This window comes from Aliiroseovarius sp. B-4, assembly GCF_056857795.1.
The window spans coordinates 1-57,164 of record NZ_JBSXNV010000035.1; the positions used below are offsets into that span (position 1 = coordinate 1).

Here is a 57,164-nt window from a genome sequence, read left to right on the forward strand (position 1 = left end):
AAAGGAAAAGGGTCAAGAAACAGACAATCCTACACCGCCGCTTGCAACATCAAAAACAAGCCGCATAATCAGTCACACAAACGAGCCAGAGCCTCCATTGCTCAAACCGCTCTGATGTCCCATTTTATATGACGACGGACACCATCGGCCAGATCGTGGCTGAACCGCTCAAGACCCACTATCCGAGTGTTTCGAAATCCGAGGTGAAGGCTCGCGTGCGCGAGGTGTTGGATCGCGTGGGTATCCTGCCCAACATGATCAACCGTTACCCGCACGAGTTCTCGGGTGGGCAATGTCAGCGGATCGGGATCGCCCGCGCGCTGATCCTGAAGCCGCAGTTGATCATCTGCGATGAACCGGTGTCGGCGCTGGATGTGTCCATTCAGGCGCAAGTGATCAATCTGCTGATGGAAATTCAGGAAGATATGGGGTTAAGCCTGATTTTCATCGCGCATGATCTGTCTGTCGTGAAGCACATATCAACCCGCGTGATGGTGCTTTATCTTGGCAATGTCGTTGAAATCAGCGAGGCCGAGCAGTTGTATCGAGCGCCCGGCCATCCCTATACGCAGGCGCTGATTTCGGCGGTTCCGATACCGGACCCGAAGGCTTACGCTGATAAAGAGGTGCTTATTCTGGATGCGGATCTGCCGTCGCCACTGAACCCGCCTTCAGGCTGTGTGTTTCGCACCCGCTGTCCGCTGGCGAAACCTGTCTGTGCGGAGATCAAGCCGCCGCTGACGGACCGGGGCAATGGGCAGCAGGTCGCCTGCCACGTCATCTGACAAGATCCGAGCACACCATCCGGATACCCCGACAAACGCCGGGATTTGATGATCCGCTTGTGTCGGGAGGTTGATCTCATACAGCTTGGCGATGACCGTCTCAGGCCGACGATACCGTCAGTGTAACCGGTAGCTGGCCTGTTCCGGCGACAACTGGTCGGTTTGACCGGTCCTGAAAAGGTTCGGACATGTAAGTGACCCTGCTTGAAAGTCTTGAGCCACATCAAAGACAGGCCGTCTTCGCAGGTGCAGAAACGCGGCAGGAGGAGTTGTCGGCCCGACCTGTCGGGAGAGTTATGCGTGAAGGACCAAACAGCATGGACAAAAGCCCACTCAGCCCTCTTTTCGACCCACGGTCTGTGGCCGTGTTCGGGGCCAGCCCGTCCGGCAGTTCCGTCGGTGGGTTGGCCTATGCCAACCTGATCTCTGGTGGTTTTGACGGAGCGATTTATCCGATCAATCCCAAGTACAAAAAAATTGGTGAAACTGAATGTCACCGCAACATAGCGGCCATATCGAAAGAGGTTGATCTGGCCGTCATAGCGACCCCCGCACGCACGGTTCCTGGCATCATGCGCGATTGTGCGGCGACAGGTGTGAAAGCGGCGATTATCCTGTCGGCGGGGTTCAGTGATGGCGATCAGAAGGGCCGAGCCTATGAATCGCAAGTCATGCACGAAGCTCGCAAAGGCGGCATCCGGGTCCTTGGGCCGAACTGCGTTGGTCTGGTGCGGCCGTGGCTTGGGTTGAATGCAACGTTTCTAAAGTCGCAAGCCCCCAAGGGTCGCCTTGCGATGGTGTCGCAATCCGGGGCCTTGATCTCGGCCATTGCGGATTGGGCCGGACCGCACCATTCGGGATTTTCGGCGATGGTGTCTTTGGGCAGTTCGCTGGATGTCGATATCGGCGACACTCTGGATTATCTGGTGAACGATCCGAAAACCGATGCGATCCTGCTGTATATAGAAGGCGTGAAAGATGCGCCGAATTTCATGTCGGCGATGCGCCGGGCGGCACGCTTGAAACCCGTGATCGTTTTGAAATCGGGCCGCCATGCCGTCAGCGCGAGGGCAGCACACACCCATACCGGCGCATTGATCGGCTCGGACGAGGTGTTCGACGCAGCGCTGGAGCGCGTCGGTGCGGTGCGGGTCAACACGTTGGGGCAATTGTTCGCCGCCGCCGAGCTTTTGGCGAATACCAAGAAAACTTCCGGAGACCGGTTGTGCATTATCACCAATGGCGGTGGTGCAGGTGTGCTGGCCGCAGACCGTGCAGGAGATTTGGGCATAAGCCTTCCGCCTTTGTCAGAACCGACGCGTAAGGCTCTGGACAAGATACTGCCCGCGTTCTGGAGCCATGCGAACCCCGTCGACATTCTGGGCGATGCGACCCCTGATGCCTATGGCGCGGCGGTCAAGGCCGCGATTGCCGACGCCGAAGTCGACGGCGTTCTGGTGCTGTTGACGCCGCAAGCCATGACCGACGCCACGGTTGCCGCGCAAGCCGTGAAAGATGCCTTGCCGAAGCGCAACAGTAAGCCCGTTCTTGCTTGTTGGATGGGGGAAGATGTGGTTGCGGAAGGACGCATATTGCTGTCCGAAGCCGGAGTTTCCGTGTTTGAGACGCCCGAACGGGCTGTTGAAGGCTTCTCATACCTCGCCCAACATCACCGCAACCGAAAGCTGTCACTGGAAGTTCCCCGTGCGCGGGCTTTTGAACAGGGACTTGATCTGGATGGCGCGCGGATGATCATTGCCAACGCGCTGGCCGCTGGGCGAAGCATTTTGTCGGATACCGAAAGCAAGGCGCTGCTCAGCGCATTCAACATCCCGGTGAACCTGACCTTTGAAGCCAAGACCGCCAACGAGGCGCTGATCGCGGCAGAAACGGTTCGCTTTCCCGTCGCGATGAAAATCTCGTCGCCCGATGTTTCGCACAAGACCGATGTGGGCGGCGTGAAGATAAACGTGGCCCATGCCGCGTCCGTAACGCGCGCGTTTCACGAAATCATTGGCAGCGTAAAGAGCGCGATGCCTGATGCGAAAATCTCGGGCGTCACGGTCGAGGCGATGTCGCATCTGCGCCAAGCCCGCGAGCTAGTGATCGGGGCCAGTCGTGATCCGGTGTTTGGTCCAACAATCTTGTTCGGGGCTGGCGGCACGATGGTTGAGGTGATGAAAGACAGCGCGGTTGCCCTGCCGCCGCTGAATTCGGTCTTGTCGGAACGCCTTATAAATCGCACACGCGTATCAAAGGCGCTGGAAAGTTTCCGTGACTATGACCCGGTCGACAGGGCGGCGCTGGTGGATGTGCTCAAGCGGATTTCGATCATCGTCAGCGAATTGCCCGAGATCATTGAACTGGACATCAACCCGCTGTTTGCCGGGCCGGATGGCGTCTTGGCAGTGGATGCGCGCATTACCGTGGCGCGCCCGCCGTCCAATGATGGTCGCTATGATCACATGGCGATCCATCCCTATCCGCGCCACCTTGCACGGCAGACTTTCCTGCGTGATGGCACCCCCCTGACCATCCGTCCGATCCGGCCAGAGGATGCCGAGCATGAAAAGCAATTCATGCGCGATCTGTCGAATGAAGCAAAGATGATGCGGTTCATGGGATCGGTGAATGAACTCAGCCCCGAGTTGTTGGCGCAGTTCACCCAGATCGACTATCGCCGCGAAATGGCGCTTGTTGCGATGGCCGAGATTGATGGTCAGTCGGTTCAGGTCGGTGTGGCGCGTTATGTGATCAACCCGGATTGGAAAAGCTGTGAATTTGCCGTCGTTGTGTCGGACCGCATCCAAAGTCAGGGGCTGGGCACGAAGCTGATGAAAGGTTTGTTCAAGGCCGCGCAGGATCATGGGCTTCATGTCATCGAAGGCACGGTTCTGCGCAAGAACACCCCGATGCTGCGTTTGATGAAAGATCTGGGGTTCACGCAACGCCCGGACCCGGATGACCATGATGTGGTGATCGTCGAACGCGAGCTTTAGATCGAGGTTCAGGAGAGGAGACCGAATGCTGTCAATCATATCGCACCCAGAGTGCCGAGAACACGATGCTGGCCCCCTGCATCCAGAAAGCAAGGCGCGGCTGGATGCGATCAACAACCAGTTGATCATGTCCGGTATGGATTACGTTGTGCGACATCGCGATGCGCCACTGGTCGAGCGGGCGCAGTTGGAGCGGGTGCATGACTGCGAGTATCTGGACCGTGTCTATGCGCTGGCGCCGGGGCAGGGGATGCAAAGCGTTGAAGTCGATGGCGACACGGTGATGAGCCCGGGGACGTTGCGTGCCGCGGAACGCGCCGCCGGTGCGGGCGTGCTGGGGGTTGATCTGGTGATGTCGAGCGAGGCCAACCCGGTGTTTTGCATGATCCGTCCGCCCGGCCACCACGCTGAACGCGACAAGGCGATGGGGTTTTGTCTGTTCAACAATATCGCGGTGGCTGCCGCTCACGCGATTGAGGCGCACGGGCTAAAACGCGTTGCGATCGTTGATTTCGATGTGCATCACGGAAATGGAACCGAAGAGATATTCAAAACGGAAGAACGTGTCCTGTTCTGTTCCAGCTTTCAGCACCCGTTCTATCCCTTCACGGGGCACGAAAAGGAAACCGACAACCTCGTCGACATTCCCCTGTCAGCGGGTGCCGGTAGCGCGGAATTTCGCGAGGCTGTCAGCGCCCATTGGCTGCCGCACCTCAGGGATTTCAAACCCGAGTTTGTATTTATCTCGGCTGGTTTCGACGCCCATATCGCGGATGACATGTCCAGCGTGCAGTTGACCGATGCCGACTATGAATGGGTCACGCGTGAATTGAAGGCCGTCGCTGACGAGTTTGCCGAAGGACGGATCGTTTCAATGCTGGAAGGCGGATACGAACCGGACGTTCTGGGCCGGTCCGTGGTGAAGCATCTGAACGTGTTGTTGGGCTGATCAGGCGAACCGCGCCGGGCTGAGTGATGCAACCGTATCCTGTCCCAGTTCGGATGGGGAACCTGCAACAATATCGGCCAACAACTGCGACGCGGCGGGGCTGGTCTGAAACCCGTATCCGCCTTGCCCCGCGAACCACAGAAAGTTCGCGTGCCGCGGTGAAGGACCGATGACCAGATTGCGGTCGGGTGCGAAACTGCGCAAGCCCGCCCAATTCGATATCATCCGTGTGACGGGTTCCGTCACCAGTTCTTCGTAGCGGGCCAGACCCTCGGCCAAGACCATATCGTCTGCCCACGCGTCGTGCGGGTCGACGGGGTCGGCATCAGCAGGGGATACGATCAGGGCGCCAGCATCGGGTTTGGCATACCAACTTTCGCCCGCGCCCATGAACATTGGCCAACGCGACACGTCGCAGTCCTCCGGTGCCGGAATGCGGGCCATCGACCGGCGAAAGGGCTGGATGCCAAGCGGCGCAATCCCAGCCACCGCGGCAATCTGATCAGCCCAGGCCCCCGCTGCGTTGACCAGCGTTCTGGCGGCGAAAGTGCCTTTCGGGGTCGTGACCTCCCATCCGGTTGCCAAGAGGGTGATGTGCTGGACGCGCGCCCCGGTGATGACCTCACCGTTCGCGCGAATCTCGCGGGCGAAGTTCTGGATCAAGAGGTCGGTGTCGATGTCCCATGCGTCCGCGTGATACCCCGCGCCAACCATGGTCCTGGCTTTCAGGATCGGCACCAACGCACAGGCCTCCTCGACCGAGATACGCTCTATCATCATAGAGGTCAGATCATGCGCCAGAGCGGCTTCTTGCCCTTGTTTCGCAACGATCATCAGACCACGTGGGCTAAGCACCCCGCCGTTTTCGGTTTCATGATACCGACGCGATGCGCGGTTCAGTTCAATCACGCTGGGCGCGCCATAGCTTTCTTCGAACATCGCCGCAGACCGGCCCGAGGCGTGATAGGCAAGGGCAGCCTCTGCCTCTAACAGCGTAACGCGGCCAATATGGGACAGTCGCGCGCCAGCCGACACGCCAGCGATGCCGCCGCCAATGACGATGAAATCCTGCATCTATTGCTCCCGTGAAACATCGTTTGCCGCGACACTGGCATGATGCGAGCCAAAGCGAAAGCCTTTGCCGGGTGTGCGGCCGGGGCAACCCAAATAGAAAAGACCCCGCCCGCAGGCGAGGTCTGATGGTTTGAAATCTCCTTGGATCAACTGGAGGGGATTTCGCCTTCGATACCTTCGACATAGAAGTTCATGCCAGCAAGGGTGCCGTCATCTGCTGTCTCGCCTTCGGCCAGCCAAGGCGAGCCGTCTTGCTTGTTCAGCGGGCCGGTGAAGGCGTGGTATTCGCCTGATGCCAGCGCGTCGCGCAGGGCTTCGGCTTCCGCTTTCACGTCGGCAGGAACAGCGTCCGTGATCTCGCCAATGCCGACCATGCCTGCGCCGATCCCGGCCCAGGTCGAAGCGCTTTCCCAGGTGCCGTCCATGACTGCCTTGGTCCGCTCGATGTAATACGGGCCCCAGTTGTCGATGATCGACGAGACGCGCGGCATCGGCGCATAGTCTGCCATGTCAGATGCCTGACCGAAGGTGATGATGTTCCCGGCTTCTTGCGCTGCGGCTTGCGGCGCGGTCGAATCCGTATGTTGCAGGATGACGTCAGCACCCTGTTCGATCAGAGCTTTGGCGGCGTCTGCTTCTTTGGCCGGATCAAACCATGTGTAGGCCCAGATGATCTTGAACTGGACGTCAGGGTTTACCTTTTTGGCGTGAATATAGGCCGAGTTGATACCACGGATCACTTCCGGGATCGGGAACGAGGCAATGTAGCCGACGATGTTCGACTTGGTCATCTTGCCCGCGATGTGACCCTGAACTGCGCGACCTTCATAAAAGCGGGCCGAGTAGACCGACACGTTTGGCGCGGTTTTATAGCCGGTTGCGTGTTCGAATTTGACGTCCGGGAACTTCTCCGCCACCGCAATGGTTGCGTCCATGTAGCCAAACGAAGTGGTGAAGATCAGGTCCGCGCCAGACAGCGCCATTTGCGTGATCGCGCGTTCGGCGTCCGCGCCTTCCGGGACGCTTTCCTGATAGATCGTTTCGACCTGGTCGCCGAACTCTTCTTCCACGGCCAAGCGGCCCTGATTGTGTTCATAGGTCCAGCCGCCGTCGCCGACAGGGCCGACGAAGATAAAGCCGACCTTGGTCTTGTCCTGAGCCTGGGCCACCCCGGCCAAACTTGCGGCCAAGGCCACCCCGGCCAATAGTGATTTTACTGCACGCATATCATTCTCCCTTGATGGATTGAGCAGATTTCGGTTTTTCGTTTTCGCGGTCATCGGTGCTCTCGGCAGCCTCGCGAATGCGTCGTTGAATGTTGGTTTCGCTTTCCAAAAGTGCGGCGGTCACGATGGCCGATGGGACGGCAATGACCCCAAGGCCGATGAAAAGCACGATGGTGGTGAAAATCTTGCCGCCGGGCGTGATCGGGAACATATCACCATAGCCCACAGTCGTGAAACTGGCGACCGCCCACCACAGGCTGTCAGGGATCGAGGCAAAAACCTCGGGCTGGGCGTCGTGTTCGAATATATAGATGCCGACCGCCGAGACATAGAGCATCAGGCCGGCGATCACGCCGAAGACCAAAAGTTCACCCCGGACCTGCCGGAAGGCGACCACAAGACGTTCCATCGCGTGTGACCCACGAAACAGCTTCAGCAACCGCACCAGCCGCAACAGGCGGAACGTACGGACCACCAGCCATTGCGGGGTCAGAAGCGCGATCGCAGGCGCGATGCTAAGAAGGTCGATGATGCCCCAGAAGCTGAACGCATAGCGCAGCGGACGCGGGGCAGTGGTCAGACGCACCAGATATTCGATCGAAAATATGACCAACAGGAAAATTTCGAAACTGAGCAGGAAGTTTCGCAAATATCCCGGCAGTTGTGGCATGGTTTCAAGCGCGATGGCGATCGCTGAGGCGACGATCAGGACGTCCATGACACGGCCAACATTCACGCCGCCCAAGGGCTTGTGCCCATCAAGGATCTGGTGAATATCGGGATTGATCATCTGGGAAACCTAGTGCGTTGCGTGGAAGATGCGCCCAAGTGATCCGGGCGCGCCATGTTGGCCACGCAAAGAGATAACCACAAGCACGAGAATTGTCACGACATAGGGGCTCATCGCCAGGATCTCGACAGGGATCGCGGCACCGGCGGCTTGTAGATTAAGTTGAAGCACCGTGATGCCACCGAACAGATATGCCCCAAGCAGCACGCGCCATGGCCGCCAGCTGGCGAACACAACGATGGCAAGGGCAATCCAGCCCGCGCCCGCTGTCATGCCTTCGACCCATTGCGGAACCCTGACAAGGCTGACATATGCTCCGCCCAGTCCGGCACACGCGCCACCGAAGGCGATGGCCATCAGCCGCACACGAATGACCTTGTAGCCAAGCGCGTGGGCTGCGTCGTGGTTTTCGCCGACCCCGCGCAGGATCAAGCCCGCGCGGGTTCGCGTCAGCACATACCACGTGGCGGCCACGATGATCAGGCTGACATAGACCATGGGATCATGTCGAAACAGGATCGGTCCAAGCACTGGAAGATCGCCCAGCAACGGGATGTCCCACTTGGCCATGCTGGGCGCTTTCATTCCTTCGTAGGGCTTGCCGATCAGCGATGACAGGCCAAGTCCGAACAAGGTTAGCCCCAGCCCCGTGGCGACTTGATTGGACATCAGGTAAAGCACCAGGACGCCGAATAACATCGACAGTGCGGCTCCGGCAGCAGCGGCAGCAACAAAGCCCACGGTGGGGCTACCTGTGTTGACGCCAATGGCGAAGCCGACGACGGCACCGGTGATCATCATACCTTCGACCCCAAGGTTCAGGACGCCAGACTTTTCGACCACCGCTTCGCCAATGGCCGCCAAAAGGATCGGTGTGGCCGCGACCATCAGGGACGCCAGCAGTAGGAGTGGATTGATTTGACCAAGATCCATCGGTTTTCTCCTTACACCGTGGCGGTTTTGTTAAAGCGGATACGGTAATGGGACAGCACATCCATCGCCAGAAGGAAGAACATCAGCATCCCCTGAAACATCTGAATGGCGGCCCCTGGCAAACCCAGCATCAGTTGCGCCAGTTCTCCGCCGATATAGGTCAGGGCCATCAAAAGCGCGGCCAGCAGGATGCCAATGGGGTGAAGACGGCCAAGGAAGGCCACGATGATCGCGGTGAACCCATAGCCAGAGTTGAAGTCGATGGTGATTTGCCCTGAGGGGCCCGAGACCTCGAACAGCCCGGCAAGCCCGGCCAACGCCCCTGATGTGCCCAGACAAAACAGGATCAGACGGGTCGGATTGACCCCAGCAAACCGCGCCGCCCGCGGCGCTTCGCCTGTCAGACGCACATGAAAGCCCAGCATATGCCGGGTCAGCAAAACATAAGTGAAGATAACGGCAATAAAGGCCGTGGCCACACCCCAGTGCATGCCGGTGCCGCTGATCAGTTCGGTGTTATAGGCGGCAGGAAAATCACGAAAATTGCGTGATCCGGGGAACCCCATGCCCTCGGGGTTCTTCAAAAGTCCCTGACTGACCGAAGCCAAAAGGTTCTCGGCGACATAGGCCAGCATCAGGCTGACGAGAATTTCGTTGGTACCGAATTTGACTTTCAACAGACCTGGTATCATGGCCCAGGCCCAGCCGCCGATTGCTCCTGCCAGCACCATGGCCGGGAAAATCAGAACGCTTTCAGATGGATAAAAGGCCAGCCCGACACCTGCGCCGCAGATGGCCCCCATGATGTATTGGCCTTCCGCCCCGATGTTCCAGATGCCCGCGCGAAACCCAAGGCTTAGACCGATGGCGATCAGGATCAGCGGAGCGGCTTTGACCAGAAGTTGTGGGCGTGAATAGGGTCCGAAAGTTTCGTGAAACAGCGGGTCCCAGAAGATTGTGCGGATGGCTTCCAATGGGGGCTTTCCGAGCATCCAGAACATTATGCCACCCGCGATCATCGTAGCGACGACCGCAAGGATCGGAGTGAACCCTGCCCAGAATTTTGACGGCTGAGGACGCTTTTCCAGATGTATCATGCCGCGCTCTCCTGCTCGCCGCCGCCCATCATCAGGCCGATGGTTTCAACATCCAGATCTTGGGTTGCCACCGGATCGGCCAGACGACCCTCGTTCAACGCGGTGAAACGGTCTGCGATTTCCATCAACTCATCCAGATCCTGACTGATCACGATCACTGCCGCGCCATGATGGGCAAGGTCCAGAAGAGATTGCCGGATCGCCGCCGCGGCCGAGGCATCCACCCCCCAGGTCGGTTGATTCACCACCAGCACCTCCGGCCGTTGCAGCACCTCGCGCCCGATGACGAATTTCTGCAAATTGCCGCCAGACAGCGAACCGGCGGCGTTGTCCGGCCCTGGGGTGCGCACGTCAAATTCCTTGATGACCTTGCGAGCAAAGGTTTCGGCCTTGCCCCAGCGCAGAAAACCGCGTTTGACGAGCTTTTCACGCACAGCGCCTGTCAGAAGGGCGTTTTCGGTCAAGCTCATATCAGGCGCCGCCGAATGTCCAAGACGCTCCTCGGGTGCCGTCAGCAGACCACGAGCGCGGCGGGCATTGGGGTGCAAATTTCCAATTTCTTCACCCGCCAACGATATTGTCCCGCTTTGGGCACGTCCTTCTCCAGACAAGACGGCCAGCAATTCGTCCTGCCCGTTGCCCGCCACACCGCCGACGCCCAATACCTCGCCCTTGTGCACCTCAAGCGAGATGTTGCGCAGGTTCGTACCAAACTCGGTCGGGGATTTCATCGACACGTCGGACAAGGACAACGCCACCGGGCCGGGTTTTGCCGCCTCGCGGAAAGGCACATGCAGCGTGTCACCCACCATCATTTCCGCCAGTTGCCGCGCCGACTTCTCGCGCGGGTCGCAGGTATCGACCACTTTGCCCAACCGCAGAACGGTGGCATGTTCGCAAAGCGAACGGATCTCTTCCAGCTTGTGCGAAATATACAGGATCGCTGTGCCTTCTGCGGTCAGTTTTCGCAGGGTTCTGAATAGAACATCAACCTCTTGCGGGGTCAGAACCGAGGTTGGTTCGTCCATAATCAAAAGCTTTGGGTCTTGCAAAAGGCAGCGAATGATCTCGACCCGCTGACGTTCCCCGGCAGACAGTTCCCCCACGATGCGCCCCGGATCAAGCGGCAAGCCGTAGGCTTGACTGACCTCGCGTATGCGCGCAGACAGCGCCCGCCGGTCGGGTGGGTTGTCCATCCCCAGCGATATGTTTTCGGCAACTGATAGCGCGTTGAACAGGCTGAAATGCTGAAACACCATCGTCACCCCGGAATTGCGCGCCGCCGCCGGATTGATCGGCGCGAAACCTTCACCGCGAAGCGTCATTTGCCCCGCGTCAGGTTTGACGAGGCCATAGATCATCTTCACAAGCGTCGACTTGCCCGCCCCGTTTTCCCCCAGCAGGGCATGAACTTCGCCCGGCAGGATCGAAAATGAGACCTGATCGTTGGCCACAACACCCGGATAGGCTTTCGTCATCCCCTCAAGTGTCAATAGCGCGTTTTCGTGGCGCGTATCTCCTGTCACCTGGCATTCCCCTGTTGATTTTTTCTTTGTTTGCCACGCCTTTAAGTAGCGCGGAGGCAACCCCGATCGCAATGGCTTGCGGGGTTTTACCAAGGCCCGGATCACCGATCGGGCATTGAATTCTGTTGATCTGTGCGACGCTGTGGCCAAGCGCGGCCAATCGCTTTCGAAACCGCGCCCATTTGGTTGCAGAGCCGATCAGTCCGGCACCGGCGAACGGGCGAGACAGGATCGCATGGCATAGGTCCAGATCCAGGCTGTGGCTATAGGTCAGCACCAGATGATGCGCGTCATGCGGGGCCAGCCGTGCGGCAACAGCGGGATGGGGTGCTGGCAGGGCGGTCACACGCTCTGCAATGGCGTCCGGAAACCTGTCTGTGCCTGTATCGACCCATGTGATCGCCAGATCGTGCACCGGCGACAGAACATTGACCAGCGCCCGCCCGACATGCCCGGCGCCATAAATCCAGATGGGTGTGGTGGGCCGGGTCAGGGGCTCGATCATCCACCCATGCAGAAGTTGTGGGGCAGGGCGCAGCCCCTTGGCCCGCGCCTTATCCAGAACACGCTTTACGGCCAAGGGTGTTGTGTCGACGGCCATCACCGCCCGCGCCACGATCCCGTCCCTTTCCGGTCCAGTCAGATCATCCTCTGCAAAACGCTCGGTCAGCAGCGTGACGGCCCCACCGCAGCATTGACCCAGATCCGGTCCCAGCGGCACGCGTATCAGGGTGCGGCTTCCGCCACCAACCAACAATTCCCGCGCGGCTTCGGTGGCGCGATATTCCAATTCTCCGCCCCCGATTGTGCCGCTTTGCCCGCCCTGCCAGACCAACATGGATGCTCCGACCTCGCGCGGGGTTGAACCGGCTGTGGCTGCGACAACCACGCGGGCGACCGGGCCGTGTCGCGCGATCGCATCGGCCAGTTGGATCAGATCAAAGCTCATCCGGGGCGCACCCGTTCGATGGCGTTCAGAATTTCCTCGGCTGTGGCCGGGGCGTTCAGGTCGTGATAGCCATCGCCACACGCCGACACCGCATCCGCCAGCGCAAGCCACGCGGAGATACCCAGCATCAAGGGCGGCTCTCCTACCGCTTTGGAACGGAACACCGTATCCTCGTGATTTGGCTGATCCCACAAATCGACATTGAAGATGCGGGGTCGATCTGAGCAGGCAGGTATTTTATAGGTCGATGGGGCGTGGGTGCGAAGCCGCCCCTTGCCGTCCCAGACCAACTCCTCGGTGGTCAGCCAACCCGCCCCTTGCACATAGCCGCCTTCGATCTGTCCAATGTCCAAGGCTGGGTTCAGACTGCTGCCCGCGTCATGCAGGATATCGGTGCGCAGAATGCGGTTTTCACCGGTCAGCGTGTCTATGACCACTTCGGTCAACGCGACGCCGTGGGCGAAATACAAGAACGGGCGGCCTTGCCCTTTCATCCGATCCCAATTGATGCCCGGGGTCTTGTAAAAGCCCGTCGCCGACAGGCTGACACGCGCCTCATAGGCTGAGGCGGCAGCTCTGGCAAAGCTGATGGTTTGCCCGTCGGGGCCATGCAGGGCACCATCCTCGTACGAGATGCCTTCCGCGTCACACCCCCAAAGCCCCGCCATATGTTCAGACATACGATTGCGTATGGTCAGACATGCCGCCTGCACGGCCATTCCGTTCAAATCCGACCCGGAGGACGCCGCCGTGGCGGATGTGTTGGGCACCTTGGCGGTGTCGGTCGCGGTGATCTTGACTGCGTCGATCGGCACGCCAAGGCAGCTTGCGGCCACCTGCGCCACCTTCTGAAACAGCCCTTGTCCCATCTCGGTGCCGCCATGGTTCATGCGAACCGACCCATCCGCATAGACATGGACCAGCGCACCTGCCTGGTTCAGATGGGTCAGGGTGAAGCTGATTCCGAATTTGACGGGGGAATAGGCGAGACCCTTTTTCAGAATCGGATTGTCTGCGTTGAATGCGTCCACACCTGCCCGTCGCGCTGCATAGTCGGCCCGCTCCAACAAGGCGTCGGTCATAGCCGGGACGTGAAAGCCCTCGATGGTCTGGCCGTAATGCGTAGTTTGCCCGTCGCGATAGAAATTGGCACGCCGTACCTGAATCGGATCTAACGCCCGCGTGGCAGCGATGTGATCCAGAATGCGTTCGATCCCCAAAACGCCTTGCGGCCCGCCGAAGCCGCGAAAGGCTGTGGCCGACGTCGTGTTGGTCTTGAGCCGATGGCTTTCGATCCGCACTGCGGGCAGGTGATACGCGTTATCTGCATGTAGCATCGCGCGGTCGGCCACCGGCAGCGACAAGTCTTGTGACCAGCCGCAGCGGGCAAGCTGCGTGACCTCTAACCCCAGAATGCGACCTTCGTCATCAACGCCCGCGCGATAGGTAATGCGGAAATCGTGGCGTTTGCCGGTGATCACCATGTCATCATCGCGGTCATAACGCATCTTGCACGGCCGCCCGGTGCGCCAAGCAGCCACGGCACAGGCCACGGCCAGCGCGTTGCCCTGACTTTCCTTGCCGCCAAAGCCGCCACCCATCCGGCGGGTTTCAACCCGGATGCCGTGCATCGGAACGCCCAGCGCCTCGGCCACCTTGTGCTGAATCTCCGTCGGGTGCTGGGTCGAACTATGCACCAGCATGTCGCCGGCTTCTTGCGGTATCACCAATGCGGCCTGACCTTCCAGGTAGAAGTGCTCTTGCCCGCCCATCTCGAACGATCCGGTGAGTGTGTGCGGGGCGGATTGGATGGCGTCAGCCGCTTCCCCGCGCGACCAGATCACCGGGCCGCCTTCAAACCGGCTGTCCGCCGAAATGGCCTCATCTATGGTCAGAACCGCAGGACGCGGGTCAATGGTGATCTTGGCGTTCCGGGCGGCTTTGCGGGCGGCAAGATGCGAGGTTGCCACCACTATGAAAATCGGCTGACCGTGATAAAATACTTCACCCTTCGCCAGCAGGGGTTCGTCATGGACAGAGGGCGACACATCATTCGCGTGGGGCAGGTCGATCGCGGTCAGCACCTCCACCACACCGGGCGACTGGCGCACTTTTGACAAATCGGCGTGAGTGATCACGCCGCGAGCTGTATCGCTGAGGCCAAATGCCAGATGCAGGCAGTTGGCTGGCGTCGGGAGGTCATCGACATACCGAGCCTCGCCGGTCACGTGTAGACGGGCCGCGTCATGGGGAAGAGGGCGACCGACGCTCATGGCTGCACCTCAAGCACGGATGTGGTCAGCCCCTGATCTTCATGCCAGTAGCGTATCAGTAGATTCTGCGCGGTTTTCATCCGGTATCTGGCCGACGCGCGCATGTCGGACATTGGTGTGAAGTCTTTCTTGAACAGCGGGAGAGCGGTGCGGATGCTCTCTTCGGTCCACGGTTTGTCCATCAGGGCTGCTTCGACATGGGACGCGCGCTTGGGAATCCCAGCCATGCCGCCGAACGCAATGCGCGCCTGCGTGACAGTGCCGTCCTGTACCGTAATGTTAAACGCCCCCAAAACGGCCGAGATGTCCTGATCGAACCGTTTGGACAGCTTATAGACCCGCAGCCGATCTGGCTGGCGCTTGAAAGAAACAGCCTCAACAAACTCACCGCGGCGGCGATCTTGTTTGCCATAGTCGATAAAGAAACTTTCCAGCGGGATCGCCCGCGTCTCGGACCCGCGCCGCAGGCGCAATGTAGCGTCAAGGGCAATCAGGGCCGGCGGCGTGTCACCGATGGGGGACCCGTTCGCGATATTGCCGCCAACGGTCGCAACGTTACGCACTTGGATCGAAGCGAAGCGGCGCAACATCTCGGCAAAGTGGGGATGGTGCGTGGCAACGGCCCTGCGCAGGTCTTCCAGCGTGACGCCCGCACCAATACGGATCTTGTCGTCGCCAATGTGAATGTCTTTCAGATCTTTGACGCCATTCAGGAAGATCACCGGGTTCAGGTCCCGCAGTGCTTTGGTGGCCCAAAGCCCGACATCCGTCGCCCCTGCAATCAAGGTTGCGTGGGGCGAGGTCATCAGCGCATGTGCAAGTTCGTCTGAAGTTTCGGGTCGGGCAGGATCCTTGTGGTGAGCGGTATCCGGCAACGTGCCTGCGCGGGGGTTAAACCCTTCGGGCACCGCTTCACGCGCTGCATCTTCGGCGGCGCGAATAATCGGGGCGTAACCCGTGCAACGGCACAGGTTGCCCGCCAGAACATCGTCATGGTTCTGATCGCCGTTCAAATGTGCCGCAGCCAGCGACATGGTGATGCCGGGGGTACAAAAACCGCATTGCGACCCGTGCCGGTCGATCATCGCGTCCTGCACCGGGTGAAGTTGGTCGCCGTCTGCCAGCCCTTCGACGGTGGTCAGAGATTTTCCGTTCAATTGGCCAAGAAACAGGATGCAGGCGTTAACTGCTTTTGCGCCATGAGCGTCTGCGACAATGATCGTGCACGCGCCGCAATCGCCTTCGTTGCAACCTTCCTTGGTCCCGGTCAGTCCTTGAGTATCGCGCAGCCAATCCAGTGCAGACCGCGTTGGGTCTGCATCATGCAGGGTCACACTCTCTCCGTTCAGAAGAAAGGCGATATCCATGAGATTCGTCCCGCCGCGTTACCCTGTTGTTGCCCCGGTTTGCCAGTCTTCGATGCGGCGTAGAAAACAGGCGGGGTTTATTGGTGTTGATCAAGCAAAGCCGAGAATCGGCGCTCTGGCAAGAAATTCCTTGCTTGTGGGTGCGACATCGCCTTTGAGGCACGTCCAGTCCCGAAGGGTTGCCCAAGTGAATGGGTTACAGTTTGCAAAGGTATACAACAAATAGGCGAGGCGCCGTGATTACTCAGTTGCACCACGTTCAACTGGCCATGCCGAAAGGGCAGGAAGACCGCGCAGTCCGATTTTATGCTGATCTTCTGGGCCTAAAGGTTGAGCCAAAGCCTGACATCCTAGCCAAACGCGGCGGGGTTTGGTTTCGCCACGGCGATGTGCGTGTCCATCTTGGTGTTGAAGAGCTGTTCACACCCGCAAAGAAGGCTCATCCCGCTTTTCTGTGTGATGATCTGAACGCATTGGCACGAACGCTTGAAGCAGCGGAGTTTCCTGTGCGCTGGGATGAAAAGCTCAGCGGTTTCAGGCGATTTTATACCGCCGACCCATTCGGAAATCGCATCGAGTTCCTGCGCTCCGAGGATTGATCGTTTCTGTGCTTCCCCCGTGCCGGGTGCTCGTCTAGTTTGACGGCATGACGAAGCATCCCCGATTCATTCACCTGCGTGTGCACACCGAATACTCCCTGTTGGAAGGGGCCATTCCGGTCAAGACGCTGCCGGGCCTGTGTGCTGCTGCGGGGATGCCTGCGGTCGCCGTCACAGATACCAACAACATGTTCTCTGCGCTTGAGTTTTCGGTGACGGCCGCTGGCGATGGTGTTCAACCGATCATGGGGTGCCAGGTCGATGTGGCGTTCGACACGCCCGCCCCCGGCGAAAAACCCCGCCCTGCCGCGCCGCTCGTTTTGTTGGCACAGAATGAGCGTGGGTATGAAAACCTGATGAAGCTCAATTCCTGCCTCTATATCGACAAGGGCGCAGAACTGCCGCAGGTTCAGCTTGATGAACTGGAACGATATTCCGAGGGGTTGATCTGTTTGACGGGCGGATCGGAAGGCCCGGTCGGGCAGTTGTTGCAGGCCGGGCAGCGATCGAAAGCCGCGGCACTGATGCAGCGGTTTCATGCATGTTACGGCGACCGCCTTTATGTCGAGTTGCAGCGCCATCCCGGCGAGGGTGGGCAGACGACACAGGCCGAGCGCGCGACCGAGCAGGGCTTTGTCGAAATGGCATATGCGATGGGCATTCCGCTTGTCGCGACGAATGACGCCTACTTCCCCAAGCAGAAACTTTACGAGGCGCATGACGCGCTGATCTGCATCAAGGAAGGCGCTTATGTTGACCAGCAGGAAGGCCGCCGTCGTCTGACGCCTCAGCACTACTTCAAAAGCCCGGAAGAGATGATCACGCTGTTTGCCGATCTGCCCGAGGCAATTGACAACACCGTGGAAATAGCCCGCCGCTGTGCCTTCATGGCCTATCGCCGCGACCCGATCCTGCCCAAGTTTGCCGATGACGAGGTCGAGGAACTGCGCCGTCAGGCCAATGAAGGGTTGCAGGCTCGACTGGCCGTGATCCCCCACGCTGTCAGCATCGAGGATTACCAGAAACGTCTGGATTTCGAGTTGGACATCATCGAGGGCATGGGTTTCCCCGGCTATTTCCTGATTGTCGCCGATTTCATCAAATGGGCCAAGGATCACGAGATCCCCGTCGGTCCGGGCCGCGGTTCGGGGGCTGGCAGTCTGGTTGCCTATGCACTGACCATCACCGACCTTGACCCCCTGCGCTATTCACTGTTGTTCGAACGGTTCCTGAACCCCGAGCGTGTGTCGATGCCCGACTTCGACATCGATTTCTGCATGGACCGCAGGGAAGAGGTGATCCGGTATGTGCAAGAGAAATACGGCCGCGACAAGGTGGGGCAAATCATCACCTTCGGCGCGCTTCTGTCCAAGGCCGCCGTGCGCGATGTGGGGCGGGTGTTGCAGATGCCTTACGGGCAGGTGGATCGCCTGTCCAAACTGATCCCTGTCGAAGGGGTGAAGCCTGTCTCGATCGAAAAGGCACTGGCGGAAGAGCCGCGCCTGCGCGAAGAAGCCCGCGCCGAAGAGGTTGTTGACCGGTTGCTGACCTATGGCCAGCAGGTGGAAGGGCTGTTGCGAAATGCTTCGACACACGCCGCAGGTGTGGTGATTGGGGACAGGCCGCTGGACGCGCTGGTGCCACTGTATCAAGATCCCAAATCCGACATGCCCGCGACCCAGTTCAACATGAAATGGGTTGAACAGGCGGGGCTGGTCAAGTTCGACTTTCTGGGGCTGAAAACACTGACCGTCATCCAGAATGCCGTGGACCTGATCCGCGGGCAGGGGCGTGACATCCATATCAGCGCGAATGGTGACACGCTTTATGACCCGCCTGAAGGGACCGAGAACGAAATCAACACCATCCCGCTGGACGATGAAGCGACCTACAAACTTTACGCTGCCGCCAAGACGGTCGCGGTGTTCCAGGTGGAATCCAGCGGCATGATGGACGCGCTTCGCCGCATGAAGCCGACCTGTATCGAAGATATCGTGGCGCTGGTTGCGCTGTATCGCCCCGGCCCGATGGAGAACATTCCCACCTATTGCGAGGTCAAAAACGGGCTGCGCGAAATCGAAAGCGTCCACCCCCTGATCGACCATATCCTTGAGGAAACGCAGGGCATTATCGTTTATCAGGAACAGGTGATGCAGATCGCGCAGGTCATGGCGGGATATTCCCTTGGCGGCGCTGACCTTCTGCGCCGCGCCATGGGTAAAAAGATCAAAGAGGCGATGGACGCCGAACGCCCGAAATTCGAAAAAGGGGCGGCGGAAAACGGTGTGGATGCCAAGAAGGCGTCCGAGGTGTTCGACCTTCTGGAAAAATTCGCCAATTACGGCTTCAATAAATCCCACGCTGCTGCCTATGCCGTGGTCAGCTATCAAACCGCATGGCTGAAAGCGAACCACCCGGTCGAGTTCATGGCTGGTGTGATGAACTGCGATATCCACCTGACCGACAAGCTGTCCGTCTATGCCCACGAAGTCCGCCGGGGGATGGAGATCGAGATCGTGCCGCCCTGCGTCAATCGCTCGCTTGAGACATTCAGTGTCGACCGTGCGCGCGTGATCTATGGGCTGGGGGCGTTGAAGAACGTGGGTATCGAGGCGATGAAGCTGGTCGTCGAAGGCCGCAAGGTGGACGGGGTCGACAAGCCCTTCGCCACACTTTTTGATTTCGCCCGCCGCGTTGACCTGAAAAGGGTCGGCAAACGGCCGATGGAAATGCTGGCTCGTGCCGGTGCCTTCGATCAGTTGGACCCGAACCGTCGCCGCGTGTTCGACAGCCTTGATGCGCTGGTCAGCTATTCGGCGGCGATCCACGAACAGCGCGCGTCAAACCAGGTGTCCCTGTTTGGGGAGGCGGGCGACGACCTGCCCGAACCGCGTCTGTCTCCGGTTGGGGATTGGCTGCCGAATGAGCGTCTTGCCGAAGAACACAAGGCAATCGGGTTCTATCTGTCCGGCCATCCGCTGGATGACTATCTGCCCGCGTTGAAACGCAAGGGCATCATGACGCTGAAAGAGCTACGTGACAAGGCCGAACGGTCTGGCGCCGCCGTTGGCAAGGTGGCCGTCAATGTCAGCGGTTTGCAGGCCCGCAAATCCGCCCGCGGCAACCAGTTCTTCCGCCTGAACATCGACGACCCTACCGAACAGGTGTCGGGTATTCTGCTGTTTGCCGATGATTTTGAAGCCTGCCGGAAGGTCTTTGATGAAACGATGCAGGTGGTGATGCAGCTTGAAGGCCGGTTCGAGGAAGGTCAGTTCGATCCGCGCGGTCGGTCTGTCGCGCCGTTGGACGCGGTGATTGCTGATGCTGGCGGAATGGCGCTGAAGCTCTATCTTGACCAGCCGGACACGCTGACACAGGTTGCCAACCTTTTGAAAGCTGCGGCTGAGAAGACGCGGAATGTTCGACCCGGAGAGGTTTCGGTCTGTCTGATGGACCCGTCCCTGCCGGGCGAGGTCGAGATGACACTGGGCCAATCCTTCCCGCTGAATCCGCAGATCAAGGGCGCGCTGAAATCACTAACCGGCGTGATTGACGTGGAAGAGGTTTAGGATCCTTGCCGCGATGCGCGTTTGTCCCCGCGCGATTAGGTGACGGCTGTCACGCGGGTCCAGGATTGTGTGTTTGCCATAGCCCCTGATCTGACCTGTGCAGATTGGAGGCGGTCGGTTTGCCGGGTGGCCATTCGGTGAATTGGTGGCGGGCCGGCGCGCGGGCGCCAGGATGACCTGAAGTCTTTGGCTTTGCGGTCGAAAGATATCTCGCCACCCGCCACGCCATATGTCCGGCCATCCGAACGCATCATTGCCTTTGACGACGCCAATTGTTGCCGGAGGATCGGCAGATGGTGATCGACGACGCCCCGTCGGCAATCTGGAAACGGCATTCGCCATCTGTGAAGCCTCCGGGGGCGATGAACGGCATGTCATGGCTTGCTGTGCCAGCGTCAGATTGCCGGTGGATCATGCGCACGGCTCCGGAACACGCAGTTTCGCGCCTCGCACCTATTGCGGTGGCGAACAAAGCGGTGCGGAGCATCTGGGCAATACTCACCAAGGAAACATACTACCGCCAAGCCGCAGCGCAGAAGGAGCCGAACAACCCCGAATTGCAAGACGAATGCCATGATGGCACGTGCGGTCATCCTGGACCCTGGGGGCCCGAGCTTTGCCCTGAACTTTCAGCTTCGCGTTGCCGATTGGGACCAAGGTCACGGAACCCATCAAGGCCAGCGGCAATACCAAAAGGTCGCGATCAGTGGCCGGACACAGGACTGCAATGACCAGCCGCGCAATCAACGCATTTTTCTTTTGCAATGCAGACGCCATCCACACAGGAGAAAGCGGGCTTTCGCGCGAGTGGTTCGAATTGGTGCTTTCCGATTTGAGATGCCGTTCGTCGAAGATTCTGACCGGGGCTTTGACGGCCCGGCTTGTCCGATCATTTCCGAATTGTTTGCCAAGCGGTTGTTTCCTGGTCGCGTTCATTCAAACGATCCATTGGTTCGCGCTCTTTCGGCAGAGAATCGTGTTAATGTGCTAATCTTTCAAAATGCCCAAGTCAGACGCCTGTCAGGATGCTCGAAACGCGTATGCCGCACGCCAGTGGCGCGCGTCGTATGGCTTGTTTTCGGCTGCCCACCACGAGGTTCCGTTGGTATCCGACGACTTGCGGCGCTTTGCCGCCGCGGCCTATCTTATCGGTGAGGAACGCGAGGCGCTGGAGCTTTGGACGCGGCTGCATCAGGAATGCGCGATTCACGGCAAGACTGACGCTGCTGCGCGATGGGCGTTCTGGATCGGGTTGTTTCACTTGCTTGCTGGCCGGGCCAGCCAGGCTGGCGGCTGGTGCGCGCGTGCCCGGAGACTGCTTCCGTCTGGAGGGTCCGAAGGCCCGGCGGCAGGTTACGGCAAGATCATCGACGGCCTGATGGGCTTGGATGGCGCGCCGCCGATCCAGCGCTTCGACGCGGCCATAGATATTGCTGCAAGGTTCGATGACCAGGACCTGCTTGCCATCGGTTTGCTGTCTCGCGGGCAGGCTCTGATCCGCAGCGATTCAGTGACCGAGGGGGTTGATTTGCTTGATGAGGCGATGGTCACGGTTACGGCGGGGCGCGTGGCCCCGGTTCTTGCCGGGGTGGTTTACTGCGCCGTGATCCTGACTTGCCAGAGCGTCTTCGATCTTGAGCGCGCAGTCCAATGGACCCGCGAACTCGACGCTTGGTGCGCGACGCAGCCCGACCTTGTGCCGTATCGCGGCCAATGCCTCGTGCACCGGTCCGAGTTGCTGATGATGGAAGGGGATTGGGCCGCCGCCGAGCGCGAGGCCGACAAGGCGCTGGATCACCTTGGTGCCTCTTCCGAAATGGTCGTGGGCCGAGCCTTATATCAACGCGGCGAGATCTTTCGGCTTCGCGGCGCATTCGGTCCAGCGGCAGAGATGTACCGCGAGGCCGATCTGCGCGGCTTCCCGCCGCAGCCCGGCGCGGCGCTCCTGTTGCTTGTCCAAGGCAGAAATTGCGAGGCAGCTGAAGCCTTGCAGACTGCGCTGGAGGCATCAGGGGGCACCGAACGCCGCCTGCTCCTGCTCGGACCCTTGGTCGAAACGCTGGTGTCTGCGGGCAAACTGGCGCCTGCACGACCCCATGCCGAGGACCTGACCGAACAGGCCGCTCACCTCGGCGCGCCGCTTCTCGAGGCCACGGCACTCGATGCCACGGGTCGCCTGCTTCTGGCCGAGCGCAAGCCGCAGGCTGCGCGCAGCATCCTGCTCGAGGCCCTGATGATCTGGCAGCGGCTTGCATGCCCCTATCGTGCAGCCCTGACTCGCAGGATGCTGGGCGAGGCTCACTTAGCCCTTGCCGAAACCGCCGCGGCGCGGGCTGACATCGCGGCGGCGCACGAGGTCTTCGTTCGCCTGGGGGCCGAACCCGACGCCGCACTGGCAGCGGCGCTGCTGGCGAACGGCCGGGACACCGGCGGGCTGACGGCGCGGGAAGTGGAGGTTCTGGCGCGGGTGGCGGCGGGTGAGACAAACCGTCAAATCGCGACGGCGCTCGCGATCAGCGAACATACGGTTGCCCGACATCTCAGCAACATTTTCGACAAAACCGGCACCGGCAACCGGACAGAGGCGAGCATCTACGCGCAGAAAGGGGGCCTCGTCTGACGCCCGGCATGGTCAGATCTGACCATGTCGAACAACTCCGCGCGTGGTTCATTCAGGCGATGCGCACAGGCCGCCTCGTATCTACCCTTTTCCTTGTCCGCAATCGACGGGGAGTAAAACCATGATCTTGAACCAGACCCCGAATGACACTGTCGTCCCCGGCCCCCCGGCCTACGAACGCTATTTCGTGTCCGCCATCGGCCAACCGATCGCGGAAGATCTGATTGCCGCGGCACAGCTTCAGCCCGGCGAGCAGGTGCTTGATGTCGCCTGCGGGACGGGCATCGTCGCGCGCCTTGCTGCCCGCCACGTCGCGCCCACCGGCACAGTGACCGGTGCCGACATCAACCCGGGGATGATCGCCGAGGCGAAAAGGGCGTGCGAGGATTTTCCGAACATCGACTGGCACGAAGCGGATGCAGCCGCCCTGCCGATGCCGGACGACAGTTTCGACGTCGTCCTATGTCAGATGGGGCTTCAATTCTTTCCGGCCAAGTTGCCAACACTGAAGGAGATGCGCAGAGTCCTGCGACCGGGTGGGCGGGTTCTTGTCAACACGCCAGGGCCAATGCCCGCGTTGTTTTCCGTGATCCGCGACGCCGTGTCCAGGTATGTGGGCCCTAAGTCGGCGGGTTTCCTGGACACCGTCTTCTCGGTTCACGATCCCGACGAATACACGGAACTTTTGCGCAGCGCCGGATTTCGCCATATGAACGTGCGCCGGGCCGAGAAGGCCCTCGAACTGCCGCCGCCCGGCGACTTCCTGTGGCAATACCTGCAAAGTACGCCGATTGGCGCTGACGTTTTCAACAAGACCGACGCCGACGAACGCGCCACATTGGAAGCGCATGTTCGGAAAGGTTGCCGCCAATTCGAAACGGGCAGTGGTATGAAGCTGCAAGTCGGTCTGACGACCGCTGCGGCTCGAAAATAGTGGTGCGGGCAGCCAAACCCGGGGTGACAAGTATCGGCACGCCGGAGCAAGCCAACCGATCAGCCAAGAGCCGGTCTGAGTTTTTGTGCCAGTCGTGGCTTGTTGTAGAATCTCACAGTCAGGGCTCTCTGAGACCACTGACCCAGTATCGATCCATGACCGATCTAAAGAGGTGAACGGCATGATGCCGTTTGTCCTGTGTTCAAAAGTCGATCTTTTCCGCGGCGCTCAGGGTGTCTTCAAGTTCGACACCGAGACACCGCACCGTGCTGTCTCTCTTGGTGTGTCCAGGAAGAAGTTGGGTCGCGCGAAGATCGTCTGTTCTACGGTCTTTCAACACAGCCTTTGTGCGCTGAATCGGATGCGTGCCATATGCGCCCTAGCTTGCATACGTCTGCCTTGCGATCTGGCTACGCGTCGCGGATTCGTTCATCGTTGCTGACATAGGTGGTGCAAGGTTTGGTCCGTTCCGCAAGAAGAGATCGCTGTTTTTGTTGCTGGTGCTGCCGGTGCGCTCCTGACAAAGCGTTATGGGCTGCGGTGTCCAATGAGCCTTTCGTCGGTGTCGGATGTTGATCGAAGCGACATGTTAGATATTTGTTGCCAGAAGAAACCCGTAGGCTTGGGTCGGTGATCAGGACACGATTGTATTCAAAACGAAAAAGATGATCGCTGACATGATCGCCGCTGCGGGCACGGTGATGACCCAGGCCGCCACGATGGTCATGAAATGCGAACGGCGCACCAGTTTGCGGCGGCGGCGTTCCTCGGGGGCGATGCGTTTGATTTCGGGCCGGGCGGCGGAAGAACGACGCAGGCGGCGTTCCATGTGAAACTCGCGATAGAAGCCGACGCCGAAGACACCGCCGACCGCGATGTGGGTCGAACTGACCGGCAGGCCCAGCCAGCTAGCGATAATAACAGTGATCGCGGCGGACAAGGCGACGCAATAGGCGCGCATCGGGTTCAGCTTGGTGATTTGGCTGCCGACCATGCGGATCAGTTTCGGGCCGAACAGCATCAGGCCGAAGCTGATGCCGAAGGCCCCGATGACCATGACCCAGGTTGGGATCGAGACTTTATCCGCGAAGTCGCCCACGCTTTCCACGTGCACGATGGCGGCCAGCGGGCCAACCGCATTGGCCACGTCATTTGCACCATGGGCAAAGGACAGAAGGGCGGCCGAGAAAATCAGCGGCAGGGCGAACAGCGTTTTCAGGGATTTGGTGCGGTTCTCAAGCCCTTCGGCCTGGCGGGCGATCAGCGGCGCAGTGATGACATAAGCGACGGCTCCAACGCCCGCCCCGATCAGCAGGGCAGTGCCCAAGTCGATTTTAACAACCTTTTTCAATCCTTTGATCGACAGGTATGCACCGAAGGCTGCCGCCATAATGCCGATCAGCACCGGAACCCAGCGTTTCGCGGCGGCGATCTTGTCGTCTTGATAGATGATCTTGTGCTTGATCAGCGCCAGAAACAGCGCGGCAATCGCGCCGCCCATAACCGGTGAAATGACCCAGGATGCGGCGATCTTGCCCATGGTAGACCAGTTGACCGCGGCGAACCCGGCAGCGGCGATGCCTGCGCCCATTACGCCTCCCACAACAGAATGTGTGGTCGAAACCGGCGCCCCGACCCAAGTGGCAAGGTTTACCCACAAGGCTGATGAGATCAGCGCCGCCATCATCGCCCAGACGAAAACGCGGGATTGGTCAAAACCCGACGGGTCAATGATGCCCTTCGAGATGGTCGAGACCACGTCGCCACCCGCCAGCAGTGCGCCAGCGCTTTCAAAAATGATCGCGATGACAATTGCGCCGCCCATGGTCAGGGCATTGGCGCCGACGGCTGGCCCCATATTGTTGGCCACGTCATTTGCCCCGATGTTTAGCGCCATATACGCGCCAAAGGCGGCGGCGATAACGACCACGAGCGAGGTCGGCGATTGACCAAAGAATACGGCGGCGCCAAGGGCCGCAATGACGATGAACGCAAGTGCGACGCCCATACCGACCAAGGGCCGCGAGACATATTGCGTGGCGTATTCGACCTGGCTGATCCGGTTCAGGTCTTTATCCAGTGTTTTCCACTGGCTGCCGCGTTTTTCTGCGCCCATCCTTAGCCCCCTGGCTCGCGTGCTGTCATGTGGCTGACGCTCAGCCGTTACATTTCAGCGCATGCGCTAGACTGTCAGGGCAGCGATTGCAACAGATTCGAGCCATCTCGGCCAGAGGTGCAGGGGAGTGTGGCTTAGAACTCTTGCAGAATCTTTTGAAGGTCTTTTTCCTGGACCATGTCCGCCGCTTGATCCGCTGAGACCCACCTGCGCGTGCGCTCATCGGCTTCGGGGAAATCGTCGGACAATTTCTCGACCTTCAGCGGGAAAACGGTGGTCGTGCAACGAGCAATACCACCGAAATCCATTTCCTTTTCAGACTCGTAAGCGCCAATCGGGGCATGGTTCAACTGACCTTTTGCAACACCGGCTTCTTCCCAAGCTTCCTGTCGGGCCGCTTCGGCTGCGTTCTTCCCATCCATGGGCCAGCCCTTGGGCAAAATCCAACGCCCGGTGCCGCGTGATGTGACCAGCAGCACTTCTTTGTCGTCACCCGCCCCGCGATAACAGAGGGCGGCGACTTGCACCCGGTTGGGGCGTTGAAACATGGGGGCGACGACCTCTTTCCAGGCCTGCTTTAGCAATGAAGACATTTTGCACCTGCGCTCTAAGAGCTTTGATTATTTTTTATTGTAGATGTTAAGATATGGTAATTATGGGGTAAATTGCAAGTAAATGCGCTCAATCAGGGTGTTTTGCGCCCTTTATTGCCGCAATCAGCCCTTTCTTGGCTTGGCCCGCAGAGTCGGATCGGCCTGCGTCGGATTTTCGGGCCACGGGTGTTTGGGATAGCGCCCGCGCATGTCTTTTCGCACGTCCTGATAGCTCGAGGCCCAAAAACTGGGGATGTCTGTCGTGGTTTGAACCGGGCGTCCGGCTGGCGACAGAAGCGTGATGCGCAATGGCGTCGTGCCAATCATCGGATGGCGGGTCGTACCGAACATTTCTTGCAGACGCACGCTGATTTCAGGAGCTTCGCCGGCATAGTCTATCGGGGACTTGCGCCCCATTGGTGTCGTGAAATGGGCGGGGGCGTTGCTGTCAAGCAACGACATCTGTGCCCAATTCAGACGCGCGCGCAGGGCATCCAGCAGATCGAAGCGTTTCCAGTCTGCGGCGGTCTTGACGCCGGTCAGGTGTGGCAGCAGCCAATCCTCCATTCCTGCCATTAACGCGGCATCGGTCATGTCGGGCAAATCTGCACCGCCCGACCGCAGCAGTTCCACGCGCGCGATGAACCGGCGCGCCGCGTCCGAAGGGCGCAATCCCAACTCGCGCACCCCGTCCAACATGGCGCGCGCGACCGCCTCGTCCGGGGCGTCTTTCCACATACGGTCATCCAACACGACTGCGCCCAATTTTTCCTGCCGGCGCGCGACAACCCGCCCGTCACGTTTGGACCAAGCGCAATGCTCGATCCAAGTGATGTCGTTGTCAAACAGTTCGCGCAGCTCGCCTTCGCTGATCTGGATGGCTTGTCGTATCCGGGCCTCTCGGGGGTTGCCATCGGTATCAGTGACGACAATCAGACGGGTTCCGGCCAGCGGGTCGGTTTCGTCCATCACCGCGCCTTTGCCACCGGACAAGACAAATCGCGGCGCATCGCCGGGTCGGCGCAGTCCGATGCGATCAGGATAGGCAAGCGCGGCCATCTGGGGGTCGCTCAGGTGGCACTGAACTGGTTTGACCAACCCGCGCAGGCGCCGCGCCTCGGACCGGATACGCTCTATCACGCCGCGATTGGCCAAGATGGCACGCCGCGCGGCAAAGCCTTTCGGATCACGGATCGCTTCAAGCCGTAGTGACAGATCGGTGGGTGCCGATCGGTGCAGAGGGTCGCGTTCCCCCCATAGCGCGGCATGCTCGGTGGCGTTTGGACCGGCTTTGGCCAGCATGTGGCCAAGCCGTGGGTGCATGGGCAGTCGGGCCAGTGTTCGACCATGCGGCGTGATACGCCCCTCGGCATCCAGCGCGCCAAGCGCATGCAGAAGCGATTGCGCCTCGGTCAACACACCCGCGTTCGGGGGCGTCAAAAAGGCCAGCCCGGTCCCATCGGGCGACCCCCAGGCCGCAAGTTCCAACGCCAACGGTGCAAGGTCGGCGGTTTCGATCTCGGCGGGCGGAAAGGGGGGAAGGGCGCCTTCTTCCCCTTTTGTCCACAACCGATAACAGACGCCCGGTGCCACGCGTCCCGCCCGCCCCCGGCGCTGTTCGGCTTCGGCCTTTGATACTCGCTCGGTGATCAGCCGTGACATGCCCGAGCCGGGGTCGAACCGGGCGCGGCGCGACTGGCCCGCGTCAACCACCACGCGGATGTCCTGAATGGTCAGAGATGTTTCTGCAATGGACGTGGCCAGCACGATCTTGCGCCCGGACGTGGCCGGGGTGATCGCTGCGCGTTGTGCCGTGAAATCCATCGCGCCAAACAGCGTGTGAAGGTGGCAATCCTTTGGCAGGTCCGGGCGCAGGGCGGCCTCGGTCCGGCGAATTTCGCCTTCGCCCGGCAAAAACACCAGAACACCACCCTCGGTTTTGGCCAGCGCCTGCCGCACAAACGCTGCGGTGGCGTCGGGCAGTCGCGTGCTTTTGGGCAGAGGTCTGGGCAAATGGCGTGTTTCCACCGGAAAGGCCCGTCCGTCCGACCGCACGATGGGCGCGTTGTCCAGCAGATGCGCCACCGGCTCGGTATCCAATGTGGCCGACATCACGATGAGCTTCAGATCGTCGCGCAGCGCCTGCATCGCTTCCCATGTCAGCGCCAGTCCGAGATCGGCGTTCAGGGATCGTTCGTGAAATTCGTCAAAGATAACCGCGCCGATCCCGGTCAGTGACGGGTCGGATTGCAGCATCCGGGTCAGAATGCCTTCGGTGACAACTTCGATCCGGGTTGCCGCGCTTATCTTGACATCGCCGCGAATGCGATAGCCGACGGTCCGACCGACCTGCTCACCCAGCGTTTGCGACATGCGTTCGGCGGCGGCGCGGGCAGCCAGACGGCGCGGCTCCAGCATCACCAGCTTGCCTTCGAACACCCCCGCCTCCAGTAGCGCCAACGGCACCACGGTGGTTTTCCCGGCCCCCGGCGGAGCCATCAACACGGCGCGACCTTCGCGGCGAACGGCCTCAAGAAGGTCGGGTATGGCGTCGTGAATGGGCAGCGTGTCACTCATGCCCTCTTATCGACCGTCATGCACATATCGTCCAGATACAAGCTCCGGCCCTCTGGACAGACTGCCCCGTGCGCGGCATGACTGTCCGAAAGTTGGAGGCAGCATGGACATTCACGATCTGGCAACACGGGTGCAGGCGGGCGAGAGGCGGGCCTTGGCGCGGGCCATCACCTTGGTTGAAAGCGGCCGCGCAGACCATCGTGCGCAGGCTGGCGCGTTGCTGGATGCGCTGGCCCCTTTGGGGCGACAGGCTCTGCGTATCGGTCTGTCAGGAACGCCGGGGGTGGGTAAATCCACCTTCATCGAAGCCTTTGGGATGTTCCTGATCGAACAAGGGCTAAAGGTTGCTGTTCTGGCTGTCGATCCAAGCTCGGCCCGGTCGGGCGGGTCCATCCTTGGCGACAAAACCCGAATGGAACGACTGAGCCGCGAGAAGAACGCTTTTATCCGCCCCTCGCCCTCGCAATCGCAACTGGGTGGTGTGGCGCGCCGGACGCGCGAAGCGGTGGCCCTGTGCGAAGCGGCCGGCTTTGACGTTGTGCTGATCGAAACCGTGGGCGTGGGGCAGTCGGAAACGATGGTGGCGGAAATGTCCGACCTGTTCCTCTTGTTGCTCGCGCCGGCGGGCGGGGACGAGTTGCAGGGCGTGAAACGCGGTATCATGGAGATCGCCGATCTTATTCTGGTCAACAAGGCCGATGGCGATTTGAAGCCGATGGCCATGCGCACCTGTGCAGACTATGCGGGCGCTTTGCGCCTGTTGCGCAAACGGGCCTATGACCCCCAGGGGTTTCCGAAGGCGATGACGGTATCCGCAGTCACGCAGGACGGGCTGACAGACGCGTGGGAGACGATACAGACGCTGATCGCGTGGCGTCGCGAACATGGCCACTGGACCAGGCGGCGTGCACATCAGGCGCGACATTGGTTTGAAGAGGATGTGCGCCACGGGCTTCTGTCTGTGCTTGATCAAAAGGACACGCGCGCGCGGATCGACACGCTGGGCGATCAGGTGGCCAATGGCCAGATCTCGGCCAGCCGTGCGGCGGAAGACATCCTTACCCACCTGCGCCCGGTGCGCAAAATCTGACCTACTGTCCGGCTTCTTCTGGCTCAAATATCCCGGGGTGAGCGGCTCTGCCGCGAGGGGCAGCGCCCCTTGAAACATCACCCCATCGGCAGCACCGACCAAACTGGGGACGCTGCTGCCACCAACGATGCCGGGGTTGATCAGCGCTAACAACTGGGTTAGCGTCCCCTTCAGAACATGAAGGAGAGATGCCGGATGCGAAATTTCAGGACCCTATATCAAGCGTAAGTCGCGGTCCTGATGGGCTGTCGTCAGCCCCGTCCATCACATCTCTATCCCCCAAGCGCACGGAGCGCCTTCATGTTTCGTTTCTTTGAAAACCTCGTAGATCCCTTTGCCCCGCATGACTTGGGCACGCCGCCCAAATCCCTTTGGCCGTTCTTCAAATCGCAATTTGGACCGTTCCGCAAGTGGATGATCTGGATGGCGCTGACCGGGGTTCTGGTCGCGTTGATTGAAACCGGGTTGATCTTCTACACCGGACGCATCGTGGACCTGATCAACCTGTCCACGCCGGAAAGTTTCTGGTCCACCAACGGTTTTGAACTTCTGCTGGCGGCAGTGTTCATCATCTTCCTCAGACCGCTGGCGATCACTCTGAACCGGTTTTTTCTGGAGCAGACGCTGGCAGGCAACATGCAGGAACAGGTGCGCTGGCGCGCGCACCGGCATCTTCTGGGGCAGTCGCTTGGCTTTTTTCAGAATGATTTTGCCGGGCGTTTGTCCAACCGCGTGATGCAGCTTGGCCCGGCGGTCGAGGACAGTACCTATATGTTTTTCGAAGGCATCTTCTATGCCACCACCTATGTGTTGAGCGCGATGGTGATCTTGGGGCAGGTCGACATGCGTTTGGCGCTGCCCCTGGGGATCTGGCTGGTGTTTTACGTGCTCTATGTGCGCTATATTGCCAAACGCGTATCGGTGGCGTCCGAGAAATGGTCCGATGCACGGTCGCTGGTCACGGGCCGGATCGTGGATGCCTATGCCAATATCGAAAGCGTGAAACTGTTCTCACAGGGCGCAGGCGAAGAGCGCTATGCGCTGTCCTCGCTGAAACGCTTGCGGCTGCGGTTTCAACGCTTCCTGCGCCTGATGACCGAACTGAGCTTTGGGTTGAACCTGCTGAACGGCTTGCTGATCGTGGGCGTATTGGGTGCGGCAGTCTGGCTTTGGACCCAAGGCGAAGTATCGGTGGGCGAGGTTGCCGCCGCCTCGGCGCTTGTTGTGCGGCTGAACGGGATGTCGGGTTGGATCATGTGGGTCACGATCCGGTTGTTTGAGCATATGGGCGTGATCCGCGAAGGCCTGCGGTCCATCGCCGTGGCGCATGAGTTGAAGGACGCCAAGGGTGCCAAGGACCTAGTGATCAAGGATGGCGAAATAACTTTCGGCGGGCTGACGCATCACTATGGCAAAGGCTCTGGAGGGCTGGACAACGTGTCATTGACCGTGCGCCCTGGCGAGAAAGTCGGACTGGTCGGACGCTCAGGTGCGGGCAAGTCCAGCCTTGTGAACCTGCTGATGCGGTTTCGTGATCCCGAGGGCGGACATATCCTGATTGACGGGCAGGATGTGTCCGGGGTGACGCAGGACAGTTTGCGCGCGCAGATCGGCATGGTGACGCAGGACAGCAGTCTTCTGCACCGTTCTGTGCGGGCCAACATCCTTTATGGTCGCCCTGACGCGACAGAGGACCAGATGATCGCCGCAGCCGAGCGCGCTGAGGCGCATGAGTTCATCCAGACGTTGGAAGACCCGCAAGGTCGCCTTGGCTATGACGCCCATGTCGGGGAACGCGGCGTGAAACTGTCGGGCGGGCAGCGTCAGCGGGTCGCCATTGCGCGGGTCATGCTGAAGGATGCCCCGATCCTTGTGTTGGATGAGGCGACATCGGCGCTGGACAGTGAAGTCGAGGCCGCGATCCAGAAAACGCTTTACGGCATGATGGAGGGCAAGACAGTGATTGCCATCGCGCACCGGCTGTCCACCATCGCCCAGATGGACCGGATTGTCGTGTTGGACGAGGGCCGTATCATCGAAAGCGGCAGCCATGATGAGCTTTTGGCCGCAGGCGGCACCTATGCGGGATTGTGGGACCGGCAGTCGGGCGGGTTTCTGGGTGAGGATTGAGGCAGGCGCCTTCGACGGCTCACGATGTGAGCCCTGGAGGGGCGTTGCCCCTCTGCGCTGCGCGCATTCACCCCAGGATATTTCAGGCCAGAAGAAACAGTTGAGTATGCGTTTGTTTGGGGTGGTGGAAATTCCTGTCGGAACCGGGGCACGACTCACTTGACGCGCCGGGGGAAGGGGTCTAATTACCGCGGACGGAATTCGGGGCGCTGCCAATGCGGCGCCCGTTTGTATTGACCGGCTGGACGTGAGCGGTGCGAGGGCGTGCCGAGTAACTCACCAATCTGGCCCGAGAGAGCAAGGAAAAGACCATGTCGCGCGTTTGCGAACTGACCGGAAAAGGCCCGATGACTGGCAACAATGTCAGCCACGCCAAAAACAGAACCCGCCGCCGGTTTCTGCCAAACCTGAACGATGTGACGTTGCAGTCGGAAGCACTTGGCCGCGGGTTCAAGTTGCGCATTTCGGCCGCTGCGCTGCGTTCGGTAGATCACCGTGGTGGTCTGGATGCGTATTTGACCAAAGCCAAGGACGTTGAACTGTCGGCCAACGCGCTGAAGATCAAGAAAGAAGTCACGAAGGCATTGGCGACCGCCTAAGCCCGCCCGCGCCCCGGACTGTCCGGTTTGAAACCGCCCAAGCCTTACCGCTTCGGGCGGTTTTCGTATGTCGGGACCTGTTACGTTTTGTCGCTTGTGCCGGTGTGAAAGACAGCTTAGCTCTGCCCATATGATCCGTGTTGTCTTTGCATATGGCTTGGCCTTGGCGCTGACGGTTGCCAGCTTTTCGCTGGCCTATGCACGCGGCGGCAGCCCAGATATGGACAAGGCAATCGAATTGGTGATTTGCACCGGCGTCGGTATGGTCACGATGACCATCGGTCCGGATGGTGAACCCGTCGAATCGATATATCTCTGCCCGGATGGGGCACAGATGTTTGCCGCAGCCTTTGCTTTTCCGGTCGTTCACATGCCCGAGGCGCGATTGATCAACCGGATCACGCCGATGAACAGTGCATCCTTTCTGGGGCGCCCATCGCTGACGCCATCTGCCCGAGGTCCCCCGGCGCTGATCTGAGTTCATATTTCAGATCAACACTATGTTGGACCAAAGGAAAGAAACCATGTTCCATATGAAAACCGTTTTTGCCGCCACAGCGGCTGCCCTGTTTGCTTTGCCTGCTTTCGCAGAAAATGAGATCATGATTGCAGATGCCTATGCGCGCGCTTCGGGTATGAACGCCATGGCAGGTGCCGCATTTTTTCAGATCATGAACCATGGCGATGAAGATGATCGCCTGATCGCTGTCAAATCGGATGTGGCCAAACGGGTCGAATTGCACACCCACAAGGAAACCGCCGAAGGCGTCATGCAGATGATGGAGGTTGAAGAGGGCTTTCCCGTCGCCGCAGGAGGTATACACGCGCTTGAACGCGGTGGAGACCACGTGATGTTCATGGGGTTGAACCAGCCGTTCGAGGATGGATCAACCATCAACGTCACGCTCGTGTTTGAGAAAGCCGGCGAAATGACCATCGAAATTCCAGTCGACCTGAAACGCAATCCAATGGGAGGCGGAATGATGAATGGCAAGATGAATGGTGGTCAGATGAAACAGGATGCCACACCGTCGAACTGATGCATCTGGGTAGGGGCTTCCCTTCGCGCACCATTAATATGGGCAAGGCCCGCAGGACCGCACCTTGGCTGGTGCCGTCATTTGTTTATGGCGCACCAAGTATTTCGGAGACCCATTGCGGCACAATCTCGGTGGCCGGGCCAAAATGCGCGCTATCAAAGGTGCCGGCGGTGGTGGACGGCTCCAGATTAAGCTCCAAAGTTTTGGTGCCCACTGCATGTGCCTCGGCCACAAACCCTGCCGCAGGGTAGATATTGCCGGACGTGCCAATGGCGACAAACAGATCGGCGTTCGACAGGGCTTGGTAAATCTCGTCCATGCGATACGGCATCTCGCCAAACCAGACGATGTCGGGGCGGGTTGCCGTTCTGTTGCAGGAGGGACAAAGATCGTTGGGTGACATTTCTTGTGGCGCCGTCCAACGGTGGTCGCAGGCGGCACAGAGCGCGCCTGACAATTCGCCATGCATGTGGATCACCCCTGTGGTACCGCTGCGTTCGTGCAGGTCATCCACATTCTGGGTGATGATGGTCACTCGGTCCGAATGCTCTGCCTGAAGGCGTGCGAGCGCCGCGTGCGCGGCGTTCGGTTGCGCACTTCGGCAATTGGTGCGGCGCGCATTGTAAAATTCGTGAACAAGGTCAGGGTTGCGCGCAAATCCTTCCGGGGTTGCCACCTCGTTCAGATCATATTTGGTCCATAACCCATCTTTGTCGCGAAATGTGCCCAACCCGCTTTCGGCGGAAATGCCTGCACCGGTCAGGATGACGATATGGTTCATTTGAAACCCCCGTAAATGTCCATGGCTTTCTGGAGCAAATCCAGCAGAGCGGCCACTTGCAGTGGGTCTTCGGCGGAGATTTCCCGTTCGGCTGCGAAATTTGCCACGCGTTGGTCGCCACGGGCGACGGCTTCGACATCGCACCAGCCAAAGGCGATTTGCACCGGCGCAAGCGGCAGGGACCCGGCTTGAAGGGCCGCGCGCCCGCCCGCGACGGTCAGTGAAAATGGTGCACCATCCAGCAAGATCTCGGCCCGGATATCGTCAAGCGGACCGGCGGCGCGTTCGATGGCACCGGCGAGGATCACGGCGCGATGAGAGACACCTTCAGGATCGGTTGGGTTATCGGGCTTTGGCTGGTTGCGGCCAAACCGGGCGAGTTCGAACAGGATGCCGCGGGTCGAAAAGCCGTGTTCGGTCAGGGTGTAGAGACGGTGTGATTTGGCAATCAAGCCAGCGTCGCACAGCTCGGACAGGCGCGCAGACAGCATGTTGGAGGCAATGCCGGGCAACCCCGCTTTGATCTGCGCGAAACTGGCCGGGCCTGCATGTAGTTCGCGCAGCACATGGATGGCCCAGCGATTTCCCAACAGGTCGAGCGACCGCGAAATCGGGCAGGACATGGCATAAGGTTTCACGCGTGACATGGCGCGGTTTTGACGGCCTTGCCAATGGTTTGCAAGGGGACAAGCGACGGATGGGCGAAGCCATGCCCGTTTGCCCCGCTACGCTGATGACTTGACGAGACCCCCTGCGGTGAGACCCTGGCTTATGCCTTTGAAACGACCGATCCAGCCGATGCCGCCGGATATTCAAGTGCGGCTTCAGGCCCATGGGGTGCGTGCCGCGTATGACGTGCGACCGTCATATCAGCACAATGACTACCTGGCTTGGATCGCGCGTGCCAAGCGACCTGAAACCCGCGAGAAACGAGTGGTTCAGATGCTAGAGGAGCTTGAAGGCGGAACGCGCTACATGAAGATGAAATGGCGCGCGTGAGGCGTGGTGACAGTAGGCCCAGTCGCGGCTAGAAGAGGCCATGACTTATCGCATCCTGTTTGTCTGCCTAGGCAATATCTGCCGATCCCCCACGGCCGAAGCCGTGTTGCGCACGATTGCGGCCGAGCATCCTTCGTTGAGCTTGCATGTTGACAGTGCCGGCACCTCGGATTGGCATGTCGGCGATCCGCCCTATGGCCCGATGCAGGATGCCGCACGGACGAGAGGCTACGATCTTTCATCGCTGCGGGCGCGTCAGTTTGTGGCCGAAGATTTCACACGCTTTGACCTGATTGTCGCGATGGATGAAAGCAACCAGGAAAACATCAAGAGAATGCAGCCCAAAGGGTCAAAGACACGGGTGGAACTGTTCACGGATTTTGCCCCTGACACCGGAATGGACCACATACCTGACCCTTACTATACCCGAAACTTTGAAGAGACATTGGACCTTGTCGAAGCTGCGTCGCGTGGCCTGATCGCGGAGTTGGCGCGGTAACGGACTAGCGGCAGTAAGATGTTACTGTCAGGCCAAATTCCTTGTATTTTTTCCAGAACCGTTCGTCAGAGTTGCGGTCTGATTGGCGGAGCGCCTGACTTCTGTGAGGGTCTTTGAAGAACTTGGCAACTTTGGCACGCTCGGTGTTCGTCAGCATTGAATCGGCGACGTTCTGAATGCACCCACACAACGCGCGCGAGGCTGCGGCGCGATTTGCGCTCAGGCATGCCCGTTCAATAGACCCACCGGCAAACGCCGCTTGGCTGGGAAGTATGGCGGATATTAGCGCGAATGAGAGAAGAACCTGTTTCATCGCTGTCCTCGTCGAAATCTGCCTCGGGATACGCAGGTCTTTGGTGCCTGATTTCGGTGCATAATACACTTTTCAGTGACGGGATGCAATTTCCTGTGCGCTTCAAAGCCGCGTGATCTTGACCTTTGGCAGCAAAGCGCGCAGGTCGCTGTCGCGGCAAAGCTCGGTCGCAGGGCTCATCACGGCGGCGCTGGCTGCGGCAGTGCCGTGGCGCAGGGCATCCGGCCAGTCTGCCCCTGTCGCGCGGGCCATGGTGAACACCCCGACAAAGCTGTCACCCGCCCCGACCTTGCTGACAACCGGCACCGGTGGGGTGACGGCATGCAGCACAGTGTTTTCGGCCGCAAGTATCGACCCCTCCGCGCCAAGTGCAAGGATCACGGAACCCGCGAAGCCCTTGTCAACCACAGCACGGGCAAACCCGGCCACATCTTGCAGAGATGAAAATGACCGTCCTGCCAGCGCCTCGCTTTCCGCGCCATCAAGCCTGAGGATATCCGGCGCGGCTCCATCTTCCGTGGTCTGAACCGTCAGTGCGGCACCGGAGGTATCGAGCGTCAGAATGGCCTCTTTGCTGCGTGTGATTTCTGCCAAGGTCTTGGAAAATCCAACCGGCACGCCAGGCGGTTGCGAGCCGGACAAGACAACGTGCATACCCGGTGCAATGACCTGTTGGAGTTGTTCGGTGAGGGCCGCCAGATCGTTGTCCGTCCAGACCGGTCCGGGCATCACAAAGCGATATTGTGTGCCTGCCTTCCGATCGCTGACCGCGAGCGACAGGCGGGTTTCTCCGGGCAGTGAAAAGGCGATGGTGGGAACGCCTTCGTCCTTCAGCAGGGCTGCCATCTGCTGCCCGCGAAACCCGGCCAGTGCAACAAGGGCGGTGGCAGCGCCGCCCGTGCGACAGATGGCGCGGGCAACATTGATACCTCCGCCACCCGGATCCAGAACCGGAGCGTCGCACCGCAGCTTCTCGTCCGCGCGCACCGCATCGACGGCAGTGGACATGTCCAGCGCCGGGTTCAGGGTGATCGTCAAAATGTCGGCAACAGGATGGGGCATGGCGTCCGCAGCATGTGAATCATGATGCCAGACTAGGCGGTCAGGGAAGGCGCGGCAACGCCCTCCCCGCTGATCTTATGCGGCGCGGGCCTTGATGGTTTTGGCTACCACGTCCTGCGCGACAGCGGCGGGGCTGACGCCTTGTTTCTCGGCTTCGGACAGAATGGCCTCCATCGTGTCGTCCAGCGCGACGAGTTTCTTGGCGACCCATTCGACACGACCTTCGATTTGCAGCACTTCGGTGGCGACATTGATGATTCCACCGCCATTTGCCACGAAATCCGGGGCGTAGAGGATACCCCGCTGGGCCAACAGGTCCGCGTCGGAAGGCTTGGCCAACTGATTGTTGGCACCGCCCGCGACGGCTTTCACCTTGAGCTGCGATATGGTGTCTTCATTCAGAATGCCACCGATTGCACAGGGTGCAAAAATGTCTGCTTGGACGGCGTAGATATCATCCAACCCGACCGCTTGCGCGGCGAATGTTTCGGTCGCCGCAGTAACGCGCGCTGCGTCGATATCGGTGACAATCAGCTTGGCTCCGGCTTCGGTCAGCAATTCACACAAGTTCCACCCGACATTGCCAAGCCCCTGCACCGACACAATGCGCCCGGTCAGATCAGCATCGCCGAATTGGTGAAGCGCGACGCGGCGCACGGCGTTGAAGATCCCGCGCGCGGTGATGGGTGACGGGTCGCCCGAGGCAAAATCCCCATCCGACAAACCAGCCACAAAGCGTGTCACTTTCGCCAGTTCGGCCATGTCTGCCGGGCTCATGCCCATATCTTCCGCGGTCCAATACCGCCCCTCGCAGGCCTCGACCGCGCGGCCAAACGCGTGCAGCAGCGCCGGGGTCTTCAATGTTGCGGGATCACCGATGATCACGGCTTTGCCGCCACCCAACCGTAAACCGGCGGCGGCGTTCTTATAGGTCATACCTTCAGACAGGCGCAGCGCATCGGTCAGCGCGGCTTCTTCCCTGGCATAGGGGCGCATCCGCAGGCCACCGGCAGCGGGGCCAAGCACCGTAGAATGAATGGCGATATAGCCGATCAGCCCGCAGGCGGCATCCTCGACGCGGTAAACTTCTTCGTGGGTGGCCGAAGCCACTTGCGTGATGTTCATGAGATCCTCCCGATTTGTCGCGAATTTACCGAAGAGCAGGGGGTGAAAATCACCAAAAATCTGCGTGAAATATCACATTGTTGGTGATATAGATCGTCTAAACAGACAATCACGAGATTTTTCTTATGGACGCCATTGACCGCCGTATCATCGCAGCCCTTCAGGAAAACGGCCGTCAGAAGCTGGGCGAGCTTGCTGATTCTGTCGGCCTGTCGCCCACCCCCTGCGCCCGCCGCATCGCCGCACTGGAAGACGCGGGCGTCATCACAGGCTATGGTGCACGGGTGGATCAGGCGAAGCTGGGCCTGCCGGTCTCGGTCTTCATCTCGGTCGAGTTGGAAAGCCAGAACCGCGACGCCCTGACGGTGTTCGAACGCGCCGTGTCGCGCATGGAAGAGGTGATGGAATGCCACTTGATGAGCGGCAATCGCGACATCATCCTGCGCGTCGTCGTCGCCAACCTGAACGCGTTTGATGAGTTCATGGAACACCGCCTGATGCGCGTCGAGGGGATCCGGCGCATGCGGTCGAGCTTTACGCTAAGGACGATGGTGCGAAGGAATGTGTTGCCGGTGGGGTAGGGGGTCGTGATACACTGTTCTTCGTCTTGGAAAGCAGTTTGGAGGCTTGCATAGGACGCTATTCATGGCAAAGCCTACGTCGTCACCTGGCCTGAGCTGGACATAGGCTGGTTATGGTTATCTGGATTCACCGCTTGGATGATGACATGTCATTACTGGCGAAAATTCTAACCGGTTTGGAAAAACGATCTGAGTCCGAAAACAATGGCAACCGCGATCAGTGCCAACAACCCTTGTATAAAGCGAAATTCCCAAACGGTTAACTTTTCTAAGATTGCTTCAGTATTCAAACGTCTGTTCAGTGCTTCCCGATAGAGAGCAGGGTCGAAAACCGTTTATACTTCTCCCGACTGCACATAAATCTCTCTCTCCAAGGTTTCAAAATGTGCACGAAGTTGATTGCAATCCGAAAGATGCGAAGTGGTTTTCGGGTCTAACTCGGCTAACTGCTCTTTTAGATTTCGCCTGTTGTTTTCAATGGCTTCAATCTCGTCTTCTGCATTCATGTTCGAAACCTCTAGCTCGTGTAGTGTCGAGCCTAACTCAACGGTGCTTGACCGTCCCTCAAATCCCTATAATACGCTGCACTATGACCGACCTGAAACACATCCGCAATTTCTCGATCGTGGCCCATATCGACCACGGGAAATCCACGCTTGCCGACCGTCTGATCCAAGAGACGAACACCGTGTCCTTGCGGGACATGAAAGAGCAGATGCTCGACAGTATGGATATCGAGCGGGAACGCGGGATCACTATCAAGGCGAACACCGTTCGGATTTCATACACCGCCGACGATGGCGAGACGTATGTTCTGAACCTGATCGACACGCCCGGCCACGTGGATTTCGCCTATGAGGTCAGCCGCTCGATGCGCGCCGTTGAGGGGTCTTTGCTCGTCGTGGACTCGACCCAAGGGGTTGAGGCGCAGACGCTGGCCAATGTGTATCAGGCCATTGACGCGGATCACGAGATTGTGCCGATCCTGAACAAGATCGACCTGCCTGCGTCTGACTGTGACCGGGTGGCGGAACAGATCGAGGATGTGATCGGTATCGACGCGTCCGGCGCCATTCAGGTGTCCGCCAAGACCGGGCAGGGCATCCACGAAACGCTGGAAGCTATCGTGCAGCACCTGCCCGCTCCAAAGGGTGACGCCGACGCGCCGCTGAAGGCGATGCTGGTGGACAGCTGGTATGATTCATATCTGGGCGTTATCGTCCTGATCCGGGTGATTGACGGCAAGCTGAAAAAGGGCGAGCGGATCCGCATGCTGTCGACCAATGCTGTCTATCCGGTGGACAGGATCGGCGTGTTCACCCCGCAGATGGTCCCGATTGACGAACTGGGGCCGGGCGAGATCGGCTTTTTGACCGCCTCGATCAAGCAGGTGCGCGACACGCGGGTGGGCGACACGATCACGCACGAAAAGAAGGGCACCGACAAGGCGCTGCCGGGGTTCAAACCTTCGCAACCCGTGGTGTTCTGTGGCCTCTTCCCGGTGGACACGGCAGAATTCGAAGACCTGCGCGACAGCATCGAAAAGCTCGCGCTGAACGATGCGTCTTTCAGCTATGAGATGGAGACCTCGGCAGCACTTGGCTTTGGCTTCCGCTGTGGCTTCCTTGGCCTGCTGCACCTTGAGGTGATCCGCGACCGGATCGAGCGTGAGTATGACATTGATCTGATCACCACCGCGCCCAGCGTGATCTATCACATTTATATGCGCGACGGCACGATGCACGAGTTGCACAACCCCGCCGACATGCCCGACCTGTCAACGGTTGATCACCTGGAAGAGCCGCGCATCAAGGCGACGATCCTTGTGCCCGATGAATACCTGGGCGACGTGCTGAAACTGTGCCAGGACCGGCGCGGTATCCAGCTTGACCTGACCTATGCCGGGTCGCGCGCGATGGTTGTCTATGACCTCCCGCTCAATGAAGTTGTGTTCGACTTCTATGATCGCCTGAAATCCGTAACAAAGGGTTACGCGAGCTTCGATTATCAAATGCTGGGCTATCGCGAGGACAATCTGGTCAAGATGTCGATCCTTGTGAATGACGAACCCGTCGATGCGCTGTCCACCATGGTTCACCGTGACCGCGCCGAGACGCGTGGCCGCGCCATGGTTGAAAAACTGAAAGACCTGATCCCCCGCCACATGTTCAAAATCCCGATCCAGGCGGCGATTGGCGGCAAGGTCATCGCGCGCGAGACGCTGTCTGCCCTGCGCAAAGACGTGACCGCGAAATGTTATGGCGGCGACGCGACCCGGAAGAAGAAACTGCTGGAGAAGCAGAAGGCCGGTAAAAAGAAAATGCGCCAGTTCGGGAAAGTGGACATTCCGCAAGAAGCGTTTATTTCAGCGTTGAAGATGGATAATTGAGACTGAAAAGGGCCGCATCAGCGGCCTTTTTCATTCAGTGCGCGGCAGCGAATTGCGCAGCAAATCGCGTGCGCACCCCCTCGCGGCTCTTTCGGTGCCATTGCCCATATCCGATAAAAGATTTCTGCCCGATTTGGAATGCTGACCTACGGGAGGTCCGGGCAATAACCCTCCGTCCGGTCGATAGACCGGACAGCGCCCGACCCGCCCCCATGGGCGGGCGCTTCACGCCCACCCACGTGCCGGGCGCCAATCATCCTATGACGACCTGTCCATTGGTAAAATACGTCTGCCGATGATAAAGGCAAAGATGCAGCTGATAATAGAACATATCTCCAAGAAAACTGAAGGATTGAGAGTAGTATGGCTAAAGGTCATAACAGAAAAGCAGAACGCAATTCCGAAATCATACGTTGTCACTATGTGAACGGCGAAACATTTTCTAGCATAGCTAAACGGTTGGGTGTGAATTATTCCCGTATGACGGAAATAGCAAAGAATGAACGCGAACGAATTTTACGGTTGGTGGATGAGGAAAACCCAATAGGTTCAGTCGCATCTGAATATGACATCCCGTTGGATAAAATGATCGAGATGATCGGTTCCTTTCGCGATAGAGAAGAAGCGCGGCGTGCCTTTAGGGAAGAAATAGAGAACGCGACTATCCGAGATCGGAACGACCACGAGCTAGAGTTTGGTGTTGGCTTTGCGGTTTCGCTCCTATCCTGTTTCTACTCAGGGGGAAATCTTGACAGTTTAGCTGAAGAATATGGAATTGGTTACGATACTTTAAATCGGCACTTGGGAGCGTTACTTAGAGTTCTAAAGTAGAATGATAAGCCAATTATGGTTTCAAGTTGCGGTATGACTGCGAAGGCTGCTGCCCCCATTGATTCGCGCTCCCTCGACCAAACGAAATGACAGCCCCTTCCGTTCCACCCCATAGCTTCGTATACGGACACCACCCAACCCCGGAGCCCCCATGACCTGCCCCCTCTGCGCCTCAGACGCCCCTCTTTCATCCTTCCCTGTTCCCGGCGGACCCGCAGACGCTTCGGTTGATATCTGCGCCACCTGTGCCGCTCAGATCGACGGCACGCCCGAGGCGAACCACTGGCGGGGGCTTGCGTCCTCGATGTGGTCCGAAGATCGGGCGGTTCAGGTCCTCTCGGTTCGGATGTTGAAGCGGATCGCCGCGCCTTGGGCGCAGGATTTGCTGGATCAGGTGTATCTGGACGATGACACGCAGACATGGGTCGACAATCAGGCCGCCGCGTCCCGGCACAAGGATGCCAACGGCGCGACATTGAACCAAGGCGACAACGTGGTGTTGATCAAGGACCTGCCCGTGAAGGGCGCGGGGTTCACGGCAAAACGCGGCACTGCGGTGCGCGGGATCAGCCTTGTGGCCGACAACCCCGAGCATATCGAGGGCCGCGTTGAAGGGCAGCGCATTGTTATTCTGACGCAGTTCGTGAAGAAGAAGTAGGCAGGGCGGGGTCTGTCGGCTATGTCGCCCGGCAAGGAGGCCCCTGATGCGTTCACCGCTTTTCAAGATCGTCATGACATTTTATGGGATCATCGGGTCCACGCTGGCCTCGGTTCTGGTTGTGATCGCGCTGGTCAACGGCGTGTCCGGCCTGTGGCCCCTGCTGGGCGCAGCGGCGGTCGGGTTCGTGGTCGGGTTGCCGGTGAGCTACTTTGTCGCAAAAGCAATGCTGGGCGACTGACCCAGATCAAAGAGGCGCGGCGGTGCCGAGCGCAGAATACTTGCGTATTCGTGAATGTATCGAAGGAGAATGCCATGTTCCGTCTCGCCGCCGTCATCTATATCCTGCTCGGCGCAACGCTTGCCGGGATTTTCATCATCGCGGCGCTGACCGTCGGCATGGATACCGCCCAGCCCATCATCTATGCCGCCGTTGCAGGCTTCATCGTCGCGCTGCCGTTGTCGTGGGTGGTCGCCAAGCAAATCAAAGGCTGATCGGTCGATTTGCGGTTGAAAGGAGGGCTATGCCGGGGGTAAGCCTTCGACGTGCGGTCCCGTAGCTCAACTGGATAGAGCATCTGCCTTCTAAGCAGAGGGTTGCAGGTTCGAGTCCTGCCGGGATCGCCATTACCTCTTGCGCACTGGTGCCCCGCCTTCAAAGCAGTTTTCGTCCGTGTAGCTGCATGGTGCTTCTTGCGGTTCAAGATGCAGGCCGTCACCGGAATAGGGGTGGGCGCGCATCAGCGTTTCGTCGGGTTCGATCCCAAGCCCCGGCGCGTCGGGCGCGATGACGAAACCATCTTCCCAGCGCAATGTGTTGCCAATCAAGGCAAGGTGGAAGTGGCCGCCCCGTTCGATGGTCTCAACCATCAGAAGGTTGGGGATCGAGGTGCCAAGGTGAATGTTTGCGGCCCATTCGATTGGGCCAGCATAGAGGTGGGGAGCGATGAGGGCGTTGTGCACTTCGGCGATGGCGGCGATTTTCTTGGCTTCCCATATGCCGCCGACGCGTCCGAGGGCGGGTTGCAGGATGGAAGCCGCGCCTTGGCGAAGAACATCGGCGAATTCGGCCTTGGTGGTCAGGCGCTCTCCGGTCGCGACAGGAACGGGGCTGGCGCGGGCCACTTTTGCCATTTCGGCAATGTTGTCCGGCGGAATCGGTTCCTCGAACCACAGCGGTGAATAGGGTGCGATAGCCTGCGCCAGACGGATCGCGCCGCCTGTGGTGAACTGCCCATGGGTGCCAAACAGAAGGTCGGCCTTGTCGCCAACCGCCTCGCGAATGGCGGCGCAAAACGCGACCGAACGCGTAATATCGCGCATCGCGGGCATGTGACCTGAATGGATCGTATAGGGTCCGGCCGGGTCGAATTTCAGGGCAGTAAATCCCTGCGCCACACGGGTTGCAGCGGCCTCGGCGGCCATGTCGGGCGAGGTCCAGAACGCGGGCAGCGGATGGCCGGGATCGGGATAGAGGTAGGTATAGCTGCGCAGTTTCTCGTTCATCTTTCCGCCCAAGAGAGCCCAGACAGGTCTGTCGCGGGTCTTGCCCAGAATGTCCCAACACGCGATTTCAAGGCCAGAAAACGCACCCATGACGGTGGGGTCGGGGCGTTGGGTGAACCCGGCGGAATAGGCGCGCCGAAACATCAGCTCGATGTTCTCGGGATTTTCGCCCAGCATGTGGCGGGCAAATACATCTTCGATGACTGCGCGCATGGCGTTGGGGCCGACAGCTGCGGCATAAACCTCGCCCCAACCCACAACTCCGTCATCGGTGGTCAGCTTGACGAAAATCCAATACCGCCCGCCCCAGCCCGGCGCGGGTGGCGAGACGACGAAAATTTCAAGATCTTGCAGGTGCATGAAAGCCTCCTAACGGCGATCAAAGAAGATGACATTGCGCCGGGCCGCGCCGGATTTTGTGTCGGCGATCGCCTCGTTGATCTGATCCAGACGCCAGCGTCCCGAGATCAACTCGTCCAGCTTCAACCGACCTTGCTGGTACAAGTCTATCATCCAAGGAATGTCCCGTTGGATCACCACATCGCCCATCTTGCTGCCCACCATGCCTTGGCCGAGGGCGGCAAGGATCACTGGTTCGTACTGGGATAGACCGCCGGAAGGGGGCATGCCGACCATCACCACCTTGCCACCGGCTGCAAGATAGCGCGGGGCGCTGTCATAGGCCGGGATCGCGCCGACTGTGACAAGCACCGCATCCGCCCCACGCCCCGCAGCTTTGAAGGCTGATTTCCAGGGTGCTTCCGTGGTTGCCAGAACGCCGTCGGTTGCCCCGAACTCAATAGCGGTGTCCAACTTGTCTTCGGTCATGTCGACGGCGATGATGCGCGACGCCCCGGCAATGCGCGCGCCTTGAATGGCGTTCAGCCCGACGCCGCCAGCTCCGATCACCACCACGACTTCTCCGGGGCGAATATTGGCGGCATTCACGGCCGCCCCCACGCCGGTGATCACGCCACAGGCCAGAAGTGACGCGACATCCATCGCCATTTCGTCGGGTATCCGAACCACTTGGCTTTGCTCCACAACCACACGTTCGGCAAAACCGCCGGTGGCCATGGCCTGATGCAATTTGCCGCCCTCTTGCGTTTTGATCGGCCCATGATCACCGTCATAGGGGGTTGTGCAGGTCACAGGTGATCCCGACGCGCAATTGGAGCAGGACTGACAGGCACGGATTAATGTCACGACGACCGGTTCGCCCACTGACAGACCCCTGACGTGATTGCCCAACGCACTGATACGCCCGGCGGCTTCATGACCATAGACAGCGGGTAACGAGCCGCCCCAATCGCCCTGCATATAGGTTATGTCGCTGTGACAAATGGCAACCGCGTCCAATGTCACTTCGACTTCGCTGCCTTCAGGTGCACGGATAGAGATATCTTCGACCACAAGGGGTTCGCCAAACGCGTGACAGACGGCGGCTTTGATTGTGTCCATCTGGACCTCCTGAACATGATTACCGGCATGGTGGCGCAGTTCGGGGGTGATTGCCAAGCGCCAAAGCACTGCCCTGCGCAGGCAAAGCGATGTGGCGGGTCAGATGTGGCCAATGCTGATCAGGAACTCGGACAGCAGGCGGGCGAACTCATCGGGGTTTTCCACCGGGGGCATGTGACCTGCCCCCCGGATCAGACGAAACCGGGCGCCGGGGATCAGACCCGCCGTTTCACGCACCAGATCGGCAGGGGTCGAGCCGTCTTCGGACCCTGCGATGACCAGCGTGGGCAGGCGCAGCCGGGCGGTGCTTTCGTAAAGATCGGTGTCTGCAACCGCTGCCATACAGCCCAGATACCCGGCAAGGGGTGTGGTGCGCAGTCGGATGCGGGCGGTCTCTACGATTTCGGGATGGTCACGATGGGTCGCACGGGAAAACCAGCGTTGCATGTTGGCATCAATCACGGCGTCGATCCCACCCTCGCGCACTGCCTTGATCCGGTTCGCCCAGATGGCGGGCGTGCCGATCTTGGCGGCAGTGTTCGAAATTACCAAACCGCGCACAAGGTCCAACCGTTCAGCGGCCAGCCCTTGCGCGATAATACCGCCGATGGACAGGCCAACAAACACGCAGTCCTTCACACCCAACCGATCCAGACAGCGCGCGGCATCGCCCACCAAATCGCCCATAGGATAAGGGTCATCAGGGCAGGGGCTTTTGCCATGGCCGCGCATGTCCATCCGGATCAGGCGAAGGCTTTGCGGCAGCTTTGCCACCACAGCGTCCCACATGGTCAGATCCGACCCAAGTGCATGTGCAAAGACCACGGCAGGGCCATCCTGCGACCCGCTTTCGACGACATACAGGTTCAGGTCGTTAACATCAGGGATGATGATCATCCGCGCTTCTGATCCTCATCCCCGCGCATGGTCAGATAGGCCATGATCTGCCCATGGTCCGACGCCAGCTTGTTATATGGTGCCTCTGGGTGCGAACCATCGGTGATGTGGTCGTTCAGCACACTGAAATAGGTCATATCCGCGATGCGTTGGACATTGTCGGGGTGGAAGTGGCGGCTGAGATAGATCTGGTCGATGCTTTCAAACACCCCGGCAAAAGCCGAAGTATAAACCATATCACGCAAGGATTTTCGCACAAACAGCTTTTCGGCAGAGTGGAGGCGAACAGCCTCGACTTCTCGCGTGATCTGAATGCTTTCTTCTTTTGTATAACGGTCGCGGTCGGATTCTGCATCGTGTCGTAACATCCACGAATAGTTCTTGAACGGCACCTCGCCCGAGATGATTTCTGAACTGACCGCGTGTTCGCCATCGTTGAAATCGCCCAGAACCACGACCGGATTGTTCTGGCGCAGTTCCTCAACGATGAAGCTGCGTAGCACCCAAGCCTCGGCCATGCGGCGCATGGCAGCGCGCGCGGCACCCAAAGCGCGCCCAACCGGGTCATAATTGGTCAGGTCTTCTTCGGGGGCAAAACCTGCGCCGGGCGGACGGATAAACTCGCCTAGTTTCGATTTCAGGTGGCAGTTGAAAACGGTGACAACCTGATCGCCGATCGGAATGCGGGCGCGCAATACAGGGCGAGACAGACGCCGAAGCGTATAATGACCCGCCTCGCCCTCCAAACCCCGCAGGGCGGTGAACGGGATAGTCAGAGGCTCTGGCAAATCCTGAATGACTTGCGGGGGTTCGGAAAATCCGAAGCGGGACAGGATCGCCACGCCCGGTCTGCGTTGGCCGGGACCTTCGTCTGCCGCGTTTGGGGCGAAAGCCAAATGATCCATATCCCAGGGCCGGATCGCCAGTTTGCGAAAAATTGCCTTGCGGTGATAGCCCTTGGATTTGTCCGGTATGGTCGCCGCGTTCAGGGCTGCGGTGCGCTTGTTTGCCTCTCCAACTACATCGCGCAGCGCATCTTCTTCGAATATTTCCTGAAAGCCGATGATGTCGGCATCCAGCGCCATCAACTGATCGGCCATCCAGTCACGTTTCCACGCGTATTCCTCGGGCGTGTAGCTTTGAAACTCGTAATATTCCTGATCCGGTCCGATCAGGTTCTTCACATTGAACGAGGCGATGGTGAAATCAGTCATTTGGTCCTCCGATCAGGCAAAACGGGTCAATGCGCCCGCAAAGACCGGCCCGTCAACATTGCCACCGGACACAACCGCGATGACAGTGTCACCTTCGATCCGATCGGCGTGAAACAGGGCGGCCGCAAGCGCCACCGCCGCACCCGGTTCGATGACGATCTTCAGGCGGTTGAACGCAGCAGACATGGCGCGCAGGCAATCCTCGTCGGGCACGGACAAGCCGGAGCCGCAGAGGCGTTTCAGAATGGGAAAGGTCAGATCGCCCGGCGATGGGGTGATGATGGCATCACAGATCGACCCGGACAAGCGCGGGTTGCGTTCGATCCGCCCCGATTGCAGCGAGCGGGCGACATCGTCGAACCCCTCGGGTTCGACCGGGTGTACCCTGAAACCGGGCGCGTCTGCTTCCAACGCCAGCGCGATGCCCGAGGTCAGTCCGCCCCCGCCACAGGGAACCAGCACGGCGGTCTTTTCGATGCCGATTGCGCGGGCTTGGGTAGCAATCTCAAGCCCGACCGTGCCCTGCCCGGCGATCACGTCGAAATTGTCGAAGGGCTTGATCAGGGTCAGTCCGCGTTCGGACGCCAATTGCGCTCCGATTTGGTCCCGGTCCTCACCTGCTCGGTCATACAGCACAACCTCGCCCCCCAGCGCACGGGTGTTGTCGATCTTCTGACGCGGGGCGTCCGACGGCATGACGATGACCGATGGTGCACCAGCCGCCGATGCCGCCATCGCGATACCCTGCGCATGATTGCCCGATGAAAAGGCAATAACGCCTTGTTTGCGCTGTGCGTCCGACAGTTTCGAGATCGCATTCCATGCGCCGCGAAACTTGAAACTTCCCGTATGTTGCAGGCATTCGGGCTTCACGAAAACACGCCTGCCAGCGATGTCGTCCAGGAAGGAAGATGTGAGCAGAGGCGTGCGACGCACATGCCCCTCAAGGCAGGCGTTGGCGGCACGGATATCGTCGATATTCACCGCAAATCCTCCAACCACTCGTGAATCGTTTCCAACGCTTCGGGTTCGTCCAGAAAAGGAACGTGACCACGGTCCGCAACGCGTCCATAGCGAAGGTCGGGGTTTCGGCGCCGCATCTCTTCGACGGTGCCATCGTTCAAAATGTCCGAGTTTTCCCCGTGGATCAACGCCACCGGCAGACCTTGCAGAGCATCGAAATAGGGCCAGAGGTCGGGCGCCGGTTGTGCGCCTGCTTCCAGAACAGCCTCGCGCAGGGCTGGGTCGTACCGGTTCTTCAGCCCGGTTTCGGTCTGCGAATACAGGTGACGCACTTCGGCGTTCCAACGCTGGGCCGGGACATTTCGAAAGCCCGCTGCTTCCATGATCTGGGCGCGTGCTTGGGCTGCGTCTTTGTAAAACCGGGCGGTTGGCTGGCGGCCTATGAAGCCCTTGATATAGTCCAGCCCGCGCGGGTCGATCACCGGGCCGATGTCGTTCAGGCACGCCCCCAGCAAACGGTTTTTCGCGGCAACGGCGATCCCCATCGCGATCAACCCCCCGCGCGATGTGCCAAGGATCGCAGCCCGATCAATGCCCAGATGGTCCAGTAGCATCAGCGCGTCGTCGGCTTCCTGCGGAACGGTGTATGTCTGATACGGACCCCAATCCGACGCACCACGGCCGCGATAATCCATGCGGATCAAGCGGATACGTGACAGATGTGGGGCAACAAAATTGAAATCGTCCGAATTGCGGGTCAGCCCGGACAGCGCCAAAACCGGCAGCCCTTCGCCTTCATCCCGATAGGCCAGCGTCAGGCCATCCCGTGCGATAAAGTTGTCCATATCCGTTCCCCGTCGAAACTTGTTTGCGCCAGTAAGCACCGGTTGGGGAAGGGGTGCAAGCAGAAGGCGTCGATGTCACCAGACCAAAACACTCGCCAAAGACGGCGGGTGTTCGGCAAGTCAGATAATGGTGATTTTCCGGTCAGAGATTCTCAGGCTGGGGCATCCCAAGCACATGAAAACCGCAATCGACGGTGATGATCTCGCCGGTTGTGCATGCGCCATATTCAGACGCCAGATAAACCGCAGTTCCCCCAATGCTTTCCAGCGTCGCGTTCTGCCGCATGGGCGAGTTTGCTTCCGTATGTCGGAACGTCTTGCGCGCCCCGCCAATGGCCGCACCCGCAAGCGTTTTCATCGGGCCAGGGGAAATCGCATTCACGCGGATACCATCGGGGCCAAGGTCGTTGGCCAGATAGCGGACCGACGCCTCCAGCGCCGCCTTGGCCACCCCCATGACGTTATAGAACGGCGTCACACGGTTGGACCCGCCATAGGTCAGGGTCAGGATCGTGCCGCCGTCCGTCATCTTGGGCGCGGCGCGGCGCGCAACCTCGATCAAGGAATAGCAACTGATATCCATCGAGTTCTTGAAGTTTGCGCGGCTGGTATCGACGAACCGGCCCGTCAGTTCGTTCTTGTCGGAATAGGCAATGGCGTGGACCAGAAAGTCGATACTGTCCCACTTGGACCACAGCGCATCGAATCCCCTGTCCAGCGCGTCGTCATTGGTCACATCCATATCAACCAAGAGATCAGACCCGACTGATGCCGCCAGTGGCTGAACACGTTGTCCGAACGCATCGCCCTGGTACGAAAACGCAAGCTCTGCACCTTCATTTGCCATCGCCTGCGCGATGCCCCACGCGATTGAACGGTTATTGGCAACCCCCATGATGAGGCCGCGTTTTCCTTGCATAAGCCCTGCCATGTCAGTCCCTCAATTCTGTTTCAATCATCAGTCGCGATATTTGCTTAAAAGCATCGAGCCATTGGTCCCACCGAACCCGAAACTGTTGGTCATCACAGTATCTAGCCCGGCGTTTTCGACAAGTTCGGTGGCAATCTCGGCGGGTTTGATGGCTGGGTCCAACTCCTCGACATTGATCGAAGGTGTGATGAAATCATGTTCCAGCATCAACAGGCAATACACGGCCTCTTGTGCGCCGGTGGCGCCCTGGCTGTGGCCCGTCATCGACTTCGTCGAGCTGATGGGCGGGGTTGTTCCCTCGCCGAAAACACGCCGCACGGCTTCCACTTCTCCGACATCACCAACGGGGGTCGAGGTGCCGTGGGCGTTTATATATCCCACTTTTCGCGTATCAGGCAGGGATTGCAGGGCAAGCCGCATTGCACGTTCGCCGCCTTCACCCGACGGGGCAACCATGTCGTGGCCGTCCGACGTGGCACCATAGCCGGTGACTTCGGCATAGATCTTCGCACCGCGCGCTTTTGCGTGTTCAAGGTCCTCCAAGACCAATATTGCTCCACCACCTCCAATGACGAACCCGTCGCGGTTCGCATCAAAAGCGCGCGACGCCTTTTCGGGCGTGTCATTGTATTTCGAAGACATCGCGCCCATCGCGTCAAACAGGCAAGACAAGGTCCAGTCGAGTTCCTCGCCCCCGCCTGCGAACATCATGTCCTGCTTGCCCATCATGATCTGCTCGGCTGCATTGCCGATGCAATGCAGCGACGTCGAACAGGCGGACGTGATCGAATAATTGATTCCCTTGATCTTGAACGCAGTCGCAAGGTTTGCGGAGATCGTCGACCCCATACATTTCGGCACCGCGAACGGCCCGATCCGCTTGGTCGCCCCGGTTTTCAAGGCGGTCTGATGCGCGGCAAACATTGCGCTGGTCGATGGTCCGCCCGACCCGGCAACCAGCCCTGTGCGCGGGTTCACGATGTCATCCTCGCCCAGCCCGGCATCGGCAATCGCCTGGGTCATCGCGATATGCGCATAGGCCGCACCTGGCCCCATGAACCGAAGCGCGCGCTTGTCCACATGCGCGGAAATGTCGATATCGGGTTTGCCGGCAACCTGGCTGCGGAACCCGTGGTCGATCATGTCCTGATTGGCGGTGATGCCGGATTTGCCAGCCTTGAGCGAGGCCAGAACCTCGTTCTTGTTGTTCCCGATGGCCGAGACGATGCCCAGACCGGTAACGACGACACGACGCATATGCGCACTCCTTCGCGTGCCAGTGGCAGGCAGCGCCCGACACCGGAAATCCTGTTGTCCCGTCAGCTTTCCGACAGGGCGACTTTCATATCCTTGACCTGATAGATCACTTCTCCGTCGGCTTCCACAATCCCGTCAGCAACGCCCATGGTCAACCGCCGGGTCTGGATCGCCTTGGTGAAATCGATCTTGTAGGTCAGCATCTTGCGATCCGGACGCACCATGCCGGTCAGTTTGACCTCGCCCACACCCAGCGCATACCCGCGCCCCTGCCAGCCGCGCCAGCCCAGATTGAAGCCTGTAAGTTGCCACAAGCCATCAAGCCCAAGGCAGCCGGGCATGATCGGATTGCCGGGGAAGTGACAGTCAAAGAACCAAAGGTCGGGGGTGATGTCGAACTCGGCAATCACATGCCCTTTGCCATGCGCTCCGCCATCCCCTGAAATATCCGTAATGCGGTCCATCATCAGCATAGGGGGAGCCGGAAGCTGTGCATTGCCGGGGCCAAACAACTCGCCCCGCGCACATTTCAGAAGACCTTCCTTATCGAAACTCGTCGGATAATCCGCCATTCCCTCCGCCCCATATCTTGTATTTTCCTTCCCTTCACCCTCTATCACCCGGCCCAAGCCGGACGCAAGGGCAGGCGGAGGGTGAGGGGCGGGCGGGCGCGGCAGCGCAGCCACACTGCCCGATCAGAATTAATTGGCACTTTGCCGCCTCAGCCCCTATATTCAACATGGACTTTTGATCACAGCGGACGAGACGACGACCCGATGGACCAAAACGGTGACACGACCGAAGCGACATGGCTGGCAAGCGCAGGCCTGCGTCCGACGCGGCAAAGGCTTGCGTTGGCGCAGCTTCTGATTGGCGACGGTCAGCATCGGCACGTGACTGCGGAAAGCCTGTATGAGGCGTCGCGCGACAGCGATGAACGGGTCTCGCTTGCCACGGTCTACAATACACTTCGCGTGTTCTCGGAAGCCGGGCTTCTGCGCGAGATCACGGTGAATGGTGCCCGCAGCTATTTCGACACCAATGTCACCAATCACCCGCATTTTTTCTGGGAAGACACAGAAGAATTGATGGATGCGCCGGACGAGGACCTCAAAATCTCGCAACTCCCCACAGCGCCCGCCGGGACTGAGATTGCAAAGGTCGATGTGGTGATCCGGTTGCGCCGGAAATAAACGCAAACCTGTTTCTTCTGGCCAAAAATATCCTGGGGTGAGGGGCAAAGCCCCTCGGACGCGCGCACAGCGCGCGCCCTGTTCAATCAAGGCCGCTCAGGCAACGCTGACCACCTCGAAGTCGAAGATCAGCGTTTGACCGGCCAGCGCGTGATTGGCGTCCAGCGTCACGCTTTCCTCTGTCATCTCAGTCACTGTCACCGGAACCGGTTGGCCCTGTTGCCCGGTCATTTGAAGTTGCAAACCGACCTCAAGCGGAATTTCCGCCGGAATATCACCGCGCGGCACTTCCAGAAGCGCCTCTTCCTGACGCGGGCCATAGGCTTCTTCCGGGGCGATGGTGACCTGCTTCTTCTCGCCAACGGCCATACCCGGCAGGGCCTTGTCCAAGCCCGGAATAATCATGCCAGACCCGACCGTGAACTCCAACGGATCGCGACCTTCGGAGCTGTCGAATACGGTGCCGTCTTCAAGCGTGCCAGTGTAGTGAATGCGCACGGTTGCGCCGGATGTGACTTCGGTCATAAATGCCTCGTAATGTAAGGGGGGATTGGTGGACGAGGCCGCTCGCTGCGCGGGTGCTCGTGTGATGGGCCGACCCTAAAGGTTTGAAACGGGATGTAAAGGGAGGCATCTTCAGATGCCTAAAACCACTGCCCCGGTTCCATCAGCCCAAGGTCCAGAAGTTGTTGCGACGTCCATTTGAATTGGGTCGAATTGTGCCACTTGAAGCTTGAAATCTCGAAGGTTGATCCCGCATTGGATTTCAACGCCTTGGCGGTTCGAAAGCTGGCGATCGCGACCGTGATATTGTTATGCCACGGGCAGGCATAGGTATTGTATTCTTCATCGCTGAAGGTGTGGTTGGGACGCAGCTTCAGTCCCTTCTTCGCGCGAAAGACCGAGATTCGGTCGATTTTCCGGCGCGCGGTCGGAATGTGTTCCTCGAACCGCCAACGCAGCCCCCCAAAGAAGTCCAACTGACGTTCGCGCGGGGTGCCGTCTTCGTCAGGGCGACCCAATGCGTAATAGCCGGACTTGTCCAGAAAGGCATGATCCAGCGCCACAGCATTGGGATGCCGCGACAAATCGTCGGCATAAAGATCGACAACATAGGTCAGCACCGCGTCGCGGCGTTCTTCCGCATGAAAGGCCAGAAGCTCTCCGATAGACCGTGTTTCGCAGAATGGATAAAACAGATACTCGGCGTTGAAACAGTAGTAGAGCCAGATGCCGGGCGCGGCGTCGATGACTTTGTTGACCGCGTGTTCCAAAGCCCCTTCGCGGGCGATCACATAAGGGATCCGGTGGATCGTCTTCTCCAGCGCGTCGGGCAGGTCCAGCACGTCAGGAGCGAACACCAGAATCTCGGAAAATCCGGCATTCTGGTGGTGGGTGATGGTGCTGTCCACCTCAACCAGATCTTCAACGAAGATCATCGCGACAGGCCCTTTGGCCAGTGCCTTGGCACCGGTGCTCAGGAAATCTGTCAGGCCATCATACCGCATCGTGCGCTCTTCCCAACCACAGGATTCTGCGGCATCTGCGCCAAAATGCTATGAAATCAAAGCCTTTTGCAAGCGTTGCGGCATGTTCCGCTTTGCTATAGGACACGGGACCTGATCCACAGCCTTATCCAGCAGGAAATGCGCGTCATGTCCGACCAGAAAAAACTCTTCATTCGCACCTATGGCTGCCAGATGAATGTCTATGACAGCGAACGTATGGCCGAGGCGCTGGGCGCGGATGGCTATATCGAAACCGACACGCCGGATGATGCGGATATGATCCTGCTCAATACCTGTCATATTCGCGAGAAAGCGGCCGAGAAGGTCTATTCCGAGCTTGGTCGCTTCAAAGGTCTGAAGGCGGACAAACCCGATCTGAAAATCGGCGTGGCGGGTTGCGTGGCGCAGGCCGAGGGCCAAGAGATCATGCGCCGCCAGCCGCTGGTCGATCTGGTGGTCGGTCCGCAAACCTATCACCGCCTGCCACAGATGATGGCGCAGGTGGCGAAAGGCGAAAAGGCGATGGACACCGATTTTCCCGAGGAAGACAAGTTTGAACACCTGCCCGGGCGGCACGGGGCCAAGAAAGCCATGCGCAACCCGTCGGCGTTTCTGACCGTGCAGGAAGGCTGCGACAAGTTCTGCGCCTTCTGCGTCGTGCCTTATACACGTGGAGCCGAAGTCAGCCGCCCGGTTGACCGCATCTTGCGCGAAGCGCATGATCTGGTTGAGCGTGGCGTGCGCGAAATCACCCTTCTGGGGCAGAACGTCAACGCCTATCACGGTGCAGGCGAGGGGGGCGATTGGTCGCTGGCGCGCCTGATCTGGGCGCTCGACACGATTGACGGGTTGGAGCGAATCCGCTTCACCACGTCGCATCCGAATGACATGAATGATGATCTGATCGAAGCGCACGGCACATGTGCGAAGCTGATGCCCTATCTGCATCTGCCCGTGCAATCCGGGTCCGACAAGATACTGAAACGGATGAACCGCAGCCATACCGCCGACAGCTATCTGCGCCTGATCGAACGCATCCGCGAAGCGCGCCCCGATATTCTGCTGTCGGGCGATTTCATTGTCGGCTTCCCCGAAGAAGATGATCAGGATTTCGAGGATACGATGTCCCTGATCCGCGAAGTGAATTACGGACAGGCCTATAGCTTCAAATATTCGACCCGTCCCGGCACCCCGGCGGCAGAGCGTGCGCTTGTTGATGATGCAGTGGCGACAGATCGTCTGCACCGCTTGCAGGCACTTCTGACGGACCAGCAACGCAGCATTCAGCAGAGCATGGTCGGCAAAGAAGTCGGTGTGCTGTTTGAAAAGAAAGGGCGGCTTGACGGGCAGATGGTAGGTAAATCCGACCATCTTCATGCCGTGCATGTCCATGCCCCGGACGGGCAGGTCGGAGAGCTGCGGCGCGTGAAGATCGTAGAAAGCAGCACCAATTCGCTTGCGGGCGAATTGGTTGTGTAGGCTCGCCTCCGCTATTGTGTCGAATTCGTGAAGATTTTCGAAGGGGGCTTGCGCCCGCCTTCCGCACTTGGCACCATCACCCCATAGGACCTGACCAGGAGACCCCGTATTGGGATTTGAAAACCTGACCGCTGCGCCCGACGCCTCGACGGCCGAAGAAGCGCTGCTTGAATTTCCCGACAACCGCCTGTTGATCGACCTGTGCGGTGAGTTTGACAAAAACCTGACCCATATCGAAAGCCATTTGGGCGTGCAGATCGTGCGACGCGGCAATCAGCTTGCCGTGTTTGGCGAAGCCAGTGCGCGCACGAAAGCCGTCGAAGTGTTGCAAGCACTGTATCAGCGTCTGGAAAGCGGCAAGGGAATCGAAGCCGGTGACATCGACGCCGAGATTCGCATGGGCGGGTCGGACGAGGGCACCGGCACCCGCGACGGCGACCAGATGGAGATGTTCAAGGGTGGCGCGGTCGAGATCAAGACCCGCAAGAAAACCGTTGAACCGCGCACCGAGGCGCAGAAAGCCTATGTTCAGAACCTGTTTCAGAACGAACTGGCCTTCGGGATTGGCCCGGCTGGCACCGGCAAGACCTATCTGGCCGTGGCCGTGGGCGTGAACATGTTTCTGGGGGGGCATGTGGATCGCTTGATCCTTAGCCGCCCGGCGGTGGAAGCAGGCGAAAAGCTGGGCTATCTGCCCGGCGACATGAAGGACAAGGTCGATCCCTACATGCAGCCGCTTTACGACGCGTTGAATGATTTTCTGCCCGGTAAACAGGTGGCCAAGCTGATCGAAGAAAAGCGGATCGAGATCGCGCCATTGGCCTTCATGCGCGGGCG

52 protein-coding genes, 1 tRNA gene and 1 pseudogene (1 of these 54 running past the window's edge) are annotated in these 57,164 nt (G+C 59.4%); 24 read left to right on the forward strand and 30 right to left on the reverse strand.

Annotation, left to right across the window (positions count from 1 at the left end; genetic code table 11):
* Positions 1-140: 140 nt before the first annotated feature.
* The 3 genes and pseudogenes from AC13C8_RS07905 to AC13C8_RS07915 form a co-directional block, all read left to right on the forward strand.
* Positions 141-785: pseudogene (locus AC13C8_RS07905) on the forward strand (oligopeptide/dipeptide ABC transporter ATP-binding protein); the annotation flags it as partial.
* Positions 786-1,102: 317 nt separating this feature from the next.
* Entirely contained in the window at positions 1,103-3,784 is a 2,682-nt protein-coding gene (locus AC13C8_RS07910) for a bifunctional acetate--CoA ligase family protein/GNAT family N-acetyltransferase (RefSeq protein WP_482846972.1), read from the forward strand.
* A 25-nt stretch (positions 3,785-3,809) separates the two neighbouring features.
* Positions 3,810-4,733 (forward strand): histone deacetylase family protein, encoded by a 924-nt coding sequence (locus AC13C8_RS07915; protein WP_091428359.1) that lies wholly within the window; start codon positions 3,810-3,812, stop codon positions 4,731-4,733.
* Here AC13C8_RS07915 and AC13C8_RS07920 read toward each other — a convergent pair whose 3' ends face one another.
* The 9 genes from AC13C8_RS07920 to xdhA form a co-directional block, all read right to left on the reverse strand.
* Positions 4,734-5,807, reverse strand: a complete 1,074-nt coding sequence (locus AC13C8_RS07920) for an NAD(P)/FAD-dependent oxidoreductase (protein WP_482846973.1) — start codon at positions 5,805-5,807, stop codon at positions 4,734-4,736. It abuts the gene before it with no gap.
* 146 nt (positions 5,808-5,953) lie between these two features.
* Positions 5,954-7,033: a BMP family ABC transporter substrate-binding protein gene (locus tag AC13C8_RS07925; protein WP_091428363.1), complete on the reverse strand. Its 1,080-nt coding sequence runs from the start codon at positions 7,031-7,033 to the stop codon at positions 5,954-5,956.
* A gap of 1 nt (position 7,034) precedes the next feature.
* A complete protein-coding gene (locus AC13C8_RS07930; protein ID WP_482846974.1) occupies positions 7,035-7,823 on the reverse strand; it encodes an ion transporter in 789 nt (262 codons plus the stop codon).
* A gap of 9 nt (positions 7,824-7,832) precedes the next feature.
* Positions 7,833-8,756 carry an ABC transporter permease gene (locus AC13C8_RS07935; RefSeq protein ID WP_091428368.1) on the reverse strand — a complete coding sequence of 308 codons (924 nt, stop codon included), beginning with the start codon at positions 8,754-8,756 and terminating at the stop codon, positions 7,833-7,835.
* An 11-nt stretch (positions 8,757-8,767) separates the two neighbouring features.
* Positions 8,768-9,853, reverse strand: a complete 1,086-nt coding sequence (locus tag AC13C8_RS07940; RefSeq protein ID WP_482846975.1) for an ABC transporter permease — start codon at positions 9,851-9,853, stop codon at positions 8,768-8,770.
* A complete protein-coding gene (locus AC13C8_RS07945) occupies positions 9,850-11,331 on the reverse strand; it encodes an ABC transporter ATP-binding protein (protein ID WP_091428372.1) in 1,482 nt (493 codons plus the stop codon). The genes AC13C8_RS07940 and AC13C8_RS07945 overlap by 4 nt, the downstream gene beginning before the upstream one ends.
* Positions 11,332-11,335: 4 nt before the next feature.
* The gene (xdhC, locus tag AC13C8_RS07950; RefSeq protein WP_091428374.1) at positions 11,336-12,328 is read right to left on the reverse strand and encodes a xanthine dehydrogenase accessory protein XdhC; all 993 of its coding nucleotides are present in this window, start codon (positions 12,326-12,328) and stop codon (positions 11,336-11,338) included.
* Positions 12,325-14,601 (reverse strand): xanthine dehydrogenase molybdopterin binding subunit, encoded by a 2,277-nt coding sequence (xdhB, locus tag AC13C8_RS07955; protein ID WP_482846976.1) that lies wholly within the window; start codon positions 14,599-14,601, stop codon positions 12,325-12,327. Before xdhB ends, xdhC begins: the two co-directional genes overlap by 4 nt.
* Positions 14,598-15,968, reverse strand: a complete 1,371-nt coding sequence (xdhA, locus tag AC13C8_RS07960; RefSeq protein ID WP_482846977.1) for a xanthine dehydrogenase small subunit — start codon at positions 15,966-15,968, stop codon at positions 14,598-14,600. The genes xdhB and xdhA overlap by 4 nt, the downstream gene beginning before the upstream one ends.
* Before the next feature lie 236 nt (positions 15,969-16,204).
* Between xdhA and AC13C8_RS07965 the strand changes: the two genes are divergently transcribed.
* Together AC13C8_RS07965 and dnaE are read left to right on the forward strand one after the other, a co-directional pair.
* Positions 16,205-16,567 (forward strand): VOC family protein, encoded by a 363-nt coding sequence (locus tag AC13C8_RS07965; protein ID WP_245744642.1) that lies wholly within the window; start codon positions 16,205-16,207, stop codon positions 16,565-16,567.
* Positions 16,568-16,614: 47 nt separating this feature from the next.
* Entirely contained in the window at positions 16,615-20,136 is a 3,522-nt protein-coding gene (dnaE, locus tag AC13C8_RS07970; protein WP_482846978.1) for a DNA polymerase III subunit alpha, read from the forward strand.
* A gap of 250 nt (positions 20,137-20,386) precedes the next feature.
* On the opposite strand, the gene AC13C8_RS07975 is transcribed toward dnaE, so the two are convergent.
* A complete protein-coding gene (locus tag AC13C8_RS07975; protein ID WP_482846979.1) occupies positions 20,387-20,551 on the reverse strand; it encodes a hypothetical protein in 165 nt (54 codons plus the stop codon).
* Between the two features lie 585 nt (positions 20,552-21,136).
* On the opposite strand from AC13C8_RS07975, the gene AC13C8_RS07980 reads away from it, so the two are divergent.
* Positions 21,137-22,756 carry a helix-turn-helix transcriptional regulator gene (locus AC13C8_RS07980; protein WP_482846980.1) on the forward strand — a complete coding sequence of 540 codons (1,620 nt, stop codon included), beginning with the start codon at positions 21,137-21,139 and terminating at the stop codon, positions 22,754-22,756.
* Between the two features lie 121 nt (positions 22,757-22,877).
* Complete coding sequence (locus AC13C8_RS07985) at positions 22,878-23,690, forward strand: class I SAM-dependent methyltransferase (protein ID WP_482846981.1); 813 nt, start codon at positions 22,878-22,880, stop codon at positions 23,688-23,690.
* Between the two features lie 634 nt (positions 23,691-24,324).
* On the opposite strand, the gene AC13C8_RS07990 is transcribed toward AC13C8_RS07985, so the two are convergent.
* The 3 genes from AC13C8_RS07990 to hrpB form a co-directional block, all read right to left on the reverse strand.
* Positions 24,325-25,806, reverse strand: a complete 1,482-nt coding sequence (locus AC13C8_RS07990) for an inorganic phosphate transporter (protein WP_091428398.1) — start codon at positions 25,804-25,806, stop codon at positions 24,325-24,327.
* Positions 25,807-25,940: 134 nt separating this feature from the next.
* Complete coding sequence (locus AC13C8_RS07995) at positions 25,941-26,354, reverse strand: NUDIX hydrolase (RefSeq protein ID WP_322787712.1); 414 nt, start codon at positions 26,352-26,354, stop codon at positions 25,941-25,943.
* Positions 26,355-26,522: 168 nt separating this feature from the next.
* Entirely contained in the window at positions 26,523-28,976 is a 2,454-nt protein-coding gene (hrpB, locus tag AC13C8_RS08000; protein WP_482846982.1) for an ATP-dependent helicase HrpB, read from the reverse strand.
* A gap of 103 nt (positions 28,977-29,079) precedes the next feature.
* On the opposite strand from hrpB, the gene meaB reads away from it, so the two are divergent.
* From meaB to AC13C8_RS08025, 5 genes are all read left to right on the forward strand, one after another.
* The gene (gene meaB, locus AC13C8_RS08005; RefSeq protein WP_482846983.1) at positions 29,080-30,066 is read left to right on the forward strand and encodes a methylmalonyl Co-A mutase-associated GTPase MeaB; all 987 of its coding nucleotides are present in this window, start codon (positions 29,080-29,082) and stop codon (positions 30,064-30,066) included.
* 300 nt (positions 30,067-30,366) lie between these two features.
* Positions 30,367-32,196: an ABC transporter ATP-binding protein gene (locus AC13C8_RS08010; protein ID WP_091428410.1), complete on the forward strand. Its 1,830-nt coding sequence runs from the start codon at positions 30,367-30,369 to the stop codon at positions 32,194-32,196.
* 311 nt (positions 32,197-32,507) lie between these two features.
* Complete coding sequence (gene rpmB / locus AC13C8_RS08015) at positions 32,508-32,795, forward strand: 50S ribosomal protein L28 (RefSeq protein WP_091428412.1); 288 nt, start codon at positions 32,508-32,510, stop codon at positions 32,793-32,795.
* A 130-nt stretch (positions 32,796-32,925) separates the two neighbouring features.
* Positions 32,926-33,273: a hypothetical protein gene (locus AC13C8_RS08020; protein WP_091428415.1), complete on the forward strand. Its 348-nt coding sequence runs from the start codon at positions 32,926-32,928 to the stop codon at positions 33,271-33,273.
* A 46-nt stretch (positions 33,274-33,319) separates the two neighbouring features.
* The gene (locus tag AC13C8_RS08025) at positions 33,320-33,835 is read left to right on the forward strand and encodes a copper chaperone PCu(A)C (protein WP_245744643.1); all 516 of its coding nucleotides are present in this window, start codon (positions 33,320-33,322) and stop codon (positions 33,833-33,835) included.
* An 85-nt stretch (positions 33,836-33,920) separates the two neighbouring features.
* On the opposite strand, the gene AC13C8_RS08030 is transcribed toward AC13C8_RS08025, so the two are convergent.
* Together AC13C8_RS08030 and AC13C8_RS08035 are read right to left on the reverse strand one after the other, a co-directional pair.
* Positions 33,921-34,616, reverse strand: coding sequence for an NAD-dependent deacylase (locus AC13C8_RS08030; protein WP_482846984.1), 696 nt, complete (start codon positions 34,614-34,616; stop codon positions 33,921-33,923).
* Positions 34,613-35,263 carry a winged helix-turn-helix transcriptional regulator gene (locus AC13C8_RS08035; RefSeq protein WP_482846985.1) on the reverse strand — a complete coding sequence of 217 codons (651 nt, stop codon included), beginning with the start codon at positions 35,261-35,263 and terminating at the stop codon, positions 34,613-34,615. The genes AC13C8_RS08030 and AC13C8_RS08035 overlap by 4 nt, the downstream gene beginning before the upstream one ends.
* 130 nt (positions 35,264-35,393) lie before the next feature.
* Between AC13C8_RS08035 and AC13C8_RS08040 the strand changes: the two genes are divergently transcribed.
* Entirely contained in the window at positions 35,394-35,615 is a 222-nt protein-coding gene (locus tag AC13C8_RS08040) for a YdeI/OmpD-associated family protein (protein ID WP_482846986.1), read from the forward strand.
* Positions 35,616-35,655: 40 nt separating this feature from the next.
* The gene (locus tag AC13C8_RS08045) at positions 35,656-36,114 is read left to right on the forward strand and encodes a low molecular weight protein-tyrosine-phosphatase (RefSeq protein ID WP_091428423.1); all 459 of its coding nucleotides are present in this window, start codon (positions 35,656-35,658) and stop codon (positions 36,112-36,114) included.
* Positions 36,115-36,118: 4 nt separating this feature from the next.
* Here AC13C8_RS08045 and AC13C8_RS08050 read toward each other — a convergent pair whose 3' ends face one another.
* From AC13C8_RS08050 to AC13C8_RS08060, 3 genes are all read right to left on the reverse strand, one after another.
* Positions 36,119-36,427: a hypothetical protein gene (locus tag AC13C8_RS08050; RefSeq protein ID WP_091428425.1), complete on the reverse strand. Its 309-nt coding sequence runs from the start codon at positions 36,425-36,427 to the stop codon at positions 36,119-36,121.
* A 102-nt stretch (positions 36,428-36,529) separates the two neighbouring features.
* Positions 36,530-37,489 carry a 1-phosphofructokinase family hexose kinase gene (locus tag AC13C8_RS08055; RefSeq protein WP_091428427.1) on the reverse strand — a complete coding sequence of 320 codons (960 nt, stop codon included), beginning with the start codon at positions 37,487-37,489 and terminating at the stop codon, positions 36,530-36,532.
* A gap of 75 nt (positions 37,490-37,564) precedes the next feature.
* A complete protein-coding gene (locus tag AC13C8_RS08060) occupies positions 37,565-38,614 on the reverse strand; it encodes a Glu/Leu/Phe/Val family dehydrogenase (RefSeq protein ID WP_482846987.1) in 1,050 nt (349 codons plus the stop codon).
* A 125-nt stretch (positions 38,615-38,739) separates the two neighbouring features.
* Between AC13C8_RS08060 and AC13C8_RS08065 the strand changes: the two genes are divergently transcribed.
* Complete coding sequence (locus tag AC13C8_RS08065) at positions 38,740-39,195, forward strand: Lrp/AsnC family transcriptional regulator (protein ID WP_482846988.1); 456 nt, start codon at positions 38,740-38,742, stop codon at positions 39,193-39,195.
* A 335-nt stretch (positions 39,196-39,530) separates the two neighbouring features.
* On the opposite strand, the gene AC13C8_RS08070 is transcribed toward AC13C8_RS08065, so the two are convergent.
* A complete protein-coding gene (locus tag AC13C8_RS08070; protein WP_482846989.1) occupies positions 39,531-39,701 on the reverse strand; it encodes a hypothetical protein in 171 nt (56 codons plus the stop codon).
* A gap of 83 nt (positions 39,702-39,784) precedes the next feature.
* On the opposite strand from AC13C8_RS08070, the gene lepA reads away from it, so the two are divergent.
* The 6 genes from lepA (at position 39,785) to AC13C8_RS08100 (ending at position 43,700) form a co-directional block, all read left to right on the forward strand.
* Positions 39,785-41,584: a translation elongation factor 4 gene (gene lepA, locus AC13C8_RS08075; RefSeq protein ID WP_482846990.1), complete on the forward strand. Its 1,800-nt coding sequence runs from the start codon at positions 39,785-39,787 to the stop codon at positions 41,582-41,584.
* A 363-nt stretch (positions 41,585-41,947) separates the two neighbouring features.
* Positions 41,948-42,415: a LysM peptidoglycan-binding domain-containing protein gene (locus AC13C8_RS08080; RefSeq protein ID WP_482846991.1), complete on the forward strand. Its 468-nt coding sequence runs from the start codon at positions 41,948-41,950 to the stop codon at positions 42,413-42,415.
* Between the two features lie 151 nt (positions 42,416-42,566).
* Positions 42,567-43,073 (forward strand): PhnA domain-containing protein, encoded by a 507-nt coding sequence (locus AC13C8_RS08085; RefSeq protein WP_482846992.1) that lies wholly within the window; start codon positions 42,567-42,569, stop codon positions 43,071-43,073.
* 46 nt (positions 43,074-43,119) lie between these two features.
* Complete coding sequence (locus tag AC13C8_RS08090) at positions 43,120-43,314, forward strand: hypothetical protein (RefSeq protein WP_091428437.1); 195 nt, start codon at positions 43,120-43,122, stop codon at positions 43,312-43,314.
* A 74-nt stretch (positions 43,315-43,388) separates the two neighbouring features.
* Complete coding sequence (locus AC13C8_RS08095) at positions 43,389-43,568, forward strand: CTP synthetase (protein ID WP_482846993.1); 180 nt, start codon at positions 43,389-43,391, stop codon at positions 43,566-43,568.
* A gap of 55 nt (positions 43,569-43,623) precedes the next feature.
* A tRNA-Arg gene (locus AC13C8_RS08100) sits at positions 43,624-43,700 on the forward strand.
* Here AC13C8_RS08100 and AC13C8_RS08105 read toward each other — a convergent pair.
* The 9 genes from AC13C8_RS08105 to fabA all read right to left on the reverse strand — a co-directional run bounded on the left by AC13C8_RS08105 (position 43,701) and on the right by fabA (position 52,719).
* Positions 43,701-44,939 (reverse strand): mandelate racemase/muconate lactonizing enzyme family protein, encoded by a 1,239-nt coding sequence (locus AC13C8_RS08105; protein WP_091428440.1) that lies wholly within the window; start codon positions 44,937-44,939, stop codon positions 43,701-43,703.
* Between the two features lie 9 nt (positions 44,940-44,948).
* The gene (locus AC13C8_RS08110; RefSeq protein WP_482846994.1) at positions 44,949-46,040 is read right to left on the reverse strand and encodes a zinc-binding dehydrogenase; all 1,092 of its coding nucleotides are present in this window, start codon (positions 46,038-46,040) and stop codon (positions 44,949-44,951) included.
* A 99-nt stretch (positions 46,041-46,139) separates the two neighbouring features.
* The gene (gene pcaD, locus AC13C8_RS08115; RefSeq protein WP_482847146.1) at positions 46,140-46,934 is read right to left on the reverse strand and encodes a 3-oxoadipate enol-lactonase; all 795 of its coding nucleotides are present in this window, start codon (positions 46,932-46,934) and stop codon (positions 46,140-46,142) included.
* Complete coding sequence (locus tag AC13C8_RS08120; RefSeq protein ID WP_482846995.1) at positions 46,934-48,151, reverse strand: endonuclease/exonuclease/phosphatase family protein; 1,218 nt, start codon at positions 48,149-48,151, stop codon at positions 46,934-46,936. Before AC13C8_RS08120 ends, pcaD begins: the two co-directional genes overlap by 1 nt.
* 12 nt (positions 48,152-48,163) lie before the next feature.
* A complete protein-coding gene (locus AC13C8_RS08125; RefSeq protein WP_482846996.1) occupies positions 48,164-49,135 on the reverse strand; it encodes a threonine ammonia-lyase in 972 nt (323 codons plus the stop codon).
* A complete protein-coding gene (locus AC13C8_RS08130) occupies positions 49,132-49,959 on the reverse strand; it encodes an alpha/beta fold hydrolase (RefSeq protein ID WP_091428445.1) in 828 nt (275 codons plus the stop codon). Before AC13C8_RS08130 ends, AC13C8_RS08125 begins: the two co-directional genes overlap by 4 nt.
* A 142-nt stretch (positions 49,960-50,101) precedes the next feature.
* Positions 50,102-50,890 carry an enoyl-ACP reductase FabI gene (locus tag AC13C8_RS08135; protein ID WP_091428446.1) on the reverse strand — a complete coding sequence of 263 codons (789 nt, stop codon included), beginning with the start codon at positions 50,888-50,890 and terminating at the stop codon, positions 50,102-50,104.
* A gap of 27 nt (positions 50,891-50,917) precedes the next feature.
* Positions 50,918-52,147, reverse strand: a complete 1,230-nt coding sequence (fabB, locus tag AC13C8_RS08140; protein WP_091428448.1) for a beta-ketoacyl-ACP synthase I — start codon at positions 52,145-52,147, stop codon at positions 50,918-50,920.
* 62 nt (positions 52,148-52,209) lie between these two features.
* Entirely contained in the window at positions 52,210-52,719 is a 510-nt protein-coding gene (gene fabA, locus AC13C8_RS08145; protein ID WP_091428450.1) for a bifunctional 3-hydroxydecanoyl-ACP dehydratase/trans-2-decenoyl-ACP isomerase, read from the reverse strand.
* Between the two features lie 204 nt (positions 52,720-52,923).
* Here fabA and irrA point away from each other — a divergent pair, with 204 nt between their 5' ends.
* Entirely contained in the window at positions 52,924-53,340 is a 417-nt protein-coding gene (gene irrA / locus AC13C8_RS08150) for an iron response transcriptional regulator IrrA (protein WP_482846997.1), read from the forward strand.
* A gap of 96 nt (positions 53,341-53,436) precedes the next feature.
* On the opposite strand, the gene AC13C8_RS08155 is transcribed toward irrA, so the two are convergent.
* Together AC13C8_RS08155 and AC13C8_RS08160 are read right to left on the reverse strand one after the other, a co-directional pair.
* Complete coding sequence (locus AC13C8_RS08155; RefSeq protein WP_091428454.1) at positions 53,437-53,865, reverse strand: FKBP-type peptidyl-prolyl cis-trans isomerase; 429 nt, start codon at positions 53,863-53,865, stop codon at positions 53,437-53,439.
* A 119-nt stretch (positions 53,866-53,984) separates the two neighbouring features.
* Positions 53,985-54,848, reverse strand: coding sequence for a glycosyltransferase family protein (locus tag AC13C8_RS08160; RefSeq protein WP_482846998.1), 864 nt, complete (start codon positions 54,846-54,848; stop codon positions 53,985-53,987).
* Positions 54,849-54,995: 147 nt separating this feature from the next.
* Here AC13C8_RS08160 and miaB point away from each other — a divergent pair, with 147 nt between their 5' ends.
* Positions 54,996-56,327, forward strand: a complete 1,332-nt coding sequence (gene miaB / locus AC13C8_RS08165; RefSeq protein ID WP_091432000.1) for a tRNA (N6-isopentenyl adenosine(37)-C2)-methylthiotransferase MiaB — start codon at positions 54,996-54,998, stop codon at positions 56,325-56,327.
* A gap of 109 nt (positions 56,328-56,436) precedes the next feature.
* Positions 56,437-57,164 carry the 5' portion of a PhoH family protein gene (locus AC13C8_RS08170; protein WP_091428458.1) on the forward strand. 325 nt of this gene lie beyond the right edge of the window, so 728 of the gene's 1,053 nt are visible here — the first part of the coding sequence; the start codon lies at positions 56,437-56,439; its stop codon lies off the right edge, out of view.

What these genes read in the sequence shown, in the direction of transcription:
- rpmB (WP_091428412.1), top strand. Translation starts at nt 32,508, where the DNA reads ATGTCGCGCGTTTGCGAACTGACCGGAAAAGGCCCGATGACTGGCAAC.
- AC13C8_RS07930 (WP_482846974.1), bottom strand. Translation starts at nt 7,823, where the DNA reads ATGATCAATCCCGATATTCACCAGATCCTTGATGGGCACAAGCCCTTG.
- AC13C8_RS08160 (WP_482846998.1), bottom strand. Translation starts at nt 54,848, where the DNA reads ATGCGGTATGATGGCCTGACAGATTTCCTGAGCACCGGTGCCAAGGCA.
- AC13C8_RS08130 (WP_091428445.1), bottom strand. Translation starts at nt 49,959, where the DNA reads ATGGACAACTTTATCGCACGGGATGGCCTGACGCTGGCCTATCGGGAT.
- AC13C8_RS08050 (WP_091428425.1), bottom strand. Translation starts at nt 36,427, where the DNA reads ATGAAACAGGTTCTTCTCTCATTCGCGCTAATATCCGCCATACTTCCC.
- miaB (WP_091432000.1), top strand. Translation starts at nt 54,996, where the DNA reads ATGTCCGACCAGAAAAAACTCTTCATTCGCACCTATGGCTGCCAGATG.
- AC13C8_RS08095 (WP_482846993.1), top strand. Translation starts at nt 43,389, where the DNA reads ATGTTCCGTCTCGCCGCCGTCATCTATATCCTGCTCGGCGCAACGCTT.
- AC13C8_RS07915 (WP_091428359.1), top strand. Translation starts at nt 3,810, where the DNA reads ATGCTGTCAATCATATCGCACCCAGAGTGCCGAGAACACGATGCTGGC.
- xdhB (WP_482846976.1), bottom strand. Translation starts at nt 14,601, where the DNA reads ATGAGCGTCGGTCGCCCTCTTCCCCATGACGCGGCCCGTCTACACGTG.
- AC13C8_RS07925 (WP_091428363.1), bottom strand. Translation starts at nt 7,033, where the DNA reads ATGCGTGCAGTAAAATCACTATTGGCCGGGGTGGCCTTGGCCGCAAGT.
- AC13C8_RS08070 (WP_482846989.1), bottom strand. Translation starts at nt 39,701, where the DNA reads ATGAATGCAGAAGACGAGATTGAAGCCATTGAAAACAACAGGCGAAAT.
- AC13C8_RS08010 (WP_091428410.1), top strand. Translation starts at nt 30,367, where the DNA reads ATGTTTCGTTTCTTTGAAAACCTCGTAGATCCCTTTGCCCCGCATGAC.
- AC13C8_RS07995 (WP_322787712.1), bottom strand. Translation starts at nt 26,354, where the DNA reads ATGTTTCAACGCCCCAACCGGGTGCAAGTCGCCGCCCTCTGTTATCGC.
- AC13C8_RS07980 (WP_482846980.1), top strand. Translation starts at nt 21,137, where the DNA reads ATGCCCAAGTCAGACGCCTGTCAGGATGCTCGAAACGCGTATGCCGCA.
- AC13C8_RS07920 (WP_482846973.1), bottom strand. Translation starts at nt 5,807, where the DNA reads ATGCAGGATTTCATCGTCATTGGCGGCGGCATCGCTGGCGTGTCGGCT.
- dnaE (WP_482846978.1), top strand. Translation starts at nt 16,615, where the DNA reads ATGACGAAGCATCCCCGATTCATTCACCTGCGTGTGCACACCGAATAC.
- AC13C8_RS07945 (WP_091428372.1), bottom strand. Translation starts at nt 11,331, where the DNA reads ATGACGAAAGCCTATCCGGGTGTTGTGGCCAACGATCAGGTCTCATTT.
- AC13C8_RS08110 (WP_482846994.1), bottom strand. Translation starts at nt 46,040, where the DNA reads ATGGACACAATCAAAGCCGCCGTCTGTCACGCGTTTGGCGAACCCCTT.
- AC13C8_RS07990 (WP_091428398.1), bottom strand. Translation starts at nt 25,806, where the DNA reads ATGGGCGCAGAAAAACGCGGCAGCCAGTGGAAAACACTGGATAAAGAC.
- AC13C8_RS07975 (WP_482846979.1), bottom strand. Translation starts at nt 20,551, where the DNA reads ATGATCCACCGGCAATCTGACGCTGGCACAGCAAGCCATGACATGCCG.
- lepA (WP_482846990.1), top strand. Translation starts at nt 39,785, where the DNA reads ATGACCGACCTGAAACACATCCGCAATTTCTCGATCGTGGCCCATATC.
- fabB (WP_091428448.1), bottom strand. Translation starts at nt 52,147, where the DNA reads ATGCGTCGTGTCGTCGTTACCGGTCTGGGCATCGTCTCGGCCATCGGG.
- AC13C8_RS07985 (WP_482846981.1), top strand. Translation starts at nt 22,878, where the DNA reads ATGATCTTGAACCAGACCCCGAATGACACTGTCGTCCCCGGCCCCCCG.
- AC13C8_RS07940 (WP_482846975.1), bottom strand. Translation starts at nt 9,853, where the DNA reads ATGATACATCTGGAAAAGCGTCCTCAGCCGTCAAAATTCTGGGCAGGG.
- AC13C8_RS08030 (WP_482846984.1), bottom strand. Translation starts at nt 34,616, where the DNA reads ATGAACCATATCGTCATCCTGACCGGTGCAGGCATTTCCGCCGAAAGC.
- AC13C8_RS08035 (WP_482846985.1), bottom strand. Translation starts at nt 35,263, where the DNA reads ATGTCACGCGTGAAACCTTATGCCATGTCCTGCCCGATTTCGCGGTCG.
- AC13C8_RS08105 (WP_091428440.1), bottom strand. Translation starts at nt 44,939, where the DNA reads ATGCACCTGCAAGATCTTGAAATTTTCGTCGTCTCGCCACCCGCGCCG.
- AC13C8_RS08045 (WP_091428423.1), top strand. Translation starts at nt 35,656, where the DNA reads ATGACTTATCGCATCCTGTTTGTCTGCCTAGGCAATATCTGCCGATCC.
- AC13C8_RS08155 (WP_091428454.1), bottom strand. Translation starts at nt 53,865, where the DNA reads ATGACCGAAGTCACATCCGGCGCAACCGTGCGCATTCACTACACTGGC.
- hrpB (WP_482846982.1), bottom strand. Translation starts at nt 28,976, where the DNA reads ATGAGTGACACGCTGCCCATTCACGACGCCATACCCGACCTTCTTGAG.
- AC13C8_RS08060 (WP_482846987.1), bottom strand. Translation starts at nt 38,614, where the DNA reads ATGAACATCACGCAAGTGGCTTCGGCCACCCACGAAGAAGTTTACCGC.
- AC13C8_RS08080 (WP_482846991.1), top strand. Translation starts at nt 41,948, where the DNA reads ATGGCTAAAGGTCATAACAGAAAAGCAGAACGCAATTCCGAAATCATA.
- xdhC (WP_091428374.1), bottom strand. Translation starts at nt 12,328, where the DNA reads ATGAGCTTTGATCTGATCCAACTGGCCGATGCGATCGCGCGACACGGC.
- AC13C8_RS08135 (WP_091428446.1), bottom strand. Translation starts at nt 50,890, where the DNA reads ATGGCAGGGCTTATGCAAGGAAAACGCGGCCTCATCATGGGGGTTGCC.
- AC13C8_RS08020 (WP_091428415.1), top strand. Translation starts at nt 32,926, where the DNA reads ATGATCCGTGTTGTCTTTGCATATGGCTTGGCCTTGGCGCTGACGGTT.
- AC13C8_RS08085 (WP_482846992.1), top strand. Translation starts at nt 42,567, where the DNA reads ATGACCTGCCCCCTCTGCGCCTCAGACGCCCCTCTTTCATCCTTCCCT.
- AC13C8_RS07935 (WP_091428368.1), bottom strand. Translation starts at nt 8,756, where the DNA reads ATGGATCTTGGTCAAATCAATCCACTCCTACTGCTGGCGTCCCTGATG.
- AC13C8_RS08120 (WP_482846995.1), bottom strand. Translation starts at nt 48,151, where the DNA reads ATGACTGATTTCACCATCGCCTCGTTCAATGTGAAGAACCTGATCGGA.
- irrA (WP_482846997.1), top strand. Translation starts at nt 52,924, where the DNA reads ATGGACCAAAACGGTGACACGACCGAAGCGACATGGCTGGCAAGCGCA.
- AC13C8_RS08065 (WP_482846988.1), top strand. Translation starts at nt 38,740, where the DNA reads ATGGACGCCATTGACCGCCGTATCATCGCAGCCCTTCAGGAAAACGGC.
- AC13C8_RS07910 (WP_482846972.1), top strand. Translation starts at nt 1,103, where the DNA reads ATGGACAAAAGCCCACTCAGCCCTCTTTTCGACCCACGGTCTGTGGCC.
- AC13C8_RS08025 (WP_245744643.1), top strand. Translation starts at nt 33,320, where the DNA reads ATGTTCCATATGAAAACCGTTTTTGCCGCCACAGCGGCTGCCCTGTTT.
- AC13C8_RS08055 (WP_091428427.1), bottom strand. Translation starts at nt 37,489, where the DNA reads ATGCCCCATCCTGTTGCCGACATTTTGACGATCACCCTGAACCCGGCG.
- meaB (WP_482846983.1), top strand. Translation starts at nt 29,080, where the DNA reads ATGGACATTCACGATCTGGCAACACGGGTGCAGGCGGGCGAGAGGCGG.
- xdhA (WP_482846977.1), bottom strand. Translation starts at nt 15,968, where the DNA reads ATGGATATCGCCTTTCTTCTGAACGGAGAGAGTGTGACCCTGCATGAT.
- fabA (WP_091428450.1), bottom strand. Translation starts at nt 52,719, where the DNA reads ATGGCGGATTATCCGACGAGTTTCGATAAGGAAGGTCTTCTGAAATGT.
- AC13C8_RS08090 (WP_091428437.1), top strand. Translation starts at nt 43,120, where the DNA reads ATGCGTTCACCGCTTTTCAAGATCGTCATGACATTTTATGGGATCATC.